Source organism: Paralimibaculum aggregatum (assembly GCF_030270585.1).
GTDB classification, from domain to species: Bacteria; Pseudomonadota; Alphaproteobacteria; order Rhodobacterales; family Rhodobacteraceae; genus Thermohalobaculum; species Thermohalobaculum aggregatum.
This window is the reverse complement of record NZ_BSYI01000022.1, coordinates 1-55,345: the sequence shown is the minus strand read 5'-3', so window position 1 is coordinate 55,345 and position 55,345 is coordinate 1. Positions and strand designations below refer to the sequence as shown.

57 protein-coding genes (1 of these 57 cut by a window edge) are annotated in these 55,345 nt (G+C 72.9%); 35 read left to right on the top strand and 22 right to left on the bottom strand.

The features are described 5' to 3' along the window. Nucleotides 1-1,019, top strand: partial view of a peptidylprolyl isomerase gene (locus QSJ97_RS14360; RefSeq protein ID WP_285672470.1) — the 3' portion only. Its footprint begins 886 nt before the window's first position; the window shows 1,019 of its 1,905 coding nt (coding positions 887-1,905); the start codon falls outside the window, past its left edge; its stop codon occupies nt 1,017-1,019. Between the two features lie 3 nt (nt 1,020-1,022). Beyond that, nucleotides 1,023-2,522 (top strand): anthranilate synthase component I, encoded by a 1,500-nt coding sequence (gene trpE / locus QSJ97_RS14355; RefSeq protein ID WP_285672469.1) that lies wholly within the window; start codon nt 1,023-1,025, stop codon nt 2,520-2,522. Between the two features lie 203 nt (nt 2,523-2,725). On the opposite strand, the gene QSJ97_RS14350 is transcribed toward trpE, so the two are convergent. Continuing rightward, a complete protein-coding gene (locus tag QSJ97_RS14350; protein WP_285672468.1) occupies nt 2,726-3,910 on the bottom strand; it encodes a divergent polysaccharide deacetylase family protein in 1,185 nt (394 codons plus the stop codon). 169 nt (nt 3,911-4,079) lie between these two features. Between QSJ97_RS14350 and QSJ97_RS14345 the strand changes: the two genes are divergently transcribed. The 7 genes from QSJ97_RS14345 (at nt 4,080) to lexA (ending at nt 10,002) form a co-directional block, all read left to right on the top strand. Continuing rightward, nucleotides 4,080-4,664: an anthranilate synthase component II gene (locus tag QSJ97_RS14345; protein WP_285672467.1), complete on the top strand. Its 585-nt coding sequence runs from the start codon at nt 4,080-4,082 to the stop codon at nt 4,662-4,664. Beyond that, on the top strand, nt 4,661-5,686 hold the full coding sequence (gene trpD, locus QSJ97_RS14340) for an anthranilate phosphoribosyltransferase (RefSeq protein WP_285672466.1): 1,026 nt from the start codon (nt 4,661-4,663) through the stop codon (nt 5,684-5,686). Before QSJ97_RS14345 ends, trpD begins: the two co-directional genes overlap by 4 nt. A 1-nt stretch (nt 5,687) precedes the next feature. Then, nucleotides 5,688-6,353 (top strand): uracil-DNA glycosylase, encoded by a 666-nt coding sequence (locus QSJ97_RS14335; RefSeq protein WP_285672465.1) that lies wholly within the window; start codon nt 5,688-5,690, stop codon nt 6,351-6,353. Between the two features lie 296 nt (nt 6,354-6,649). Continuing rightward, nucleotides 6,650-7,462, top strand: coding sequence for an indole-3-glycerol phosphate synthase TrpC (gene trpC / locus QSJ97_RS14330; RefSeq protein WP_285672464.1), 813 nt, complete (start codon nt 6,650-6,652; stop codon nt 7,460-7,462). After that, on the top strand, nt 7,459-7,959 hold the full coding sequence (gene moaC / locus QSJ97_RS14325) for a cyclic pyranopterin monophosphate synthase MoaC (protein ID WP_285672463.1): 501 nt from the start codon (nt 7,459-7,461) through the stop codon (nt 7,957-7,959). The genes trpC and moaC overlap by 4 nt, the downstream gene beginning before the upstream one ends. Nucleotides 7,960-7,973: 14 nt before the next feature. Then, on the top strand, nt 7,974-9,176 hold the full coding sequence (locus tag QSJ97_RS14320) for a molybdopterin molybdotransferase MoeA (protein WP_434220922.1): 1,203 nt from the start codon (nt 7,974-7,976) through the stop codon (nt 9,174-9,176). 109 nt (nt 9,177-9,285) lie between these two features. Beyond that, nucleotides 9,286-10,002, top strand: coding sequence for a transcriptional repressor LexA (lexA, locus tag QSJ97_RS14315; RefSeq protein ID WP_285672461.1), 717 nt, complete (start codon nt 9,286-9,288; stop codon nt 10,000-10,002). A 301-nt stretch (nt 10,003-10,303) separates the two neighbouring features. Here lexA and QSJ97_RS14310 read toward each other — a convergent pair whose 3' ends face one another. Continuing rightward, nucleotides 10,304-12,451: a ComEC/Rec2 family competence protein gene (locus QSJ97_RS14310; protein WP_285672460.1), complete on the bottom strand. Its 2,148-nt coding sequence runs from the start codon at nt 12,449-12,451 to the stop codon at nt 10,304-10,306. 122 nt (nt 12,452-12,573) lie between these two features. Between QSJ97_RS14310 and gltX the strand changes: the two genes are divergently transcribed. After that, nucleotides 12,574-13,986: a glutamate--tRNA ligase gene (gltX, locus tag QSJ97_RS14305; protein ID WP_285672459.1), complete on the top strand. Its 1,413-nt coding sequence runs from the start codon at nt 12,574-12,576 to the stop codon at nt 13,984-13,986. A gap of 71 nt (nt 13,987-14,057) precedes the next feature. Continuing rightward, entirely contained in the window at nt 14,058-15,356 is a 1,299-nt protein-coding gene (gene gltA, locus QSJ97_RS14300) for a citrate synthase (protein WP_285672458.1), read from the top strand. Nucleotides 15,357-15,435: 79 nt separating this feature from the next. Here the strand turns inward: gltA and lpxB are convergent, their stop codons facing one another. From lpxB to fliF, 17 genes are all read right to left on the bottom strand, one after another. Beyond that, nucleotides 15,436-16,602 (bottom strand): lipid-A-disaccharide synthase, encoded by a 1,167-nt coding sequence (gene lpxB, locus QSJ97_RS14295; protein ID WP_285672457.1) that lies wholly within the window; start codon nt 16,600-16,602, stop codon nt 15,436-15,438. Then, complete coding sequence (locus tag QSJ97_RS14290) at nt 16,599-17,471, bottom strand: LpxI family protein (protein WP_285672456.1); 873 nt, start codon at nt 17,469-17,471, stop codon at nt 16,599-16,601. Before QSJ97_RS14290 ends, lpxB begins: the two co-directional genes overlap by 4 nt. After that, nucleotides 17,461-18,249, bottom strand: coding sequence for an acyl-ACP--UDP-N-acetylglucosamine O-acyltransferase (gene lpxA / locus QSJ97_RS14285; protein WP_285672455.1), 789 nt, complete (start codon nt 18,247-18,249; stop codon nt 17,461-17,463). The genes QSJ97_RS14290 and lpxA overlap by 11 nt, the downstream gene beginning before the upstream one ends. Beyond that, nucleotides 18,246-18,746, bottom strand: coding sequence for a 3-hydroxyacyl-ACP dehydratase FabZ (fabZ, locus tag QSJ97_RS14280; RefSeq protein ID WP_285672454.1), 501 nt, complete (start codon nt 18,744-18,746; stop codon nt 18,246-18,248). The genes lpxA and fabZ overlap by 4 nt, the downstream gene beginning before the upstream one ends. A gap of 64 nt (nt 18,747-18,810) precedes the next feature. Then, nucleotides 18,811-19,443: an OmpH family outer membrane protein gene (locus QSJ97_RS14275; protein ID WP_285672453.1), complete on the bottom strand. Its 633-nt coding sequence runs from the start codon at nt 19,441-19,443 to the stop codon at nt 18,811-18,813. A 2-nt stretch (nt 19,444-19,445) separates the two neighbouring features. After that, the gene (gene bamA, locus QSJ97_RS14270; RefSeq protein WP_285672452.1) at nt 19,446-21,719 is read right to left on the bottom strand and encodes an outer membrane protein assembly factor BamA; all 2,274 of its coding nucleotides are present in this window, start codon (nt 21,717-21,719) and stop codon (nt 19,446-19,448) included. A 118-nt stretch (nt 21,720-21,837) separates the two neighbouring features. Then, nucleotides 21,838-23,181 carry an RIP metalloprotease RseP gene (gene rseP / locus QSJ97_RS14265; RefSeq protein WP_285672451.1) on the bottom strand — a complete coding sequence of 448 codons (1,344 nt, stop codon included), beginning with the start codon at nt 23,179-23,181 and terminating at the stop codon, nt 21,838-21,840. A gap of 16 nt (nt 23,182-23,197) precedes the next feature. Continuing rightward, a complete protein-coding gene (gene dxr, locus QSJ97_RS14260; RefSeq protein ID WP_285672450.1) occupies nt 23,198-24,355 on the bottom strand; it encodes a 1-deoxy-D-xylulose-5-phosphate reductoisomerase in 1,158 nt (385 codons plus the stop codon). Nucleotides 24,356-24,373: 18 nt separating this feature from the next. Beyond that, nucleotides 24,374-25,201 (bottom strand): phosphatidate cytidylyltransferase, encoded by an 828-nt coding sequence (locus tag QSJ97_RS14255; protein WP_285672449.1) that lies wholly within the window; start codon nt 25,199-25,201, stop codon nt 24,374-24,376. 14 nt (nt 25,202-25,215) lie between these two features. Next, nucleotides 25,216-25,950 carry a polyprenyl diphosphate synthase gene (gene uppS, locus QSJ97_RS14250; protein WP_285672448.1) on the bottom strand — a complete coding sequence of 245 codons (735 nt, stop codon included), beginning with the start codon at nt 25,948-25,950 and terminating at the stop codon, nt 25,216-25,218. 49 nt (nt 25,951-25,999) lie between these two features. After that, entirely contained in the window at nt 26,000-26,566 is a 567-nt protein-coding gene (gene frr, locus QSJ97_RS14245; RefSeq protein ID WP_285672447.1) for a ribosome recycling factor, read from the bottom strand. 55 nt (nt 26,567-26,621) lie between these two features. Then, the gene (pyrH, locus tag QSJ97_RS14240; RefSeq protein WP_285672446.1) at nt 26,622-27,365 is read right to left on the bottom strand and encodes a UMP kinase; all 744 of its coding nucleotides are present in this window, start codon (nt 27,363-27,365) and stop codon (nt 26,622-26,624) included. Nucleotides 27,366-27,455: 90 nt separating this feature from the next. Beyond that, nucleotides 27,456-28,520, bottom strand: coding sequence for a flagellar motor switch protein FliG (locus QSJ97_RS14235; RefSeq protein ID WP_285672445.1), 1,065 nt, complete (start codon nt 28,518-28,520; stop codon nt 27,456-27,458). Further along, nucleotides 28,517-29,263, bottom strand: coding sequence for a flagellar type III secretion system pore protein FliP (gene fliP, locus QSJ97_RS14230; RefSeq protein ID WP_285672444.1), 747 nt, complete (start codon nt 29,261-29,263; stop codon nt 28,517-28,519). Before fliP ends, QSJ97_RS14235 begins: the two co-directional genes overlap by 4 nt. A gap of 6 nt (nt 29,264-29,269) precedes the next feature. Further along, the gene (locus tag QSJ97_RS14225) at nt 29,270-29,611 is read right to left on the bottom strand and encodes a FliM/FliN family flagellar motor switch protein (RefSeq protein ID WP_434220921.1); all 342 of its coding nucleotides are present in this window, start codon (nt 29,609-29,611) and stop codon (nt 29,270-29,272) included. Then, nucleotides 29,608-30,339, bottom strand: a complete 732-nt coding sequence (locus QSJ97_RS14220; protein ID WP_285672443.1) for a hypothetical protein — start codon at nt 30,337-30,339, stop codon at nt 29,608-29,610. Before QSJ97_RS14220 ends, QSJ97_RS14225 begins: the two co-directional genes overlap by 4 nt. Continuing rightward, nucleotides 30,339-31,967, bottom strand: coding sequence for a flagellar basal-body MS-ring/collar protein FliF (gene fliF, locus QSJ97_RS14215; RefSeq protein WP_434220920.1), 1,629 nt, complete (start codon nt 31,965-31,967; stop codon nt 30,339-30,341). Before fliF ends, QSJ97_RS14220 begins: the two co-directional genes overlap by 1 nt. Before the next feature lie 141 nt (nt 31,968-32,108). Here fliF and QSJ97_RS14210 point away from each other — a divergent pair, with 141 nt between their 5' ends. The 10 genes from QSJ97_RS14210 (at nt 32,109) to QSJ97_RS14165 (ending at nt 40,551) form a co-directional block, all read left to right on the top strand. After that, complete coding sequence (locus tag QSJ97_RS14210; RefSeq protein WP_285672441.1) at nt 32,109-32,642, top strand: flagellar basal body-associated FliL family protein; 534 nt, start codon at nt 32,109-32,111, stop codon at nt 32,640-32,642. Nucleotides 32,643-32,651: 9 nt separating this feature from the next. Continuing rightward, nucleotides 32,652-33,377, top strand: a complete 726-nt coding sequence (locus QSJ97_RS14205) for a hypothetical protein (RefSeq protein WP_285672440.1) — start codon at nt 32,652-32,654, stop codon at nt 33,375-33,377. Beyond that, nucleotides 33,374-34,003: a MotE family protein gene (locus QSJ97_RS14200; protein ID WP_285672439.1), complete on the top strand. Its 630-nt coding sequence runs from the start codon at nt 33,374-33,376 to the stop codon at nt 34,001-34,003. Before QSJ97_RS14205 ends, QSJ97_RS14200 begins: the two co-directional genes overlap by 4 nt. Before the next feature lie 82 nt (nt 34,004-34,085). Continuing rightward, nucleotides 34,086-34,952 (top strand): flagellar motor stator protein MotA, encoded by an 867-nt coding sequence (gene motA, locus QSJ97_RS14195; RefSeq protein WP_285672438.1) that lies wholly within the window; start codon nt 34,086-34,088, stop codon nt 34,950-34,952. After that, nucleotides 34,952-37,345 carry a hypothetical protein gene (locus QSJ97_RS14190; protein ID WP_285672437.1) on the top strand — a complete coding sequence of 798 codons (2,394 nt, stop codon included), beginning with the start codon at nt 34,952-34,954 and terminating at the stop codon, nt 37,343-37,345. Before motA ends, QSJ97_RS14190 begins: the two co-directional genes overlap by 1 nt. Beyond that, a complete protein-coding gene (locus QSJ97_RS14185) occupies nt 37,338-38,057 on the top strand; it encodes a flagellar hook-basal body complex protein (protein WP_285672436.1) in 720 nt (239 codons plus the stop codon). Before QSJ97_RS14190 ends, QSJ97_RS14185 begins: the two co-directional genes overlap by 8 nt. 27 nt (nt 38,058-38,084) lie before the next feature. Next, nucleotides 38,085-38,870 (top strand): flagellar basal-body rod protein FlgG, encoded by a 786-nt coding sequence (gene flgG, locus QSJ97_RS14180; RefSeq protein WP_285672435.1) that lies wholly within the window; start codon nt 38,085-38,087, stop codon nt 38,868-38,870. Further along, nucleotides 38,870-39,286, top strand: coding sequence for a flagellar basal body P-ring formation chaperone FlgA (flgA, locus tag QSJ97_RS14175; RefSeq protein WP_285672434.1), 417 nt, complete (start codon nt 38,870-38,872; stop codon nt 39,284-39,286). The genes flgG and flgA overlap by 1 nt, the downstream gene beginning before the upstream one ends. Beyond that, complete coding sequence (gene flgH / locus QSJ97_RS14170) at nt 39,283-40,032, top strand: flagellar basal body L-ring protein FlgH (protein WP_285672433.1); 750 nt, start codon at nt 39,283-39,285, stop codon at nt 40,030-40,032. The genes flgA and flgH overlap by 4 nt, the downstream gene beginning before the upstream one ends. A gap of 9 nt (nt 40,033-40,041) precedes the next feature. Then, entirely contained in the window at nt 40,042-40,551 is a 510-nt protein-coding gene (locus QSJ97_RS14165) for a flagellar basal body-associated FliL family protein (protein ID WP_285672432.1), read from the top strand. 122 nt (nt 40,552-40,673) lie between these two features. Here QSJ97_RS14165 and QSJ97_RS14160 read toward each other — a convergent pair whose 3' ends face one another. Both QSJ97_RS14160 and fliK read right to left on the bottom strand, forming a co-directional pair. Continuing rightward, nucleotides 40,674-41,375, bottom strand: coding sequence for a flagellar hook assembly protein FlgD (locus QSJ97_RS14160; RefSeq protein ID WP_285672431.1), 702 nt, complete (start codon nt 41,373-41,375; stop codon nt 40,674-40,676). An 18-nt stretch (nt 41,376-41,393) separates the two neighbouring features. Further along, nucleotides 41,394-43,430 carry a flagellar hook-length control protein FliK gene (fliK, locus tag QSJ97_RS14155; RefSeq protein ID WP_285672430.1) on the bottom strand — a complete coding sequence of 679 codons (2,037 nt, stop codon included), beginning with the start codon at nt 43,428-43,430 and terminating at the stop codon, nt 41,394-41,396. A gap of 123 nt (nt 43,431-43,553) precedes the next feature. Here fliK and QSJ97_RS14150 point away from each other — a divergent pair, with 123 nt between their 5' ends. The 6 genes from QSJ97_RS14150 to QSJ97_RS14125 all read left to right on the top strand — a co-directional run bounded on the left by QSJ97_RS14150 (nt 43,554) and on the right by QSJ97_RS14125 (nt 47,630). Beyond that, nucleotides 43,554-43,877, top strand: a complete 324-nt coding sequence (locus QSJ97_RS14150; protein WP_285672429.1) for a rod-binding protein — start codon at nt 43,554-43,556, stop codon at nt 43,875-43,877. After that, nucleotides 43,874-44,275, top strand: a complete 402-nt coding sequence (locus tag QSJ97_RS14145) for a hypothetical protein (RefSeq protein WP_285672428.1) — start codon at nt 43,874-43,876, stop codon at nt 44,273-44,275. Before QSJ97_RS14150 ends, QSJ97_RS14145 begins: the two co-directional genes overlap by 4 nt. Before the next feature lie 223 nt (nt 44,276-44,498). Continuing rightward, nucleotides 44,499-45,863, top strand: a complete 1,365-nt coding sequence (locus QSJ97_RS14140) for a flagellin N-terminal helical domain-containing protein (RefSeq protein ID WP_285672427.1) — start codon at nt 44,499-44,501, stop codon at nt 45,861-45,863. A gap of 89 nt (nt 45,864-45,952) precedes the next feature. Continuing rightward, complete coding sequence (gene flaF / locus QSJ97_RS14135) at nt 45,953-46,345, top strand: flagellar biosynthesis regulator FlaF (protein ID WP_285672426.1); 393 nt, start codon at nt 45,953-45,955, stop codon at nt 46,343-46,345. Next, nucleotides 46,345-46,785, top strand: coding sequence for a flagellar biosynthesis repressor FlbT (locus tag QSJ97_RS14130; RefSeq protein WP_285672425.1), 441 nt, complete (start codon nt 46,345-46,347; stop codon nt 46,783-46,785). Before flaF ends, QSJ97_RS14130 begins: the two co-directional genes overlap by 1 nt. Further along, complete coding sequence (locus tag QSJ97_RS14125; protein WP_285672424.1) at nt 46,782-47,630, top strand: DUF1217 domain-containing protein; 849 nt, start codon at nt 46,782-46,784, stop codon at nt 47,628-47,630. Before QSJ97_RS14130 ends, QSJ97_RS14125 begins: the two co-directional genes overlap by 4 nt. Nucleotides 47,631-47,657: 27 nt before the next feature. Here QSJ97_RS14125 and QSJ97_RS14120 read toward each other — a convergent pair whose 3' ends face one another. Beyond that, the gene (locus QSJ97_RS14120) at nt 47,658-49,037 is read right to left on the bottom strand and encodes a FliI/YscN family ATPase (RefSeq protein WP_285672423.1); all 1,380 of its coding nucleotides are present in this window, start codon (nt 49,035-49,037) and stop codon (nt 47,658-47,660) included. Nucleotides 49,038-49,115: 78 nt separating this feature from the next. Between QSJ97_RS14120 and QSJ97_RS14115 the strand changes: the two genes are divergently transcribed. Genes QSJ97_RS14115 through flhB form a run of 8 tightly spaced genes read left to right on the top strand, consistent with a single transcriptional unit; the run spans nt 49,116 to nt 55,212 of the window. Continuing rightward, nucleotides 49,116-49,517 carry a FlgB family protein gene (locus tag QSJ97_RS14115; RefSeq protein ID WP_285672422.1) on the top strand — a complete coding sequence of 134 codons (402 nt, stop codon included), beginning with the start codon at nt 49,116-49,118 and terminating at the stop codon, nt 49,515-49,517. Between the two features lie 4 nt (nt 49,518-49,521). Next, nucleotides 49,522-49,914 carry a flagellar basal body protein gene (locus QSJ97_RS14110; RefSeq protein WP_285672421.1) on the top strand — a complete coding sequence of 131 codons (393 nt, stop codon included), beginning with the start codon at nt 49,522-49,524 and terminating at the stop codon, nt 49,912-49,914. Nucleotides 49,915-49,958: 44 nt separating this feature from the next. Then, nucleotides 49,959-50,276, top strand: a complete 318-nt coding sequence (gene fliE / locus QSJ97_RS14105; protein ID WP_285672420.1) for a flagellar hook-basal body complex protein FliE — start codon at nt 49,959-49,961, stop codon at nt 50,274-50,276. A gap of 22 nt (nt 50,277-50,298) precedes the next feature. After that, nucleotides 50,299-50,568, top strand: a complete 270-nt coding sequence (locus QSJ97_RS14100) for a flagellar biosynthetic protein FliQ (RefSeq protein WP_285672419.1) — start codon at nt 50,299-50,301, stop codon at nt 50,566-50,568. A 1-nt stretch (nt 50,569) separates the two neighbouring features. Further along, on the top strand, nt 50,570-51,256 hold the full coding sequence (locus QSJ97_RS14095) for a lysozyme family protein (RefSeq protein WP_285672418.1): 687 nt from the start codon (nt 50,570-50,572) through the stop codon (nt 51,254-51,256). A gap of 9 nt (nt 51,257-51,265) precedes the next feature. Then, nucleotides 51,266-53,341: a flagellar biosynthesis protein FlhA gene (locus tag QSJ97_RS14090; protein WP_285672417.1), complete on the top strand. Its 2,076-nt coding sequence runs from the start codon at nt 51,266-51,268 to the stop codon at nt 53,339-53,341. Further along, nucleotides 53,342-54,121 carry a flagellar biosynthetic protein FliR gene (locus tag QSJ97_RS14085; protein WP_285672416.1) on the top strand — a complete coding sequence of 260 codons (780 nt, stop codon included), beginning with the start codon at nt 53,342-53,344 and terminating at the stop codon, nt 54,119-54,121. It begins immediately after the preceding gene. Then, nucleotides 54,121-55,212 carry a flagellar type III secretion system protein FlhB gene (gene flhB / locus QSJ97_RS14080; protein WP_285672415.1) on the top strand — a complete coding sequence of 364 codons (1,092 nt, stop codon included), beginning with the start codon at nt 54,121-54,123 and terminating at the stop codon, nt 55,210-55,212. Before QSJ97_RS14085 ends, flhB begins: the two co-directional genes overlap by 1 nt. Nucleotides 55,213-55,345 lie beyond the last annotated feature (133 nt).

Sequence of the window (55,345 nt, the reverse complement as noted above, 5' to 3'; positions counted from 1 at the left end):
CGCTGGCCACCGAGCTCGGCGAGAACCCGGCGGATCTCGATCTCGGCCGGGTCGTCGAGGGCGATCTGCCCGAGGCGGTCGAGGCCGCGGTCTTCGCCGCCACCGAGCCGGGCATCGTCGGCCCGGTCGCCGCGCCCACCGGCCCGGTGCTGGTGCGCATCCGCGAGGTGGTGGAGGGCGGCACTCCGCCGCTCGAGGAGGTTCGCGACGTGATCGCCGCGCGCCTCGCCCACGACGCCGCGCTCGACCGCGCGCCGGACCTGGCCAACCGGATCGAGGAGCTGCGCGCCGGCGGCCGGAACCTCGAGGAGATCGCCGCCGAGACCGGCATCGCCCTCGGCCGCTTCGAGGGGCTGGCCGAATCGGGCGCCCTGCCGGATGGCGACGTGGCCGACGGGATCGTCGGCACCGATGCCTTCCTCACCGAGGTCTTCGCCGCCATCGACCACGAGGAGCGCGACCTGATCGAGACCCCGGCCGGCGGCTATTTCCTCGTCCTCGTCGAGCGCATCGCCGAGAGCCGGCTGCTGCCGCTCGAGGAGGTCCGCGACCGGGTGCTGGCCGACTGGCAGGCCGAGGAGCGCCACCAGGCGCTGGAGGCGGAGGCCGCGGCGCTGGTCGAGCGCCTCGCCGGGCCGGCCCGCCTGACCGACTGGGCCGAGGAGCAGGGCCTCACGGTGACCGAGCATTACGACTTCCCGCGCGACGCCGCCCCGGCGACGCTGCCCTTCGCGCTCACCTCCGAGCTCTTCGCGCTGCCCGAGGGGCATGCCGCCTATCTGCCGCTCGATCCGGGGCAGGGGGTGATCCTCGCCGAGGTCACCGCCGTCACCCCGCTCGGGCCGGAGCAGACCGGGCTGCTCTCCGGGCGCATCGACATGGCGATCGGCGCGCAGCTTTCGCAGGACCAGGCCGAGCTGATGGCCCGCGCCCTCGAGAGCAGCTTCGAGACCAGCGTCGATCCGGCGGCGGTGGAGACCGTCTTCGACCTCATCGGCGCGGCGCGCCCGGGATCCTGACCGATGCAGATCACGCCGACCTTCGAGGCCTTCCGCGGGCCCTATGCCGCGGGGCAGGCGCAGGTGCTCGCCGCCCGCTTCACCGCCGATACCGAGACCGCGGTCTCGCTGATGCTCAAGCTCACCGGCGCCGCGCCGATGAGCTTCCTGCTCGAATCGGTCACCGGCGGCGAGGTCCGCGGCCGCTACTCGGTGATCGGCCATGCGCCGGACCTGATCTGGCGCTGCCACGGCGACCGCGCCGAGATCAACCGCCGCGCGCTCGAGACCGCCGATGCCTACGCGCCGGAGGATGCCGACAGCCTGACCAGCCTGCGCGCGCTGCTCGCCGAGAGCCGGATCGACCTGCCCGAGGGGCTGCCGCCGATGGCCGCCGGGCTCTTCGGCTATCTCGGCTACGACATGATCCGCCTGGTGGAGCGCCTCGGCGCGCCCAATGCCGATCCGCTCGGCCTGCCGGACGCGATGTTCCTGCGCCCCTCGCTGGTGGCGATCCTCGACAACATCCGCGACGAGGTCACCCTCGTCGCTCCGGTCTGGCCCGGGCCGGCGACCGCCGAGGCCGCCTATGCCGCCGCCGAGACCCGGTTGGCCGCGGCGCTGGAGCGGATCGCCCGGGCCGAGCCGGTCTCCGGCGTCGCGCCGCTGGCCGAGGCGCCGGCCCGCGCCGTGGCCCCGGTCTCCAACACCGCGAAGGACCGCTATCTCGAGAATGTCGAGAAGGCCAAGGACTACATCCGCGCCGGCGACATCTTCCAGGTGGTGCCGTCGCAGCGCTGGTCGCTGCCGCTCGAGGTCTCGCCCTTCGCGCTCTACCGGGCGCTGCGGCGGACCAATCCCTCGCCCTACATGTTCTTCTTCGACCTCGCCGGCTTCCAGATCGTCGGCGCCTCGCCGGAGATCCTGGTGCGGGTGCGCGAGGGCAAGATCACCATCCGCCCGATCGCCGGCACCCGCCCGCGGGGCAGGACGCCGGAGGAGGACCGCCGGCTCGAGGCCGAGCTGCTGGCCGATCCGAAGGAGCGCGCCGAGCACCTGATGCTGCTCGATCTCGGGCGCAACGATGTCGGCCGGGTGGCGGAGATCGGCTCGGTCGACCCGAACGAGCAGTTCACCGTGGAGCGCTACTCCCACGTGATGCACATCGTCTCCAATGTCGACGGGCGGCTGAGCCCCGAGCACGACGCGCTCTCGGCGCTGCTCGCCGGGCTGCCGGCGGGCACGGTCTCCGGCGCGCCGAAGATCCGCGCGATGGAGATCATCGACGAGCTCGAGACCGAGAAGCGCGGCGTCTATGCCGGCGGCGTCGGGTATTTCTCGGCGGGCGGCGAGATGGACACCTGCATCGCCCTGCGCACCGGGGTGGTGAAGGACGGCACGCTCTACGTGCAGGCCGGCGGCGGGGTGGTCTATGACAGCGACCCGGAGGCCGAGTTCCAGGAGACCGTGAACAAGGCCCGCTCGCTGATCCACGCCGCCGAGATCGCCCGCAACTTCAACTGACCCTCGGCGGGGCGCACGGGGCGTCCCGCTCCGCGGCACCCTCCTGACGGGCGCCGGCCCTGCACCGCGTCGCGGTCCCTGACAGGTCCGGGATCTGCCGCTCTCCCGCCCCGGCGCCGCGCCGGAGCGGGGGCGCGGGGTGGGCGGGCGGGCGCGCCCTCGGGCCGGCGCGGTGCCGGGGCGGGCGCCGTCGCCCGCCGCCGTCAGCCGGCGTTCTGCGCCGCGATCACCGCGGAGATCGGCGCCAGCTGCACCGAGCGGCCGCTGTTCTCCACCGACCATTTCTGCAGCGCCCGCAGCATGGCGAGGCTCGGCGGCGCGGAGATGATCGCGCCGCCGCCCTCGCCGGCGCTGGCCGCGACGCCGACGAGGATGTCGTAGATCTCCTCCTCGGTGGCGCCGGAGGGGATGCGCAGGGTCTGCCCGGCATAGGCGACACCGAAGGCCTGGGCGAAGGCGCGGCCGGCCTCCATGCTCGACGCATCGGCGTTGACGAAGGCGAAGCCGTTGCGCTCGAGCACCGGGATCACGCCCTTGATGATGCGCTCGTCGAGCGCCCCGCCTTCCTCGACCAGCCCCGAGGCGCCGACCGCCATGTAGAGGCTGGCCATCAGCTCCTCGACGCGCTCGGAAACCTCGAGATCGGTCATGCTCGTGGCGAGTATCGCGTCGCCGCCCACCGGCAGCTGCGCCAGCACCTCGTAGCCCTGCAGCTTGGCCTCGGCCGCCAGGCGCAGATCCGCCTCGCCGCGCGGCGCGATGCCGACGGTGAGCGGGATCCGCAGCGACAGCAGCGTCTCGGCCTCGAGCTCGCTGGAGCCGGCATCCTCGAGCACCACCGCGACCAGCGGCAGGTTGCCGCGGCGCTCGAAGGGCTCGGCATTGAGGGTCAGCGCCGGCGCCTGCAGCTCGAATTCCGGGTTCTCGACCTCGGGCGCCTCGCCGACCGGGGCCGGTCCCTCGAGCGTCGCCGCCGGCCGCAGGCCCGAGAGCTGGCCGTCGCCGATCGTGGTCTCGAAGGGCTCGGGGGCCGAGAAGCGGCCGTCCTCGGCGGGCTGCGCCGGCTCGATGGCGCCGCGCACGCCGGCCAGATCGCCCGAGGGCTGCGGCACCGGCTCGGGCACCTCGGGATCGCTCGGCGCGATCTCCGGCGCGATCACCGCCAGCTCGCCGTCCTGCGGAACCGCATCGATCGCCCCGGTGCCGGTCTCGGCCGGATCGGCCTCGGCAGCGGCCTCGGGCGCCGGGACGGCGGCGATGCGGCCCGGCTCCGGCGCCGGCCCGGTCACCGAGAGCGCCACCAGCGCCGCCGCCACCAGCAGCAGCCCGAGCAGCAGCCCGCCGAAGAATCCCAGCCCTTTCGATCCACCCCGGGGTTTCCGCGTCATGACGCCCTCCTAGACACTGCCGGTCCCGCCGACACAATCGCTGCAAGCAATAGCCGGAACTGCATGGTTATCCAACCGCTTGACGCTCCGCACCCCATACTGATCCTATAGCCGCGAAACCGGCCGCGCACCAGCCGTGCGATGGGTCAACCGCTAGCGAGCCCGCCCGATGCTTCTCCTGATCGACAACTACGACAGCTTCACCTACAACCTCGCACATTATCTCGGCGAGCTTGGCGCAAATGTGCAAGTGCAGCGCAATGACGCGCTTTCGGTCGCCGAGGCATTGGCGCTGAAGCCGCAGGCGGTGGTGCTGAGCCCCGGCCCCTGCACCCCGGCTGAGGCCGGGATCTGCGTCGATCTGGTGCGCGAGGCGCCGGCGGCGCTGCCGATCCTCGGCGTCTGCCTCGGCCACCAGGCGATCGCGGCGGCGTGCGGCGGCGAGGTGCTGCGCTGCCACGAGATCCTGCACGGCAAGCTCTCGCAGATCACCCATTCCGGCACCGGGCTGTTCGCCGGGCTGCCGCAGGGCTTCGCGGTGACGCGCTATCACTCGCTGACCGTGCGGCCCGAGACGATGCCGGCGGAGCTCGAGATCACCGCGCGTTCGCAGTCCGGCGTGGTGATGGGCCTCGCGCATCGCACGCGGCCGGTGCACGGGGTGCAGTTCCACCCCGAATCCATCGCCTCCGAGCACGGCCACGAGATGCTGCGGAACTTCCTCGCCCTGGCGCGGATCGGAGAGCCGGCATGAGCGCCGTGCTGAAGCCGCTGATCGGCACCGCCGCCGACCGCCCGCTGACCGAGGCGGAGGCCGGCCATGCCTTCGGCGCGATAATGGAGGGCGAGGCCAGCCCGGCGCAGATCGCCGGCTTCCTGATGGCCCTGCGCACCCGCGGCGAGGCGGTGGACGAGATCGCCGGCGCCGCCGCCGCGATGCGCGCCCGCGCCACGCCGGTCCGGGCGCCGGAGGGGGCGATGGACGTCGTCGGCACCGGCGGCGACGGCAAGGGCACGCTCAACATCTCCACCGCCGCGGCGCTGGTGGTGGCCGGCGCAGGGGTGCCGGTGGCCAAGCATGGCAACAAGGCGCTGTCCTCGCGCTCCGGCGCGGCGGATGCGCTGGCGGCGCTCGGGGTCGAGATCATGGTGCCGGCGGAGGTCGCGCAGGCGGCGCTCGACGGCTGCGGGCTCTGCTTCATGATGGCGCCGATGCATCATGCGGCGATGCGCCATGTGCAGCCGGTGCGGGGCGAGCTCGGCACCCGCACAGTGTTCAACATCCTCGGGCCGCTGACCAACCCGGCGGGGGTGAAATACCAGCTCACCGGCGCCTTCGCGCGCGAGCTGCTCAGGCCGATGGCCGAGACGCTGGGCCGGCTCGGCTCCGCCGCCGCCTGGCTGGTGCATGGCGCCGACGGCACCGACGAGCTCTCGATCGCCGGGCCCTCGCATGTGGTGGCGCTCGCCGGCGGCGCGATCACCGAATTCGAGACCCATCCCGAGGAGGCCGGCCTGCCGGAGCACCCCTTCGAGGCGATTCTCGGCGGCACGCCGGAGGCGAACGCGGCGGCGCTGGCGGATCTCCTGCGCGGCGAGAAGAGCGCCTATCGCGACGCGGTGCTGCTGAACGCCGCCGCCGCGCTGGTGGTGGTCGGCCGGGCGAAGGATCTGCGCGAGGGCGCGGCGCTGGCCGCCGAGAGCATCGACAGCGGCAGCGCCATGGCCCGGGTCAAGGCGCTCGCCGAGATCACCGCGGCAGGCCGGACCGCCTGACTTGTCCGGCTTCCGGCTCGATCTCTCGCGGCTCGGCGGCTGGGCCGCGCTGCCCTTCTTCGCGGAGGGCGGCATCGCCGCGGTCGAGGCGCGGCTGGCCGCCGAGCAGGCCGAGATCCTGCCGCCCGCGGGCGAGATCTTCGCCGCGCTCGAACTGACCCCGCCGGAGCGGGTGCGCGCGGTGATCCTCGGGCAGGACCCCTATCCGACGCCGGGCGATGCCAACGGGCTGGCGTTTTCCGTGCATCCCGGGCAGGCGCTGCCGCGCTCGCTGCGCAACATCCATGCCGAGCTCGCCACGGATCTCGGCCGGGCGCCGCCGAACGGCGATCTGCGCCCCTGGGCGCGGGCCGGGGTGCTGCTGCTCAACAGCGTGCTGACGGTACCGGCCGGGCAGGCCGGCGGGCACCAGAACCGGATCGGCTGGGAGCCGCTGGCGCGCGAGGTACTGGAGCTGGTCTCGCGCCGGCCGACCGCCTTCCTGCTCTGGGGCGCCAGGGCGCAGGCGCTGGCCAGCCACATCCATGACGACCCGCGGCATCTGGTGATCCGCACCGCGCATCCCTCGCCGCTCTCGGCGCGGCGGGGCTTCTTCGGCTCGCGGCCGTTCTCGCGGGTCAATGCCTGGCTGGGGGAGCGCGGCGAGCCGGAGATCGCCTGGGTCTGACGCGGCGCGCGCCGGGGAGCGGGGCGGCCTCCCGCAGGCCCCGCCCACCCTGCCGGTGCCGCGCCCGGTTGCAGGTGTCCCGCCCCCCTTCGCCTGCGGGAGGCCGCCCCGCTCCCCGGCCGCCAGCCGATGCACCCGCGGAGGTTCGGCCGGAACCTGGGTTCCGGCCGATGCGAACCCGGAGCGCGGCCCCGGCGCCCCGGCCATCGCGGAGCCGCACCGGACCCGCAGGCAATCCGCAGGCGCGGCCTGCGGCGGGGCTTGGCCGGGCGGCGCCGGGCGGCTATGAGACGGCCATGGACATTCTCGACAGGATCGCGGCCTACAAGGCCGAGGAGGTGGCCGCGCGCCGGGCTGCCCGGCCGCTCGGCGAGGTGGAGGCCGCGGCGCGGGCGGCGGGCCCGGTCCGGCCCTTTGCCGGCGCCCTGGCGGCGGCGCAGGCCGCCGGCCGCTACGGGCTGATTGCCGAAATCAAGAAGGCCAGCCCCTCCAAGGGGCTGATCCGGGCGGATTTCAACCCGCCGGCGCTCGCCGCGGCCTATGCCGCGGGCGGCGCCACCTGCCTCAGCGTGCTGACCGACACCCCCTCCTTCCAGGGTGCCGACGAGTATCTCGTGGCGGCCCGCGCGGCCTGCCCGCTGCCGGTGCTGCGCAAGGACTTCATGCTCGACCCCTACCAGATCGCCGAGGCGCGCGCGCTGGGGGCCGACTGCATCCTGGTGATCCTCGCCATGGTCTCCGACGCCCAGGCGCAGGAGCTTGAGGAGGCCGCCCTGTCCTGGGGCATGGACGCGCTGCTCGAGGTCCATGACCGGGCCGAGCTCGACCGTGCGCTGGCGCTGAAGGCGCGTCTCGTCGGGGTCAACAACCGCAACCTGCGAACCTTCGAGACCCGGCTCGAGACCACCGAGGCGCTGGCGCCGCTGATCCCCGCCGACCGGCTCGCGGTGGCCGAGAGCGGGCTCTTCGCCCCGGCCGATCTGGCGCGGCTGGCACGGGCCGGCACGCGCAGCTTCCTGATCGGCGAGAGCCTGATGCGGGCCGCGGACGTGACCGCCGCGACGCGGGCCATCCTGGCCGATCCGGTGCCGGCGGAGGCCGCCTCGTGAGCGAGCCCGAGACCCCCGGGAGCCCCGGCACGCTGACCCATTTCGATGCCGAGGGCCGGGCCCGCATGGTCGATGTCGGCGCCAAGCCGGAGACCGGGCGCACGGCCACCGCGCGCGGCTGCGTGACCATGGCGCCGGAGACGCTGGCGATGATCACCGAGGGCCGGGCGAAGAAGGGCGACGTGCTCGCGGTGGCGCGGCTCGCCGGCATCATGGCGGCCAAGCGCACCGCCGACCTGATCCCGCTCTGCCATCCGCTGATGCTCTCCAAGGTCGAGGTCGATCTCGTGCCGGCGCCGCCGGACCGGGTGGAGATCACCGCCACCGTCGCGCTCTCGGGCCGCACCGGGGTGGAGATGGAGGCGCTGACCGCGGTGAGCATCGCCGGCCTCACGGTCTACGACATGTGCAAGGCGGTGGACCGCGCGATGCGGATCGGCGAGATCCGGCTGACCCACAAGGCCGGCGGCAAGTCCGGCGCGTTCTCCCAGCCATGAGCGCCGGCAGGGGGCTGATCCCGGTCGCCGAGGCGCTGGCGGCGGTGTTCCGGCTCACGCCGCGGATGCCGGCGGAGACGGTGCCGCTGGAGGCGGCGGCGGGCCGGGTGCTGGCGGCGGATGCGCTGGCCCGGCGCGACCAGCCGCCCTTCGCCGCCTCGGCGATGGACGGCTATGCGGTGCGCGCGGCGGAGGCGGTGGCGGGCGCGCGGCTGACGCTCGCCGGCGAATCGGCGGCGGGGCACCGCCATGGCGGCGCGCTGCCCGCGGGCGCGGCGATCCGCATCTTCACCGGCGCGCCGGTGCCCGCGGGCGCGGATGCGATCCTGATCCAGGAGGATGCCGAGGCCGGCGCGGGTCTTGTGACGGTGCGCGAGGGCCCGGCCCCCGGTGCCTTCATCCGCCCCGCCGGGGGCGACTTCACCCTTGGCGAGCGCCTCGCCGCGCCGCTGCGCATCACGCCGCGCCATGTCGCGCTGCTCGCGGCGATGAACCTTGCCACGCTCGAGGTCGCGCGCCGGCCGCGGGTGGCGCTGATCCCGACCGGCGACGAGCTGGTCACCCCCGGCGACACCCCGGGGCCGGACCAGATCGTCAGCTCCAACAATTACGGGCTGGCGGCGATGCTCGCCGCCCGCGGCGCCGAGCCGTTGCTCTGCCCGATCGCGGCGGACCGGCCGGAGAGCCTCGCGGCCAGCCTCCGGGTGGCGCGGGATGCCGACATCGTGGTGACGCTGGGCGGCGCCTCGGTGGGCGACCACGATCTCGTGGCGGCGGTGGCGGCCGAGGCGGGCCTCGAGCGCGCCTTCTACAAGATCGCCATGCGCCCGGGAAAGCCGCTGATCGCCGGGCGGCTCGGGGATGCCATGCTGGTCGGCCTGCCGGGCAATCCGGTGAGCGCGATGATCTGCGGCGAGGTGTTCCTGGTGCCGGCGATCGAGGCGGCGCAGGGGCTGCCCGAGCAACCCCGGGCGCGGGTGCCGGCGCGGCTGGCCCATGCGCTGCCGGCGAACGGGCCGCGCGAGCACTACATGCGCGCGGTGCTGGGCCGCCCTGCCCCCGGCGCGGCGCTGCCCGAAGTCCGGGTCTTCGAGAACCAGGACAGCTCGCTGCTCGCGACGCTGGCACAGGCCAACGCGGTGGCGGTCCGCCCGCCGCATGCCCCGGCGCTGCCCGAGGGTGCCGAGATCGAGGCGATTCCGCTCGACGGCTGTTGACAATCCGGCCCGTGTTCCCCTGCGGCCGATTCGGTTTCGGTTGACACAAAGCACGAACTTTCATAGAACGATCCGTGCGACACAGAGAAAACAGGGCGGGCCGGGCCGAATGCTGACCAAGAAGCAATACGATCTTCTGGTATTCATCCACGAACGGGTGCAGCGCGACGGCGTCTCGCCCTCCTTCGACGAGATGAAGGAGGCGCTCGCCCTGCGCTCGAAATCCGGCATTCACCGGCTGATCACCGCGCTCGAGGAGCGCGGCTACATCCGCCGCATGGCGCATCGGGCGCGGGCGGTGGAGATCATCCGCCTGCCGGAGAATCTCGAGCCCCGGCGCCCGGCCCGCGGCTTCCGCCCCTCGGTGATCCAGGGGGACCGGGACCGTCTGGAGGCCGCCGCCGCCACGCCCCCCGCGACGCATGAGATCGCCGCCGAGCCCGGGCTCGAGGTGCCGCTGATCGGCCGCATCGCCGCCGGCACGCCGATCGAGGCGCTCGAGCAGGGCGACCAGCGCCTCGCCGTGCCGAGCCAGATGATCGACCCGGCTTCGGAGCACTACGCGCTCGAGGTCAAGGGCGATTCGATGATCGATGCCGGCATCCACGAGGGCGACATCGTCATCATCAAGCGGCAGGACACGGCGCAGACCGGCGACATCATCGTCGCGCTGATCGACGATCACGAGGCGACGCTGAAGCGCCTGCGCCGCAAGGGCGGAGCGATCGCGCTCGAGGCCGCCAACCCGGCCTATGGCATCCGCGTCTACCGCGCCGACCAGGTGAAGATCCAGGGCCGCATGGTGGGGCTGATCCGCACCTACTGAGCCGGGCGCGGCCGATGGGGCATGGTATCCGGCCGTTGCGGCCGGCAATCGGGTAAAGGGCTCCGCGCCCGGCCCGTGAGCCGGCCGCGGCGATGGCGATGCCTGTTCACGCCGCGACGGATATCCTCCCGCTCGGCGATCTGGATGACGTTCCTTTCGATACCGCCAGGCGCCTGAAATCCCTTCTCCAGACCCGATCAATGCCACTGAAACACCCGGCAAGGCATCCGCTCCGGCGCCTCCCGGTGCGCGCTGCTCCCGGTGCGCGCTGCTCCCGGCGCCCGGACAGGCGGCAAAGGCGTCAGCGCCGCGGCGCCGCGCAGCCTGCCGGCAGCGGCGCGGGGGTCTCGGGCGCCCAGGGCCGGCGCACGCCGCCCGCCGCGACCACCGAGAGCCCCTCCGGCCCCGGCGTGATCGCCAGCGCCCCGGTCGCCGCCAGCCGCGCCTCGCCGAAATAGCAGCACCCCCCGGTCAGCCGCGCCGGACCGTGCCGCGCCACCAGCAGCACGCCCGGCCGGCAGAGCCTTTCGAGCTCCGCGCGCACCGGTCGCCGCCCGTGCAGCACCTCGAGCCGCCAGCCCTCGGCGAGATCCGCCCGCGCCCAGCCGCGGCCATGGGTGAGCCCCGGCCGCGCCGAGGCGGTGCGCTGGTCGGCCGCGTCGCCGTCGCGCCGCAGCCAGGTCTCGGCGGCGAAGCTCTGCGCGCGGGGATGGTCGATGGCGCGCCCCTCCGGCCCCATCACCCCGACCAGCCGCGCGCCGGGCGCGAGCAGCACCGCGGGCCGCGGCGGCGGATCGGCCCAGAGCGCGACGCCGAGTGCCACCGCGCCGAGACCGGCGAGCCGCAGCCGGCTCCGCCACAGCACCAGCCAGAGCCCGCCGAGCGCCACCAGCCCCAGCGCCCCCTCTGGCGCCGCCGGCACCAGCCGGACCGCCCCCGGCCAGCCGGCCACACCATGGGCGATCTCGAGCACGAGGCCGATCCCGGCGCCCATGGCGGCAACCGGCGCATCGGCCAGCCCGAAGGGCGCCGCCAGCCCCGAAAGGATCGCCATCGGCGCGATCCAGAGCCCCATCAGCGGCACCGCGGCGAGATTGGCCGGCAGCCCGTAGACCGGCAGCCGGTTGAAATGCACCGCCGCGAAAGGCGCCGTCGCCAGCCCGGCGACGATGCTGGTGAGCAGCAGCGCGCCGAGATAGACCGCGGCGCGCCGGCCGATCCGCGCCGCCAGCCCGCCCGGCGCGCGGCGCCCCGGCAGCGCGCGCAGCCGCTCGAAGGCCGCGACCAGCGCCGCCGTCGCCGCGAAGCTCATCTGGAAGCCCGGGTCCTGCAGCGAGACCGGCCGCACCAGCAGCACCAGGATCGCCGCCAGCCCCAGCGCCCGCAGCGTCAGCGCGGGTCGGTCGAGCAGCACCGCGACGAGCGCCACCGCCGCCATCGCATAGGCGCGCTGGGTCGGCACCGTGGCGCCCGACAGCGCGAGATAGGCGGCGCCCGCGAGGAGCGCGCCGGCCGCCGCCAGCTTCTTGCCGGAAAGGTTGAGCGCCACCGCCGGCACCGCCGCCGCGCCGAGCCGGATCCCGGCGAAGACCAGCCCGCAGAGGATGCCCATGTGCAGCCCCGAGATCGCCAGGAGATGCGCCAGATTGGCGGCCCTGAGCGCCTCGGCATCGGTCTCGGCGATGCCGGCCCGGTCCCCCACCAGGATCGCCGCGGCGAAGGCGCCCTCCGGCCCCGGCAGCCGGGCGCGCAGGCCGTCGGCGATCTCGGCGCGCAGCCGCGCCAGCCAGAGCAGCGCCCGGTCCGCCGTGCCGCCGGCGGGCAGGCGCAGCACCGGGGCATCGGTGTAGCCCACGCCGCCGATCCCCGCGAACCAGGCCTGGCGGCGGAAGTCGAACACCCCCGGCTCCACCGGCCCGCCCGGCGGGAACAGCCGCGCATAGAGCCGCACCCGCGCGCCCGGCCGCGGCGCCTCGGCGAGCGCCGCATCGATCAGGCTGATGCGCAGCCGCGCCGGCGTCTCGGACGGCTCCAGCCCATAGACCACCACCTCGTCGAGCAGCAGCCGCGGCGCCCCCGAGCCCGATTGCGAGAGCGCGCGCACCCGGCCGTCCACCGTCTCGTGCAGCGGCCCGGAGAGCACCGGCGCCGCCGCCGCCCGGGCATGCAGCAGCGCCGCCGAAAAGCCGCTCGCCGCGGCGAACACCAGCAGCAGCGCCGCCAGCAGCGCCGCGCCGCCCTTCCGCGCATGGCCCGAGAGCAGCGGCGCCAGCGGCACCAGCGGCGCCAGCGCCCAGTGCAGACCCGGCTCCGCCGGCAGCGCCAGGTAGAGCCAGATCCCCGCCCCCAGCGCCACCGGCAGCCAGAGCACCGCGCGCCCGGCCTCCGCCGCCCGGATGCCGGCCCAGATCGCGGCCCCCCGGCCGCTCGCTGTCTCTCCGCCCTGCACCGGCTCCCCTTGTCCCGACCGCTCTTGTCCTGACTGCGGCGCTGCCGCATAACCGTGGCCGCCTTCGCCCCTGCCGGGCAAGCCCCCGGGCGCGGAGGACCGACAGCGCGGGAGGCGGTTCGATGAGCGACGACAAGGCAGAATCCGGCGGCGTGGTGACGCGCTTCGCCCCATCGCCCACCGGATACCTGCATATCGGCGGCGCCCGCACGGCGCTGTTCAACTGGCTGTTCGCGCGCCACCATGGCGGGCGCTTCCTGCTGCGCATCGAGGATACCGACCGCGCGCGCTCCACCCCCGAGGCCACCGCGGCGATCTTCGCCGGCATGGAGTGGCTCGGGCTCGACTGGGACGGCGAGGCGGTCTCGCAGCTCTCCCGCATCGAGCGCCACGGCGAGGTGGTCGAGGCGATGCTCGCCGCCGGCACCGCCTATCGCTGCTGGGCCAGCAAGGAGGAGATCGACGCCTTCCGCGAGCAGGCCAAGGCCGAGGGCCGCCCGCCGCTCTTCCGTTCGCCCTGGCGCGACGCCAGCGAGCCGGGCGAGGGGCCCTATGCGGTGCGCCTCAAGGCCCCGCGCGAGGGCCAGGTCACCGTGGCCGACGCGGTGCAGGGCGAGGTCACCTGGGCGGCGGAGCAGCTCGACGACCTGATCCTGATGCGCTCCGACGGCACGCCGACCTACATGCTCGCGGTGGTTGTGGACGACCACGACATGGGCGTGACCCACGTGATCCGCGGCGACGATCACCTCACCAACGCCGCCCGGCAGAGCCTGATCTACCGCGCCATGGGCTGGGATGTGCCGGTGTTCGCGCATATCCCGCTGATCCACGGGCCGGACGGCGCCAAGCTCTCCAAGCGGCACGGCGCGCTCGGGGTCGAGGAATACGCCGCCATGGGCTACCTGCCGGAGGCGATGCGCAACTATCTCGCGCGGCTCGGCTGGTCCCATGGCGACGACGAGTTCTTCACCACCGAGCAGGCGATCGCCTGGTTCGGGCTCGGCTCGGTCGGCCGCTCGCCGGCGCGTTTCGATTTCGCGAAGCTGGAGAATCTCAACGGCCAGCACATGCGCGCGGCGGCCGATGATCACCTCGTGAATGCGCTGGATCGCTTTCGTGTGCACCGCGGCACAGCGCCGCTGGACGAGGCCAGCCGGGCCCGTCTGCTGGCCGCCATGCCGGGGCTGAAGGAGCGCGCCAAGACACTGATAGAGCTTGAAGATCTCGCCTATTACCTGCTCGCGGCACGGCCGCTGGAGCCGGATGTCAAGGCGGCCAAGCTGCTGGACGGGAATGCACGGGCTCTTCTCGCCCGGCTCGCCGCCCGGCTAAAAGACGTCCAGCGTTTCGACACGGCGGGGCTCGAGGAGACGATCCGCGACTTCGCCGAGGCGGAACAATTGAAGCTCGGCAAGGTGGCGCAGCCTTTACGCGCCGCCCTGACAGCCCGCGCGGTCAGCCCCGGCGTCTTCGACGTCATGGAGACGCTTGGGCGAGAGGAGACCCTGGCGCGGCTGGAGGACGTCATCTGAGCGTCGCTCCGACGCCACGCGCCCAAGATCAACCGCGCCCTCCGTGGGCGCCCTGCAGCGAGGACGACACGATGGACGCGAAATCCAACCGGACCGCCACCGTCACGATCGACGGAAAGAGCGCGGAGTTCCCCGTCTACGACGCAACCCACGGCCCCTCGGTCATCGACATCCGGAAACTTTATGCAGAGACCGGGATGTTCACCTACGATCCCGGCTTCACCTCCACCGCGAGCTGCGAAAGCACCATCACCTTCATCGACGGCGACAAGGGCGAGCTGCTCTACCGGGGCTTCCCGATCGACCAGCTGGCCGAGAACAGCCATTTCCTCGAGGTCTGCTACCTGCTGCTCTATGGCGAGCTGCCGAGCGCCGCGCAGCTCGAGGATTTCGAGATGCGGGTCACCCGCCACACCATGCTGCACGAGCAGATGGTGAACTTCTTCCGCGGCTTCCGGCGCGACGCGCACCCGATGGCGGTGGTCTGCGGCGTGGTCGGCGCGATGTCGGCCTTCTACCACGACAGCACCGACATCACCGACCCCTGGCAGCGCGAGGTCGCCTCGATCCGCATGATCGCCAAGCTGCCGACGATCTGCGCCTGGGCCTACAAGTACTCGATCGGCCAGCCCTTCGTGTATCCGCGCAACGATCTCGACTACGCGGCCAACTTCCTGCACATGTGCTTCGCGGTGCCCTGCGAGGAATACGTGGTCAATCCGGTGATGGCCCGCGCCATGGACCGGATCATGACCCTGCACGCGGATCACGAGCAGAACGCCTCGACCTCCACGGTGCGCCTCGCCGGCTCGTCCAACGCCAACCCGTTTGCCTGCATCGCCGCCGGCGTCGCCTGCCTCTGGGGGCCGGCGCATGGCGGCGCCAACCAGGCCTGCCTCGAGATGCTGCAGGAGATCGGCACGGTCGACCAGATCCCCGAATACATCCGGCGCGCCAAGGACAAGGACGATCCCTTCCGCCTGATGGGCTTCGGCCACCGCGTCTACAAGAACTACGACCCGCGCGCCAAGGTGATGCAGGAGACCGCCAAGGAGGTGCTCGAGCTGGTCGGCGTCGAGAACGACCCGACCCTGCAGGTGGCGCAGGAACTGGAGCGGATCGCGCTCGAGGACGAGTATTTCGTCGAGAAGAAGCTCTACCCGAACGTCGATTTCTACTCGGGCATCGTGCTCAACGCGATGGGCTTCCCGACCTCGATGTTCACCGCGATCTTCGCGCTCTCGCGCACCGTCGGCTGGATCGCGCAGTGGAAGGAGATGGTCGAGGATCCGGTGCAGCGCATCGGCCGTCCGCGGCAGCTCTACACCGGCGCGGCGCGGCGCGAATACGTGAACGTCGAGGACCGCTGAGGCGGAACCGGCGATAGCGCCAGACGGGCACGGGCCCCGGCCATGCGGCCGGGGCTTCTTCGTCTCCGCCGCGCGGCGCTCAGCCCCCGATGCCGCGGAGCACCGCCGCCGCCGCCTGCGCCGAGGCGCCGGGACCGCCGCGGCCGAGCCGCTCAAAGGCCCGCGCGAAGGCCGCCCGCTGCGCCTCCCGCGCCGGGCCGGGATCGAGCAGCGGGCGCACCGCCTCGACCAGCGCCGCCGCCGTGCAGGCCTCCTGGAAGCGCTCCGGCACCGCCTTCTCGCCGAGCACCAGGTTGACGAGATGGGCGGTGTCCACCCGCACCAGCCGGCGCACGATGGCCGCGGTCAGCCAGGAGGCGCGATAGGCCGAGACATGGGGCGTGCCCGCCGCCGCCATCTCGAGCCCCATGGTGCCCGAGGCCAGCAGCGCCGCGGCGCCCGAGGCGAGCCCCGCGCGCTTCGCCGCCTCGCCGGCATCGGGCAGCACCGGATGGGCGCGCATGGGCAGGCTGGCCGCCCAGCCGGTCACGCTCGCGGCCACGGTCTCGGCGACCGGCACCACCGCCTCGAGCCCCGGGCGCTCCGCCGCCAGCCGCGCCGCCGCCTCGCCGAACACCGGCATCAGCTTGCCCACCTCGCCGCGGCGCGAGCCCGGCGCCAGCACGAGCAGCGGGGTCTCCGGCGCGATGCCGCGGGCGGCGCGGAAGGCCGCGAGGCTCTCCGGCGGCACCGGGGGCAGGTCGGCCAGCGGGTGGCCGACGAAATCGCATTCCATCCCTGCGGCTGCCATGTAGGGCGGCTCGAAGGGCAGCAGCGCCAGCACCTGGTCGGTGAACCGCGCCATGTGCTTCGCCCGGCCCGGCCGCCAGGCCCAGACCGACGGCGCGACATAGTGCACCGTGCGGATCCCCGGCGCCGCCCGGCGCACCCGCTCCGCCACGCGCAGGCCGAAGGAGGGCGCATCGATGGTCACCAGCGCCGCCGGGCGGCGGGCCAGCACGTCCGCGGTGGTCTGGCGCATCCGGCGCAGGATGGTCGGCAGCCGCGGCACGACCTCGGCAATGCCCATCACCGTGAGGTCCGACATCTCGAACAGCGAGCGCAGCCCCGCCGCCTGCATCTGCAGGCCGCCGACACCGGCGAACTCGGCATCCGGCCGGGCCGCCCGCAGCGCCCGGATCAGCCCGGCGCCCAGCCGGTCGCCCGAGGGCTCGCCGGCGACGAGATAGATCAGCGGCCCGCTCACAGGGCCTCCGGCGCGACGGACCAGAGGAAGATCCCGGCCCGGTCGGCGGCGGCCACCGTGGCGGCCCGGTCGAGGATCTGCACCCCGCCGGCCTCGATGGCGACCCCGGCGAGCCCCGCCGCGGCGGCGCCCCTCACCGTGCGCGGGCCGATCGCCGGCAGGTCGAGCCGCCGGTCCTGCCCCGGCTTCGGCATCTTGAGCAGCACGCCCGCCGGCGGCGGCGCATGGGCGCGCTTGGCCGCCGGCAGCGCGGCGATCCGGGCGAGCAGCGCATCCGTCCCCTCGACCGCCTCGACCCCGAGGCAGACCCCGCCGGCAACCACCGCCGCCTGGCCGACATCCACTGGGCCGAGGGCGCGCAGGATCTCCGCCGCCCGCGCGACATCGCCGCGCGCCCGCGCCTCCGGGCGCAGCCGGCCGAGCACGCCCGGCTCGGCGGTGAGCGCGGGGCCGTCGATGCAATCCGCCGGCGCCACCAGCCGGATGCCCTCCTCCTCGAAGATCGCGCCGAAGCCGCGCAGCATCGCATCGTCGCCCTGGCGCAGCAGCCGCAGCACGCGCGAGCCCACCCGCAGCGCCATGGCATCGAAGGCCCAGGGGCGCAGCCGCGGGCGGTCCATCGCCCCGGCAAACACCACCTCGCGGCAGCCGGCACGCTTCAGCGCCCGGAACATCCGCCCGATCTTCTCGAAACGATGCGCCTCGTGGGGATGGTCATCGACCCAGTCGAGCGGGGCCTCGGCGAAGGAGATCACCAGATAGGGCCGCCCGGCATCGCGGGTCGCCTCGGCGATCAGGCGGGGCAGGTCGCCGCGCCCGGCGATGATGGCGAGCGCGCCGCGATTCCCGGCGGCTGCCTCACTCGGCACGGGGGGTGCAGAAGCTGCGGCTCGAATCGGCGAGGATGAAGCCGATCATCTCCTCCACGGCCGCGACGCCGGCATGCGCCGCCGCCGCCCGCTCGGCCCGCTCGTGCAGCGAGCCGGCGCCGTGGAACACCTCGCGATAGGCCGCCCGCAGCGCATGGATCACCTCGCGCGGGAAGCCGCGGCGCTTGAGCCCGACGATGTTGAGCCCGCCGAGCTCGGCACGGTTGCCGATCACCAGGCCGAAGGGGATGACGTCCTTCTCCACCCCGGTCATGCCGCCGACCATCGCCTGGCCGCCGATGCGGACGAACTGGTGCACCGCCGAGAGCCCGCCGAGAAAGGCGAAATCGCCGATCTCCACATGGCCGGCCAGCGTCGCGTTGTTGGCGAGGATCACGCCGTTGCCGAGCTTGCAGTCATGGCCGACATGGGCGCCGACCATCAGCAGGCAGCGATCGCCGACGCTGGTCAGCATGCCGCCGCCCCTGGTGCCCGGATTGGCGGTGACATGCTCGCGGATCATGCAGTCCGCGCCGATCTCGAGGCGGCTCGGCTCGCCCTCGAACTTCAGGTCCTGCGGCTGGTGGCCGAGCGAGGCGAAGGGCCAGACCCGCGTCCGCGCGCCGATCCGGGTGCGGCCGGCAACCGTGACATGCGAGACGAGCTGCACGCCCTCCCCGAGCACGACCTCGGCGCCGACATGGCAGAAGGGGCCGATCTCGACCCCTGGCGCGATCTCGGCGCCGGGCTCGACGACCGCGCTGGGATGGATGCTCACGCCGTCCCCTGCGAGCGGCGGGAATCGTCCTTGTCGATGATCATCGCGGAGAACTCGGCCTCGGCCACCAGATTCGGGCCGACCCGGGCCTCGCCCCAGAACTTGAAGACCTTGCCCCGCCCGCGCAGGATCTTCACGTGAAGCTCGAGCACATCGCCCGGGATCACCTTCTTGCGGAAGCGCGTCTTGTCCAGCGTCATGAAGTAGACGAGCAGGTCCTCGCCCTCCTTCCCGAGGCTGTCGACCACCAGCACGCCCGCGGTCTGCGCCATCGCCTCCACCACGAGCACGCCGGGCATCACCGCCTCCTGCGGGAAATGCCCCTCGAAATGCGGTTCGTTCGCGGTGACGTTCTTGATGCCGATCGCGCTCTCGTGCGGGCGGATCGCCTGCACCTTGTCGATCAGCAGGAAAGGGTAGCGATGCGGGATCATCCGCTTGATCCGGCCAAGATCCGCCACCCGCTCGTCGACCCGGTCCGCCTCGTCTGCCGCCATGTCGTCTCTTGATCCCCTTCAGAACGCCGAAGTGATTACCGGGCAGCGGGGCGAAATCAAGCCCTCATTCCCCGGAATCCGGCTGGAACGTCGCCGCATCGAGCTCTTCCTCGGTGGGCAGAAGCGCCTCTTCCTCCGGCAGCACGATCTCGGGCGCCGGAATCTGCGCGTCGAACAGCGCGATCACCGCCTCGGTGCGGTTGACCGTGGGCGCCGCCACCAGCACGTCGTCGGCATCCAGCACGATCTCCGCCCCCTCGGCCTTCAGCAGCGCGATCAGCACCGGCCCGAGCGCCGCCGAGAGCCGCTCCCGCGCCGCCCGCACCGCCTGCTGCAGCTCGCTGGCCCGGCGCTGGCTGCGCCGCCGCGCGATCCGCACCTTGCTGTCGAAGCGCGCCGCCCGGCGCTCGAACTCCTCGCGGCTGATCTCGCCGCGCAGCTGCGTGATCTCCGCCTCCTCGGCCTCGATCTCGGCCGTGATCGCGTCCACCCGGGCCTGGAACGCGATGCTGAGCTCCTGCTCGGCCCGGCGCAGCGCCCGGCCCGCGGCGCTCTCGCGCAGCACCCGGTCGCGCGAGACGACGATGACCCGCGGCCCGCCGGCCTCCTGTGCCTGCGCCTCCTGCGCCCGGGCCGGCACCGCGGCGCCGAGGGCCGCAGCGCCGAGACCGGCGAGGAAGGCGCGGCGCGCAAGCACGATCAGAACCGCGTGCCCACCGAGACACGGAAGATCTCGTCGTCGTCGAAATCCTCCTTGACGATCGGGAAGCCGACGCTGAGCTCGATCGGGCCGAAGGGGCTGTCGATGAACAGCAGCCCGCCGGCCGCGACGCGGATCTTCGGATCGTCGTCGATGGTGACTGCGCTGACCGAGGTGTTGCCGGCCGGCGCGTCGAAATAGGTCCGGTTGAGGCCCCAGAGCGTGCCCGCATCGACGAAGGCGCCGCCATAGATACCGAGCTCCTCCGGCAGGCCGATCGGGAAGGAGACCTGCGCCCGCACCACGCCGAAGAAGTTGCCGCCGACCGCGTCGCGGCTCGCGTTGACCGTGTCGCGCGGGCCGATGCCCTCGGCGGCGAAGCCGCGCAGGCTGTTGCCGCCGATGAAGAAGCGGTCGTTCACCCGGGTGTCGTCGCCGAAGGTGAACAGCGCGCCGCCCTCGACCTCGATGCTGGCCACCAGGTCGTCGTCGAAGAAGCCCTGCCAGCCCTTGATCGAGGCCCGCGTCTTGACGAACTGCGCATCGCCGCCGAGGCCCGCGAACTCCTGGTTGATCCGCGCGAGATAGCCCCCCGTCGGCTCGATCCGGTCGTTCCGCTTGTCATAGGACAGCGTGTAGCCGACCGAGGACTTGAAGCGCGAGCCGTCATCGACCTGGATCGCCGGGGAGGCGTTGAAGGCCGCCTCGAGATCGTCGCGCGAGAAGGAATAGTCGAGCTGCAGCGTCGCATCCTCGGAGAGCGGGAAGGCCACCGAGGGCTCGAAGCCGGCACGGTTGAGCTGGAACGAACTCTCGTCGTCGCGGTCGTCCTGGATGAAGAAGCCGCGCATCGTCACCGCGAGATCCCGGTCGAGGAACTTCGGCTCGGTGAACGACAGGTCGTAGACCTGCGTGTCGCCCGCCGCGGTGACGGTGGCGTTCACGATCTGGCCGCGGCCGAGGAAGTTGCGCTCGGTTACCGCCACGGTGCCGATCGGGCCGGCGCTGGAGGAGTAGCCGATGCCGAAGTTGATCGAGCCGGTGGATTTCTCCGCCACCTTGACCTTGAGCACCGCGCGGTCGTCGCCGCTGCCGGGCTCGGCCTCCACCTCGACGCGCTCGAAATAGCCGAGGCCGCGGATCGCGCTGCGGGTCAGGCGGATCTTGCGCGCGTCGAAGGCGTCGCCCTCCACCAGCTCCACCTCGCGGCGGATCACCCGGTCGAGGGTCGCGGTGTTGCCCTCGATGTCGATCCGCTCGATGAAGATCCGGCTGCCCTCCGAAAGCTCGAAGGTGATGTCGATGATCCGGTCCTCGGTGTCCTTGTCGGCGCGCGGCTGCACGCGGACGAAGGCGAACCCCTTCTCGCCGGCGAGGTCGGTGAGCTCGTTGGCGATCTCCTCCACCTCGGTGGCGTCATAGGTCTCGCCGGTCAGGTCCTCCGCCGGGATCAGCGCGAGGAAGTCCTCGGCGTCCAGCCCCTCGGCGTTCACCTGCACGTCGAACTCGCCGAAGGTGTACTGCTCGCCCTCCTCGACATCGAAGGTGATGAAGAAGCCCGTGCGGTCGGGCGCAAGCTCGGCGGTGGCCGAGAGCAGGCTGAAATCGGCATAGCCGCGCGAGAGGTAGAACTGGCGCAGCAGCGCCTTGTCGAGCTCCAGCCGGTCCGGGTCGTAGACATCCGAGGAGAAGAAGACCGAGAGGAAATCGGACTCGCGGGTCTCGATCTCGTCGCGCAGCCGGCTGTCGGAGAAGGCGCGGTTGCCGACGAAGTCGATCGAGCTGACCCCGGTCATCTCGCCCTCGTCGATCTCGAAGACCAGATCCACCCGGTTCTCCGAGCGCTCGATGATCACCGGCTCGACCTGCGCGCCATAGCGCCCGGTGCGGCGGTAGATCTCGATGATCGCCTGGGCGTCGGACTCGGCCGTGGCCGGGGTGAACGGAAAGCGCGGCCGCGAGCTGATGATGCGGAGCAGGTCCTCGTCCTTGGCGATGTCGTTGCCCTCGAAGGCGATCTCGTTGATCGAGGGGTTCTCCTGCACCTCGACGACGATGCCGCGATCCGCCGGGATCACCCGGACATCGCGGAACAGCCCGGTGTCGAAGAGCCGCCGGGTGGCCGCGTTGAGATCCTCCGCGGTGATCGCACGGTCCGAGGGCAGCGCCATGTAGGAGATGATCGTGCCCGGCTCGATTCGGCGGTTGCCGCGGATCACGATCTGGCTCTGGGCGCCCTGGCCCGCGCCCGCGACCTGCGCATGGGCGGACATGGGTCCGGCAAGCGGCGGGCCGGCGGCAACCAGAGCAAGCGTCAGGATGCACGCGCGAACCGGGCAGAAACGGGCCATGTCGCCTCCTTGTACCAGCGAGTGGGGTGGCTCCCCCCGCTTACCCCGCCAGAACGCGGGAGATGTCGTTGTAGGTCGCGAACACCATAAGGGACAAGACCAGGCATAGCCCGATCATCGTGCCGACCTGCATCGCCGAGCCGCCCACCGGGCGCCCCCGGAGTGCCTCGATGCCATAGAACATCAGGTGCCCGCCATCCAGGATCGGGATCGGCATCAGGTTGAGCAGCCCGATGGCGGTGGACAGCACGGCGATGAAGCCGACGAAGTTGAACGCCCCCTGCTCGGCCTGCTCGCCCGACATCTCGGCGATGCGGATCGGCCCGCCGATGTTGGAGAGATCGGCATTGGCGAAGATCATGTCGCCGAAGAAGGTCAGCGTGCCGGTGATGATGTTCCAGGTGCGGTCGACGCCGTGCTCGAGCGCATCCAGCGGCCCTCGCCAGACCGCCACCGGCACCAGCCCGCCGCGCGAGGTGGAGCGCACGCCGATGGTCGGCTGCATCATGTTCACCCCGGTCTCCGGGTCGCCGCGCTCGCGCATCACCGGGATCAGGCTGAGCTCGAGCGGCTCGCCCGCACGATCGATGCCGAGCGTGATCTCGGTCTCCGGCGGCAGGTCGCGGGTCGCCATCTGCAGCCCGAAGAAGGAATGCACCGCCTCGCCGTTGATCGCGGTGATGACGTCGCCGGGCAGCACGCCGGCACGCGAGGCCGGCATGCCCGGGGAGATGCTGTCGATCACCGGCGGCAGCGAGTAGCGCACGGTGATGTCGATGACGTCGCCGCCCCGGTCCACCGTGGCGGGCACCGGCGCGCCGTCGGTCTTGTGCAGGATCTTCAGGATCTCGGCATAGGTGGTGATCTCCTGGCCGTCGAGGGTCAGCACCCGGTCGCCCGCGACGAAGCCGACATCCGCGGGCGCATGCTCGGTGAGCTGGCCGATCACCGGCTCTTCCGAGGCCCGCCCCGCCACCATGGCGAGCGCCGCGAAGACCAGGATGGAGAGGATGAAATTGGCCACCGGCCCGGCCGCCACGGTGAGCGCGCGCCGCCAGACGGCGGCGTTGTGGAAGGCGACGGCGCGCTGCTCCTCGGTGAGCTCGCCATCGTCGCGCCGCCCGGCGCTGGCCGGGTCCATGTCGCCGACGAACTTGACGAAGCCGCCGATCGGCAGCGCCGCGATCTGCCAGCGGGTGCCGCGCCGGTCGGTCCAGCGCAGCAGCGGCTTGCCCATCCCGATCGAGAACACCTCCGCATGGATGCCGCACCAGCGCCCGACGATGTAGTGGCCGTACTCGTGCACGAAGACCACCACCGCGAGCACCGCGATGAAGGGCGGCAGATAGGTGAGCGTGTTCCAGAGCGAGGCGAGAAGATCCATGGGCTACTCCCGGGTGTCAGGCCGCGAAGCGGGGCACGAGGCCGCGCCCGATCCGGCGCGCCTCCGCATCCGCCGCGAAGATGTCGGTGAGGTCGGTGGCCGCGGGCAGTTCGTCAAGCGCCTCCATGGCGCTTTCCACCAGGCGGGCCATGTCGAGAAAGCCGATCTGGCCGGCGATGAAGGCGTCGAGCGCCACCTCGCGCGCGCCGTTCATCACGCAGCCCGCCACGCCGCCGCGCTCCATCGCCCGCCGCGCGAGGCCGAGGGCGGGGAAGCGGGCCGGGTCCGGCGCCTCGAAATCGAGCCGCGAGAGGGCGGCGAAGTCGAGCCGCTCCACCGGCAGGCGGGCGCGGTCCGGCCAGGTCAGGGCATGGCCGATCGCCACCCGCATGTCCGCCGGACCGAGATGGGCGAGGATCGAGCCGTCGGCGAAGCCCACCATCGAGTGGATGATCGACTGCGGGTGCACGATCACCTCGACCTGCGCCGGCGCCACCGGGAAGAGATGCCAGGCCTCGATCATCTCGAGCGCCTTGTTGAACATCGAGGCGCTGTCGATGGAGATCCGCTGGCCCATCGACCAGTTCGGATGCGCCACCGCCTCGGCCACCGTCACCGCGGCCATCTGCTCGGCGCTGCGGTTGCGGAAGGGCCCGCCCGAGGCGGTCAGGATCAGCCGCTCGACCTGCGCCGCGCGCTCGCCGGCGAGGCACTGGAAGATCGCGTTGTGCTCGCTGTCCACCGGCAGCAGGCGGGCGCCGCTGCGCTCGATCTCCCCGAGGAACAGGCTGCCGGCGGCAACGAGGCATTCCTTGTTGGCCAGCGCGATGGTGGCGCCCGCGCGCACCGCGGCCAGCGTCGGCGCGAGACCCGCCGCGCCGACGATGGCCGACATCACCCAGTCGGCCGGGCGGCTCGCCGCCTCGACCAGCGCCTCCGGCCCCGCCGCAGCGGCGATGCCGCTGCCCGAGAGTGCGTCGCGCAGGTCGCCGAACCGCGCCGGATCGGCGGTGACCGCGACCTCCGCCCCGAGCCGCCGCGCCGCCGCGGCCAGCCCGGCGATGTTGGAATGCCCGGTGACCGCGACCACCTCGGCGCCGCCGGTCGCCTCGATCACCTCGACCGTGTTGGCACCGATGGAGCCCGTCACGCCGAGGATACTGACCCGTTTCACGCGCGTCTCCCCATCATCTCACCAGATGAACACGGCCTTGCCGCGCCAGAAGGTGACGGCCGCCGCCACCAGCGTTGCCGCCATCAGCCCGTCGAACCGGTCGAGCGCGCCGCCATGGCCCGGGATCAGCCGGCCCGCATCCTTCACCCCGAAGCGCCGCTTCAGGGCCGATTCGGCCAGATCCCCCCCCTGCGCGAGCAGGGCCGCGATCGCCGACACCGTGCACACCTCGTAGAAATACGTGCCCGTTGTCGCCCAACTGAAGAGCCCTCCGCCGAAAAAGGCAAGCGCGACGCCGCCGCCGAGCCCGGCCCAGGTCTTCTTCGGGCTGACCGTCGGCCAGAGCAGCGGGCCGCCGATCAGCCGCCCCGCGAAATAGCCGCCGATATCGGTGAGCACAACCACGAGCGCGATCCAGAACGCGGTCTCGAGGCCGTAGGGCTCCGCCAGCCGCAGCGCCACCAGCGCCATCGCCGCGAGCCCGACGAGCCCGACGCCGCCGGCGATCCAGGCGGCCGGGGCAGGGCGGCGGGCCAGCAGGTCCGATCCCGCCGCCAGCGCCGCGCCCGCCGCCAGCAGCCCGAGCGCGGCGGCCTGCGGCAGCAGCGGTAGCGCCAGCACCGGCAGCGCCGCCGCCACGGCGGCGAGCCAGCCGCCGCCGAGCCCGGCCGCGGTGATCGCGCGGAACTCCCAGGCGGTGACCGCGGCCAGCGCCGCCACCAGGCAGGCGAAGGGCAGGCCGCCGACCCAGAGCAGGCCGAAGGCGCCGGCTGCCACCGCGATGCCGGAGAGCGTGCGCGTGCGGAGATCGGCGAAGCGCTGCGCCGGGGTGCGGGCCTCGCCCATGCCGGCGGGCGCGGTCAGGTGGCCGCGGCGACCCGCCCGAAGCGCCGGTCACGCCCGGCGAATTCGGCGAGAAGCCGGGCGAACTGCTCGGCGGTGAAATCGGGCCAGCACTCCTCGACGAAGGCAAACTCCGCATAGGCCGCCTGCCAGAGCAGGAAGTTGGAGATCCGGGTCTCGCCGGAGGTGCGGATCACCAGGTCCGGATCCGCCGTGCCGCCGGTATAGAGCGCCGCCGCCATGTCCTCCTCGGTGATCGCCGCGGGGTCGCGGCTGCCCGCCGCCGCCTCGGCCGCGAGCTGGCGCGCCGCGCGCAGGATCTCCGAACGCCCGCCATAGGAGATCGCCGGCTGCAGCAGCAGCCCGGTGTTGCCGGCGGTGCGCTCCTCCATCTGCGTCATCAGGCGCTGCAGGTCCCGCGGCAGGCGCTCGCGCTCGCCGAGGAAGCGCACGCGCACGTTCTGCGCGTCGATCTCGCCGACCTCGCGCAGGATGTAGCGGCGGAACAGCGCCATCAGCACCGCCACCTCGTAGCCGGGGCGGTGCCAGTTTTCCGTGGAGAACGCATAGAGCGTCAGGGTCTCGACGCCGAGCCCCGGCGCCGCCTGCACGATCTCGCGCACCCGCTCGACGCCGCGATGATGCCCGGCCGTGCGCGCGAAGCCCCGCCGCACCGCCCATCGCCCGTTGCCGTCCATGATGATCGCCACATGCCGTGCCCGGCTCGGGTTCTCGGCGAGCTCGCCTGCCATGGTCTTTCCTTGCCTGTATGGCGGAGGCGCGGCTTCCCGCGCCCTGCGGTCACACCTGCATGATCTCCGCCTGTTTCGCCTCGACCACCGAATCGACCTTCTTGACGAAGGTGTCGGTGAGCGACTGGATCTCCTCGGACCACATCTTCTGCTCGTCCTCGCCCATTCCCGCCGCCTTGGCCTTCTTCAGCTTGTCCATCCCGTCGCGACGCACGTTCCGAATCGCCACGCGTGCATTCTCGGCATACTGGCTCGCAACTTTGGTCAATTCGCGGCGGCGCTCCTCGTTGAGCTCCGGGATCGGCAGCCGCAGCAGGGTGCCGTCGACGACCGGGTTGATCCCGAGCCCGGAACTGCGGATCGCCTTCTCCACCTTGCCGACAAGGCTCTTGTCCCAGATCGCGAGGGTGATCATCCGCGGCTCCGGCACGTTGACGGTGCCGACCTGGTTGAGCGGGGTCGGCGCGCCATAGGCATCGACCATGATCGGCTCCAGCATCGAGGCAGAGGCGCGCCCGGTGCGCAGGCTGTTGAGATCGGTGCGCAGCGACGTCAGGGCACCGTCCATCCGGCGCTCCAGATCGTCGATATCGATGTCCAAATCGTCGTCAGACATGGGTCTTCCTTCGTTTCGCGACGGGTCGGCCCGCTGGCCGACACCCGGCCGCAGCTCAGGGCCCGACCCGGGTGAATCGGCCGCGGCCGCGCAGCACATCGGTCAGGCCGCCGTCCTCATGCAGCGAAAATACAACGATGGGAAGCGCATTGTCTCGCGCCAGCGCGATGGCCGAGGCATCCATGACCTTGAGGTTGCGGGTCAGGACCTCGTGATAGCTCACCTCGGAGAAGCGCTGCGCCGCCGGGTTGGTGCGCGGATCGCTGTCGTAGACGCCGTCGACCTGGGTGCCCTTGAGGATGGCGCTCGCCCCCATCTCCATCGCCCGCAGGGTCGCCGCGGTGTCGGTGGTGAAATAGGGATTGCCGGTGCCGGCGGCGAAGATCACCACGCGGCCCTTCTCGAGATGGCGCATCGCGCGGCGCCGGATATAGGGCTCGCAGACGCTGGCCATGGGAATCGCCGACTGCACCCGCGTCGGCACGCCGATCCGCTCCAGCGCCGACTGCATGCCGAGCGCGTTCATCACGGTGGCGAGCATGCCCATGTAATCCGCCTGGGTGCGCTCCATCCCCTCCGCCGCGGCGGAGAGCCCGCGGAAGATGTTGCCCCCGCCGATCACCAGGCAGATCTCGATGCCGAGGTCGTGGGCCGCCTTCACCTGCCGCGCCAGACGATCCACCGTCGCGGGTTCCAGGCCGAAGCCCTGGTCGCCCATCAGTGCCTCGCCGGACAGCTTGAGAAGAATGCGGCTGTAGAGGAGCCCTGGCTCCGCAGATGCTGCGGCGGTCTCCGACATCGACAGCCCCTCCCGTTCCAGACGGGGCATCCATGCACCGGCTCGCGCCGTTTTGCAAGCGGCGGCAGGCAGCGCGGGCGCGGAGGGGACTCATCCGTCCTCGTCCTGCACCACCAGCTTGATCTCGCCGTTCTCCACCATGGCGCGAATCACGCCGATGATCTCGTTCTGCGCCTCCTCGCTGTCCTTCCGCCGGACCTTTCCGAGATCCTTCAGCTCCTCGCGGATCTGCTCGGCCATGCGCGAGGAGATGTTGCCGAGGATGAACGCCACCGCCTCCTTCGTCGCGCGCGCGGTGTCGGCGAGGGCGCGCAGCAGCACCTCCCGGTCCGCCGCCCGCACCACCGCCGAGACGTCGCGATGCTCGACCCGCGCCGGGATGTCCTCGAAGGTGAACATCTTGCGCTTGATCTGCTCGGCGAAATCCGGCTGCGTCTCGGCGATGCGGTCGAGCACATGGGCGCGGATGTCGGCGGCGGTGAAGTTCATGATCGCGCCGACCCGCTCGGCCGGGTCGCGGCGCACCCCGTCGGCGTTCTGCCCGGCGAGGAAGTCGCGGCTGACCGAGGCGCCGATGGTCTCGATGACGTTGTGATCGAGGCTCTGCGCCTTGGTGATGCCGATCACCACGTCGCGCGCCCGGTCCGGCTCGAAGCGGCTGAGGATGCGCGCCGCCAGCTCCGGCGAGAGCTTGGAGAGCACCACCGCCGCGGTCTGCGGATGCTCGCGCTTGAGGAATTCCGCCAGCGCGTCCTCGTTCACCCGGCCGAGCTTGCGCCAGACATTGTGCACCGAGGGCACGTCGACATCGTCGAGGATGCGCAGCAGCTGGCCCTCGTCGACATGGCGCGAGAGCATGCCGCGCGCCACCTTGAGCCCGCCGCGCACCGCGGTCTCGGCCCGGGTCAGCTCGTTGAGGAACTCGCGGATCGTGGCGTTCACCGTCTCCGGCTCGATGCGCCGGAGCTGCGCCATGCCCTCGGCGAAGCCGCGCAGCGCCTGCTCATCGAGCCGCTCGAGCAGCGGGCCGGCGGCCTCCGCCCCGAGCGCGCCGATCACGATCGCCGCCTTCTGCTGGCTGGTCAGCGCCGGCGCCGGCGTTGCGGCGGCCCGCTCCGGCCGGCCGGTGCCGGCCGGCTCCTTCGCCGCGCTCACGGCGCATATCCCGAGATCAGCGCGCCGGCCAGCAGGCTCCAGCCATCGGCCACGACGAAGAAGGCGAGCTTGAGCGGCAGCGAGACCACGACCGGAGGCACCATCATCATCCCCATCGACATCAGCACCGAGGCCACCACCAGATCGATGATCAGGAAGGGCAGGAAGATCAGGAAGCCGACCTCGAAGCCGCGCTCGAGCTCGGACAGCATGAAGGCCGGCACCAGCACGTCGAGCGGCGCCGGGGCGCCCGGCACCAGCGCCGCGGCCCGGCCCGGCGCCGCGGCGGCGAGCTCGGCCACCGCCTCGGGCCGCACCCGCCCCTCCATGAAGGCGCGAAACGGCGCGATGCCCCGGTCCCAGGCCTGCTCCGGCGTGATGTCGCCGTCGAGCAGCGGCGAGAGCCCGGCACCCCAGGCCTCCTCGAAGACCGGCGCCATCACGAAATAGGTCATGAACAGCGCCAGCGAGATGATCAGCATGTTGGGCGGCGACTGCTGCAGCCCCAGCCCCTGGCGCAGGATCGAGAACACCGTCACCATGAAGGGAAAGCAGGTCACGGTGATCGCGATACCCGGCGCCAGCGAGAGCAGCGTGATCAGCAGGAAGAGCTGGATCACCCGGCCCGAGAGGCTCGCCCCCTCGCCGAGATCGAGGCTTATGCCCTGCGCCGCGGCGGGGCCGGCCAGCAGCAGGAGGCCGAGGGCCGCGGCGATCGGGAGGGCTGGGCGGAGGCGGGTCATCGGCGCTCAGAACAGGTCGGTGACATCGACGATCTCGGTGAGCCGCACGCCGAGCCGGCCGCCGTCCTCGCCGAGCTCCTCCAGCTCGCCCCGGGCGATCACCCGGTCGCCGATCATGATCTCCACCGGGTCGTCGACGCGGCTCGAGAGCGGCAGCACCATGTCGCGGCGCATCGCCAGCAGCTCGCCGATCACCGGCCGGGCCTGGCCGACCGAGACGACGATGTCGACCGGTACCGAGAAGATGGCGCGGCGATACTGCCCCTCCGGGCTGGTGTCGCGCTGGTCGAGGAACGGCGGCTCGCCCTCGGGGCCGGCCGCATCGGTGTGGTCGCTCGGATCGCTCATTCTCGTCTCTCCTCTTCGGCCGGCGCCGGATCCGGGGACGGACCGGCGGACGGATCTGGGGTCGGCGGCCCGTCTGCCGGGCCGAGCGCGGCGCCGAGGCAGGCGAGCGCCGCCTCCGCGAGGCGGCCGGCGTCGAACTCCGCCCCGCCATCGGCCCAGGCGAGCTCGGCCCGGCCGGGAGGCACCGCCGGGTCGGGCAGGGCGACGACAGCCGGCCCCCCCGCCCCGGGCCGGTCGTGATCGGCCAGCAGCGCGGCGACCGCCGCCTGCTCCTCCGGCGCGAGCCTGAGGGTCAGGCCGCGCAGGCCCCCGCTTCGCGCGATGGCCAGGCTCGCAGCCGCCACCTCGCCGGGAAAACCCGTGCGCGCGAGATGCGGCACCGCCTCGGCGGCGGCCCGGCCGAACCGCGCCGCGGCATCGCGTTCGGCGGCCTGCTGCAGCGCCGCCGCATCGCCGGCGCGGTGCACCAGCGCCTCCACTGCCGCGGCGAGGCGTGCCGCCGCGGCCGCGGCCTCCGCCTCGGGCGAGGGCGGCGCGGGCGTCTCGTCCGGAGGCTCCCCGGCATCCGGCGCCGGCACCTCCGGTTCCGGTGGCTCGGCACCGATCGCCATCGCCGCGGGCGTGGAGACCGCCGCGGGAGCATCCGCAACCGCCGGCGGGGCGTCGCCCGGCACCGCCGCGACCGTGTCGGGCCGGTCGAACCGCTCGAGGGCCAGGCGCCGGGGCATCAGGCGGCCTCCTCGTCGGTGCTGCTCAGCCAGTCCTTCAGCATGGCGAGGGTCTGCTCCTGGTTCTCCGCCACGGCGAGGCGCAGGTTCTCCACCGGGCTGAGCTCGGGCACCTCGCCGGATGCCGGGCCATCCGCCTCGGCGCTGCCGGACAGGCCGCCGGCAAGCGCGCCGGCCGCGGTCAGCGCACCGCTCTCCGGCCTGCCGAGGGCCACCGCATTGCCAGCCGGGCTGCCATCCGGGTTGACCGTGAGCATCTCCTCCTCCGGCACCGGCTGGCGGGTCAGCACCGGGCGCACAACGGTGAGCCCGAGCACCACCGCCACCGCCGCCAGCACGGCGATCTGCACCAGGGTGAGAGCGTTGCGGTCGAAGAAGCGCAGCACCGGGCTGGCCTCGACCAGCTCGCCGGGCGTGGCATCGGGCTGGAACGCCATGCTCTCGACGGTGACGATGTCGCCGCGCTCGGCGTCGTAGCCGATCGCCGCGCGCACCAGCCCGCGCAGCACCTCGAGCTCCTCCTCGGGCCGCGCGGCCCAGACCGGCGCGCCGCCTTCGCCCTCCGAGACGATGCCGTCGACCAGCACCGCGACGCTGATCCGCCGGATCGCACCGGCCTGGCGCACCCGCTCGCGGCGCAGCTCGGAATAGTCGTAGTTGACACGCTCGCGCGTCTCCGAGCGCGCGCTCTGGCGCTGGGCGCCGGCCTCGGCATCGCCCGCCGGCAGGTTGCTCGCCACCGTGACATTGCCCGCCGCGCCCTGGCTGGTATCGGTGAGCTCCTCGTTGTCGAGGCTCAGGGTCACCTGGCTCTCGGGGTCGATCACCGTCTCGACCACGGTCTCGGCCTCGCGGTCGGTCTCCACCGTCACGCTGACGCGCGCCCGGTCGCGGCCGACGCGGGCGGCGATCAGCTGCTCGATCTCGGCCTTGAGGCGGGTCTCGCGCTCGGCCGCGGCGGTGTCGCCGTCCTTGGCGCCGTCCTCCGATCCGGGCGCGAGCACGATGCCGGCACGGCTGTCGATCACCGCGACCTGCTCCGGCGCGAGATTGGGCACCGAGAGCGCCACGAGATAGCGCATGGCGCGCGCCTGGGCCTGGGTCAGCGCGCCGCCCGCCATGGTGACGGTGACCGACGCCGTGGGCGGCGCGCTCTCGCGCGCGAAGGGCCGCCGGCTCGGCACCGCGATATGCACCCGCGCCGCGCGCACGCCGGGGGCGGCAAGGATGGTCCGGGCGAGCTCGCCCTCCTTGGCGCGCCAGAAGGCGGCGTTGAACATGTCCGCCGTCGCCGAGAAGCCGGAGAGCGAATCGAGCAGCTCGTAGCCCGCCTGGCCCTGGCGCGGCAGCCCCTCGCGGGCCAGCGAGAGGCGCACCCGGTCGCGCGCGCCCTCGGCCACGTAGATCGCGTCGCCCCGCACCTCGGAGACCACGGCCAGCTGCTCGAGCCGGCCGACGACCTCGCCCGCCGTCGCCGGATCGAGGCCGCTGTAGAGCAGCGCCATGGCCGGCCGCGTGGCGAGCTGTGCCAGCGACAGCACGGCGACGAGACTGAGCACCCCGGCGCCGACGAGGACGAACCGGCGGCGCAGGTCGAGCGCACGCCATGTCTTCAGCAACTGATCCATTCTGAATCACACCGCGGGCGGTGCCTGCTCCCAGCTTCTTCTGCTTGCGAGACGAGACTGCGCCGGCGAGCCTTAAGAATGGGTTTAGGGAAATCGGGTTAGGGCAGGACTGCGAACAGAAGCGATCGCGGAGCACGAGCCATGACCGATGCAGCGGGCCCTGACGAAGCCGCGCCCGAAAGGCCCAGGAAGGGCGGGAAGACCCTGCTGATCGCCCTGCCGGTGGCGGTGCTGCTGGGCGGCGGCGCCTTCTATGGCGTCTATGCCGGCCTGGTGCCACTGCCGTTCGGCCAGCCACCGCCGGAAGGCCCGGCGGCAGCGGCGGGCGAGGCCGCGGGCCCGGATCCGATCGAGGCCGAGCTGGTGGCCGGGGCGCTGCCGGCCTTCGTGCCGCTCGAGCCCATGGTGATCTCGCTCGCGCCGGAGGCGGCGGCGCGGCATCTCAAGCTCTCGGTGCAGATCGAGGCGGATCCGGCCCTGGCCGATGCCGTGAGCCAGCTCCGCCCGCGAATCGCCGATGTGCTCAACACCTTCATGCGCGCGGTCGAGCCGGCGATGCTCGAGCGGCCGCGCTCGATGGCGCGGCTGCGGGCGCAGATGCTCCGGCGCGTCCAGCTGGTCGCGCCGCCGGGCGCGGTCCGCGACGTGCTCATCCAGGAATTCGTGCTGAACTAGGAGACGGCGATGCAATTGGTGGCCGATGGTCTGTTGATCGCGACGGCGCTCGCCGCGGCGGTCTATTGTCTGGTGCTGAGCCGCAGGCTGCGGCGGCTCACCGATGCCGAGGCGGGGATCGGCGGCCAGATCAAGGCGCTCAACGCCGCGCTCGAGGAGACCCGCTCGGGTCTCGCCGAGACGCGGCGCGGCGTGGCGGAGGCGCGGGCCGCGCTGCGCAACGAGAAGGAGGCGATGGCCCGCGACATCGAGGCGGCGAAGACCGAGCGCGCGGCGCTCACCGCCCTGCGCAGCCGGGCGCTGGCGGCCCAGGCCTCGCTCGAGGAGATGCTGGCAGGCATGCCGTCGGCCGGCCAGCCGGCGCGGCCGGCAGACGAGCCCGCCGATGACGCCGGAGCCGACGCCGCGGCGGAGCGGAAGCGCCCGCCGACCCCCGAGGAGCTGGAGGACTGGGAGGTCAGCGACCTCTTCGGTGCCGACCAGGCCGAGCCCTGGCAACCGGTGGTTTCGCCCAGCGGCGCGAGCGGTCCGGCGGAGCCGATGGCCGGCCAGGCCGCGGCCGAACCCGATCCGGCGCAGCCCGCGCCCGGGATCGCGGGCGCGGCCGATCCGCCGGAGGCCGAAGGCGCCGCCGCCGAGGTTGACGAGACGATGCCCCGGGCCGAGCCGGTGCCTGCCCGGCCCGCCCCGCGGGCCGGTGGTTCGCCCCTGCGGGTCGAGAGGATGAGCCTGTGACACCGTCGCGGATCCGCTCCTCCGGCGCGCTGGCGACCCTCGCCATGGGATTTCTCGCCTCGGCGCTGCTGCGCGCCGGCGATGTCGTCGCCGCGCTGCCGGTCGAGGACGGGTTCGGCCGCCAGCTCCCCCTGCGGGCAGAGCGCGAGGCCCCTGCGGCAGAACCCGATGCACCGGCCGATGCCCCCGCCCTGATCGCCGAGCTGAAGGCCCGGCGCGACGCGGTGCGCGCCCGCGAAACCGCGCTGGCCGACCGGGCGCAGGTGATCGAGGCCATGGAGGCGCGGCTCGAGCAGCGGCTGAAGGAGCTCGAGGCGGCGCAGCGCCGGCTCGAGGAGACCGCGGTGCTCGTCGACGACGCGGCCGGGCGCGACGTGCGCCATCTCGCCGAGATGTATGCGCAGATGAAGCCGAAGAACGCGGCGGAGATCTTCGACCAGATGCCGCCCTCCTTCGCCGCCGGCTTCCTCGGCCGCATGGAGTCGCAGCAGGCGGCGCTGATCCTCGCCAACATGGCGGCGGAGAAGGCCTTCGCGGTGAGCATCCTGCTGGCCGGGCGCAATGTCGGCCGCGGCGAGGACGGCACTCTCGGGGCCGCCGGATCCGGCCCGCCCGCGCCGCGCTGAGCGGCGTCCTCAACCTTCCATTAAGCGTACCCGGGCTATCGAGGACCGGTGCGATCGGCAGAAGCGGGAGCAGGCGGCGTCCATGGGCAGCATCATCGGCATCATCGTCGTCATCGTGATGGTCTTCGGCGGCTATCTCGCGGCGGGCGGCAAGCTCGCGATCATCCTCCAGGCGCTGCCCTTCGAGTTCATGATGATCGGCGGCGCCGCCACCGGCGCCTTCGTGATCGGCAATGACGGGCCGACGATCAGGCACACGCTCAAGGATCTCGGCCGGGTCTTCAAGGGCGCCAGCTGGAAGCGCGAGGACTATCAGGACCTGCTCTGCCTGCTCTTCACGCTGGTGCGAATCGCCCGCCGCGACCCGGTGGCGATCGAGGCGCATGTCGAGGCGCCGGAGGAGAGCCCGGTCTTCCAGGCCTATCCGAGGATCCTCGCCGACAGGGGCGCGGTCGACATGATCTGCGACACCATCCGCATGAGCATGATGAACTACGACGATCCGCACCAGCTCGAGGACATGCTGGAAAAGCAGCTCGACGGCCGGCTGCACCACAACCTGCACTCGGCCCATGCGCTGCAGGTGATGGCCGACGGGCTGCCGGCGCTCGGCATCGTCGCCGCGGTGCTCGGCGTCATCAAGACGATGTCGGCGATCGACCAGCCGCCCGAGGTGCTCGGCAAGCTGATCGGCGGCGCGCTGGTCGGCACCTTCCTCGGGGTGTTTCTCTCCTATGGCCTCGTCGGCCCGTTCGCGAGCAAGGTGAAGGCACTGGCCGAGGCGGACCACAAGTTCTACGAGCTGATCCGCGACACGCTGGTCGCCAACCTGCACCGGCACAGCCCGCAGATCTGCGTGGAGGTGGCGCGGCAGAACCTGCCGAAGGCGATGCGCCCGAGCTTCGACGAGCTCGAGACCGCGCTGAAATCGGTCCCGGAGGCCGCCTGATGCGCCTGCTCGCGGGCCTCCTCCTGATCGCCTCGGCGGCCGGCGCGCAGCCGGTGGAGACCGCGCTCCTGCCCGACCCGTCGGGTCCGGCCAGGCTCACGCTGGCGCACTGGCCGGAGGGCGGCTGGGTGCTCGGGCAGAAGGGGCGGCAGGTGGAGATCCGCTTTCCCGGCACCGCGCTAGACATCGACCTGGCGGCGCTGGACCGGCTCGGCCCCGACTGGGCGGCGCGGCTCGCCGGCGCCGAGACCGCGCTGGCGGCGGGCGACACGGTGCTGCGCCTCGATCTCGCCTGCGCCTGCGGCGTGGCGCTCACCGGAGATCGGGAGGCCCGGCTCGCCATCGACATCATCGGCCCCGCGCTGCCCCCCGGGCCGGCGCTGCGGGCCCGGGGGCCGGCGCCGATCCGCGCGCCGCACCCGGTGCCGCGCCTCGACCCGGCGGCAGAGGCGCCGATCCGGCAACGGCAGGCACCGATCCCCGACGATCTCGCGGCGACGCGGGACCGGCTGGTCGCCCAGCTCGAGCGCGCCGCCGCGGCCGGGCTGATCACGCTCGACGGGCAGCTTCCCGGGCGGAACGGCACGGCGGACCGGCCGGCGGCGCCGGAGACCCCGGCACCGGACCCGGGCGCTGCGGACCGCCGCGATGATCCGCCGGGCGCGGAACCGGCCGGTACCGCGCCGCCACCGGAGCCGGCGGCGGATGGGGAGCCCGGCGCGCCGGAGATGTCCCTCGCGGACCGGGGACGCGAGAGCCCGTCACCCGCCCCGCCCGTCGCAGCCGCCGACCGGCCCGGCCCGGCCAGCCGCGCGCATCAGGCGACCGGCCGGCGCGACTGCCCGACGGCCGCGGCCTTCGCCCTCCCGCAGCCGGTCCAGGGAAGCGACTTCATCGATGCCCTCGCGGCGCTCAATTCCGGGCTGCTCGGCGAGTTCGACCGGCCCGATCCCGCCGCGGCCTTTCGCCTGGCCCGGTTCTACATCGCCCATGAGCTCGGCGCCGAGGCGCTGACGGTTCTGGCGAACTTCGGCCCGGCGCCCGGGGCCGGGCCGGAAATTCGCGACGAGGCGCTGCTGCTCGCGGCGCTTGCGCGCGCGATCGACGGGCTGCCCCAGTCCGCCGGCAGCCCGCTTGCCCGAAACTGCCCCGGCCCGCACCGCCTCTGGCAGGCGCTCGCGGCGGCAGCCCCCGGGCCGGCACCGGCGCGCCTGTCCTCGTCCGGCGAGGCGGAGCGCCTTGCCGCGCTCGAGGCGCTTCCCGATCCCCTGCGCGGTCACCTCGCGGTCCGCCTCGGGCTCGCTGCCGCCGGCGCGGAGGACTGGGCCGCCGCCCGCGCCTATCGCAGCCTCGCCCGCCGGGGCGACCGCGCCGGCCGGCGCCCCGGCGCGGCCCGGCGGCTTCTCGATGCCCGGCTGTTCCGCCAGTCCGGCGAGACCGACGCCGCGCTGCGGGAGCTGCGCCGGCTCTGGGCGGCGGGTGGCCCGGAGGCCGCCGAAGGGCTGCTCCTGCTCGCGGAGATGATAACCGCCGGCGAGCTGCCGCCGGCCGAGGGCGGAGACCCGGCCAACACCCACCGTCTCAGGCTCGATCTCGGCGCGCTCGCCTTCATCGAGCGCGGCAGCGCGGCCGGCGCCAGGGCGCTCGTGGCCGAAGCGAGGCTGCAGGCCCTGGCCCTCGGCCGCACCGCCGCGCTGGACCTCCTGGCGCTCGGGCGCGACGACGGCAGCCTGGGCGAGACCGGCCATGCCGCCGCCGTGGCGCAGCTCGCCGAAACCGTTCCGGACAATGCGGAGGACATGCCGCTCGCGCTGCTGCATGCCCGGCATCCCGAACGCTACGCCGCGGCGCTTGCCGAGCCGGGTTTCCGGACCGCGCTGGCGCGCTCCTATGGCGCGATCGGGCTGCCGGCGCGCGGCGAGGCCCTGCTCTCGACCGGCGATCTGGCCGATCCCGAGCTCGCCCGGGCGCTCGCCCGCGCCCATCTCGGCGCCGATGCCCCTGCCGATGCGCTCAGGCTCGCGCGGCAGCTGCCGGCGGATGCATCGCGGGCGGAGATCGAGGCGGCGGCGCTGGCGGCGCTGGGCCGGCCCGCCGAGGCGCTCGCCGCGCTCAGGGGCGCGGATGCCGGCTCGCCCGAGGCGCTCGCGCGGCTCGCCTGGCAGGCCGGGGACTGGGGCACGGCGAGCGACGCGCTCGCGATCATCGCCGCGGCATCGCCGGACGACGGCACCCGGGCCCGGCTCGCCCTCGCGACCCGCCGCGCCGGCCGCGCGCCCCTGCCGGCCGGGGACGGCGACCCGCCGGCGCCGACCACCGCCGATGTGGAGCGCTATCTCCAGGCGCTCCGCCAGGAAACCGCCGCGATCAGGGAGATGCTCTCGGATGGATGACAGCTTCTACTATCTCGCCGTGAACCGGCAAAGCGGCCTCAAGGCCGAGATGGCGACGATCGCGAACAACATCGCCAATCTCGACACGCCGGGCTTCCGGCGCGAAGGCATGATCTTCTCGGAATACGTGGTTGCGGCGGAGCGGGGCGACAGCGTCTCGATGGCCGATCTCGACGCGCGCTTCGCCAGCGACCGGCCGGGGCGCCAGAGCATCACCGCCGGTGCGCTCGACATCGCGATCGAGGGCGAGGGCTTCTTCGTGGTCGAGGATCCGCTCGGCCTGCGGCTCACCCGAGCCGGCGCCTTCCAGCGCTCGGAGGAGGGGCTGCTGGTCACCAGCGCCGGCGATACGGTGCTCGACGCCGGGCTCGCGCCGGTCTTCGTGCCGCCAGAGGGCGAAATCGCCATCGCCTCCGACGGCACCGTCTCGGTCGACGGGCAGGAGCAGGCCCGCATCGGCATCTTCACCGGCCCGCAGGAGGCGCTGACCCGGTCCGGCGACACCGGCTTCCTGGTGCCGGCGGAGGCGATCACCGCCGTCGAGGCGCCGAAGCTCCGCCAGGGCGCGCTGGAGGGCTCGAATGTCGACCCGGTGCTCGAGATCGCCCGGATGATCGAGGTGAGCCGCGCCTACGAGCAGGCGCAGCAGCTGATCCAGGATGAAGACGACCGCATCCGCGAGGCGATCGACCGCCTCGGCCAGCCGGTCTGACCCGCCAGTTCCAGAAGGAGTTCCCGCATGCAAGCGCTCAAGATCGCCGCGACCGGCATGGCCGCACAGCAGCTGCGCGTTACCGTCACCGCCAACAACATCTCCAACATGAGCACGACCGCCTTCGACCCGCGGCGCGCCGAGTTTGCCGACCTGCACTACCAGCAGCTGCGCACCCCCGGCGCGATCACCGCCGCGAGCGGCGAGATCCTGCCCTCGGGGGTGCAGCTCGGCCTCGGCGTGCGCCCGGCCGCGGTCTCCATGGAGGTCCGCCAGGGCGCCTCGCGCGAGACCGGCGGCGAGCTCGACATCGCCATCGAGGGGCAGGGCTATCTCGAGATCGAGCTGCCGAGCGGCGAGAGCGCCTATACCCGGGACGGCGCGCTCAAGGTCTCGGCCGATGGCGAGCTGGTGACCTCGGAGGGCTATGCCATCGTGCCCGCGGTGACGCTGCCCGAGGATGCGCGCGAGATCGTCATCAACGCCGATGGCACGGTCTACGCCCGCTTCGAGAACCAGGTCGAGGTGCAGCAGATCGGCGAGCTGACCCTGGCCGCCTTCATCAACGAGAAGGGGCTCGAGGCGATCGGCGACAACCTGTTCCGCGAGACCGCGGCCTCCGGCGCGCCGAACCCGGGCGAGCCCGGCGTCGACGGCCGCGGCCTGCTGCGCCAGGGCTATCTCGAGGACAGCGGCGTCGATGTCGTGGCGGAGATCACCGAGCTGATCGAGGCCCAGCGCGGCTACGAGCTGAACTCCCAGGTGCTGAAGGCGGCCGACGAGATGCTCTCCACCACCTCGAGGCTGCGGTGATGGCCGGCCGCGCGCCGCTGCCGCTGGCCGCCATGCTGGCCCTCGCCCTGGCCCTCTCGCCGGCCGCGGCGGCGGAGGTGGTCGCCGCCCGCACCCTGCGCCCGGGCGTGGTGCTCGCGGCCCCGGACCTGCGCGGGCCGGAGGCGACGGTGCAGGCGCTGGTCGGGCTCGAGGTACGCCGCGCGATCTATGCCGGGCGCCCGGTCGCGCCCGGGGATCTCGGGCCGCAGACCCTGGTGCGCCGCAACGCGATCGTGCAGATGCTCTATGCCTCCGCGCGGCTGGCGATCCGCACCGAGGGCCGCGCGCTCGATGGTGGCGGCGCCGGCGAGCGCATCCGCGTGATGAACCTCGCCTCCCGGCAGAAGGTGATCGCGGTGGTGCGCGGCCCCGGCATCGTCGAGGTCTCGCCATGAGCCGCCGCGCGGGTGCCGTCGCCCTCTCGTCGCTGCTGCTGGCCGCCGGATGCGCCGGCCAGCTCGACCATTTCGGCCGCCCGCCAAGCCTGACGCCGGCTGGCGCGCCGGAGCCCTCGGTGCCCGCCCCGGCGCCGCAGCGTGTCGCGCTGGTGCCGCCGCCGCCGCCACCGCCGGCCACCGCCGCCACCGCCTCTCTCTGGCAATCCGGCCCGAGCTCGCTCTTCGGCGACCGGCGCGCCCGGCGCCGCGGCGACATCGTCACCGTGGTGGTGCAGATCGACGACGAAGGCGAGATCACCAACACCACCAACCGCAGCCGCAGCGGCTCCGAGGCGAGCTCGGTCTCGGCCTTTCTCGGGCTGCCCTCGGTGTTCGACACCATCCTGCCCAACGGCGCCTCGCTCTCGCCGGGGATCTCCACCGAGGGCGAGAGCGCGAGCAACGGCTCGGGCACGGTCAACCGCGAGGAGGAGATCACCTTCCGCCTCGCCGCCACGGTCGAGCAGGTGCTGCCCAACGGCCATCTGGTGATCCGCGGCAGCCAGGAGGTGCGGATCAACTTCGAGCTGCGGGACCTGCAGATCAGCGGCATCGTGCGCCCGGAGGACATCTCGCGGCAGAACGTCATCACCTCGGACAAGATCGCCGATGCCCGCATCGTCTATGGCGGGCGCGGCCAGATCACCGACCTGCAGCAGCCCCGGATCGGCCAGCAGGCGGTCGATCTCGTCATCCCGTTCTGAGAGGCCGCCATGAAAGCCGTGATCGCGCTCCTGCTCATCCTGGTCTTCACCGGCGTCGGCGGTGCGCTCGGGCTGTTCCTCAAGCCGGCCGGGCCGGCCGGCGATCATGCGGCGGGGCCGCCGGACGCCACCGACGGGCCGGCTCCCGATTCGGCGATCGGGCTCGAGGGGGAACGTCCGCCGCCGAGCTATGTGAAGATCTCGCGCCAGATCATCGTGCCGGTGGTCGAGGGCGGCACCACCCGGGCGCTCATGGTCTTCGAGATCGCGCTCGACGTGCCGGCGCAGCACCGCGAGGCGGTGTTCGAGCGCGAGCCGCGGATCCGCGACGCCTTTCTGCGCGAGCTGTTCGAGATGTCCTATACCGGGGCTTTTCTCGAGACCTACACGAGCGACCGGGTGATGGAGGAGCTGCGCCAGAAGCTGCTCGCCGCCGCACGCCTGCATCTCGGCACGCGCATCACCGATGTGCTCATTCTCGACGCGCTGCGCCAGGAAATGGCGCCGCACAGCCAGTAGTCCCGATCCATCGGAGAGGTTCGAGCCCGGTGCCGGCCCCGCACCGCCCGCTGCCGGGCCGCATCGGGCGCACTTCGGGCGGGATGCGCGGCCTGGCCGGATCGGCAGGCCGGCGCGCGGGCCTATTCGGGATCCCGCGGCGCGCGCAGGGCGGCGATCTCCGCCGGCGTCGCCGCACCGCCATCGGCAAACTCGATCACCGCGCCGGCATCGGTCCCACGGACCCCGATGATCTGCCGGTAGATCGTCGCGGCACGCTGGTCGAGCAGCGACTCGCCTGAGAAATAGCCGATATCGATGGTGAGCTCCCCCGTGGCGACGGCCCCGGCGGCATCCTCGCCGGACCAGCTGGCCATGCCCCCGGTGTTCGGATCGAGCGGGATCGTGGCGATCGCGACACCGTCCGGCCGCCGGATCGCCGCCACGGCGCTGTCGGCGCCCGGCATCGCGGGATAGCCGAACTCGACGGCCTCCCCATCGGCACGGAAGCTGCCATCGGTGAGGCTGGCCTGCTGCCCGATCCAGCCGGCATAGACCGCTGCCGCCTGCGCATCGCCCTGATCGGTGATCTCGTCCAGCCGCCGGTTCGTGCCGATCAGCTGCTCGACGGTGGAGAAGCTCGCGAGCTGGGCGACGAACTGCGTCGAATCGAGCGGCTGCAGCGGGTCCTGGTTGCGCAGCTGCGCGGTCAGCAGGTTAAGGAAACTGGTGAAATCCGCGCTTGCCGTGGCCGCAGTCTCGGCGGTGTCGGCCGCCTCTCCGGCCTGTGCCTCGGGCGCGGCGGCAAGCTGCGGAAAGAGCGGCGCGTTGGCGACGATGTCCATCAGGTAACTCCCTCGAAACTAGAGGCGCATGTCGAGCCGGTCGGACCGACCGCCGGCTTGCGAGCCGGCGACGGCCGGCTGCAACGTTTCGCTGTCGCCGGCAGCGGGCAGGGCCTGCTGCGGCTCGAGCCGCTGGCCGCCATGCCGCCCGCCACCGGAGAAGCGCAGATCGATATCGGCAAATCCGGCGTTCTGCAGCTCCTGCAGGAGGATCTCGCCATGGCGCCGCATCAGCTCCGCCGTCGGCTGGCGCTCGGCGAGCAGCGTCGCGCGCAGCCCCTGATCGGCAATCTCGAGCGAGACCTCGATGCGCCCGAGCTCGGGCGGATCCAGCCGCAGCTCGACCCGCCCCGGGGCCTGTTGCGCCGCGATGGCGGTGGCGATCTGCGGCGCGACCGCACGCGCGATCTCCGCGCTGCCGGAGACCGCTGCGGCGGCCAGTGGGGCCGCCGCCGATCCGCCGGACGCGCCGATCACCTGGGCCGCACCGAAGGACAGGGGGCCCGGCTCCTCCGGAGCGCCGGTGAAACGGGATTGCGTGGCAGGCGCCGACGCGGCGTCCGCCCCGGATGGGATGGCGGGCGCGGCCGGCGGCATTGCCGGAGCCGGCGGGGCTGGCGCCGCCGCCAACTCGGGGCTGCCCCGGCCGCTGGCTGCGAGGTGTGCCCGCGGTCCGATCTCGGCCGTTTCCGAGCCTTTCAGACGGTCGGAGGCCGCACCCTTCACCGCCGGTGCGGCTTCCGCGGGAAGGGCGCGCATGGCCGGCAACGGGCCGGATCCTTCCGGAGCCGTGCCGGGTTCCCGGGCGGGCGGTGCCATGCTGGCGGAGGGCGGCGGCTTGGGACCTGCGGAAATCTGGAGCGCCGAGGACCCGGCATGGCCGGGCACGGCCGGTGCCGGGTTCGCCGAACCGGGCTTCGCGCGTATCTCGGCCTCGGTATCGGGAATCGCCGCTGTGCCTGTCTGTGCGGCCGCCGCGGCGAATTCTGGCAGCATTGCCGCACCCGAAGCCTTCGGCATGGTGGCCAAGGCCGGCTCCGGCGCTTGCACCGGCGCAGCCTGGGCATTGCCGGCGTGACCCGCCGTACCGCCAGACATCCCCGGGAAGACCTTTACCGGCTGGCCCTCCGGCCCTGCGATGGATGGCTGCGCCGCCGCCAACTGGACAATGGGCTTGCCGGCGACGGTTCCGGCATCGTCTCTCGTCACGTCCGGCGCCCCGCGCAGACCGGGGCTGGCCATTGCGGCCGGCTTTTCCTTGGCTGGCGCATTGTCAGCTGGCCCGGTCGCCGGGCCTGGCAGGGGCGCCGGAACGGCGGCGGCCACCGGAATCATCGGGCGGGTGGCCGCTGCAGCAGTCGCGGCGGACGCGGCCGGTTCCGGTTGTGCTGCAGGGGGGATAACGACGTCGCGCAGGCGGGCAACCGCGGCGGCGAAGGGCTCCGCGCCGCCCCCGGGCATCGGCTGCCAGGCGCTGCCCTCCAGCGCGTCCAGAACGGTGAGGAGCGGGGCCAACACCGTCCGGAGCGCCTCGAAGCCGGCCTCAAGTCGTGTTTCCGTCCCGAACTCCGCCGGCGCCGGCTCAAGCGTTTCGCCAATCGCGAGCAACCCGGATTCGGCCAGATCGAGCGCCGCCTCTACCCGCGCCGCCCCGTCCGGCACGGCGCGGTCGGCAGCATCGCCGCTTCCGAAGACCGCGCCGCGGATCTGCGCCAGAACCTCGGAAACCGCATCGAGCAATTCCGCCAGATCGTCAGCGCCCGCCGGCCGCGCCGGCCCGGGACCCGCCGGATCGCCGGGAGCGGGGCCGAACGTGATCTGCCCGGTCGTGCCGGGATGCGCGAACGCGGCGGTTGCCGTGCCAGCAGCGGCGGGACCAATGCCGCGGGCAGCACCGCCCAGCGCCGCGAGAATGCCGGGGAACCCCCCGGGCAGCGCCAGCGGCGCGCCGGCCGGAGCGCCTTCCGCACCGTCCTCCACGGCGGCAAGCCCCCCCGGATTCGGCGAGATGTCGGCCTGGTTGCGGCCGAGAAACGCGGCGAGCGAGAACTCCATGGCATGTCCTGTCAAGGTAACCCTTGCAGGAAGAGCTAAGGGAAATGGATTACCAATTGTTTACGCCGGCGCTGCTAGACCGGAGCCATGCCGAGTGGGGCAGGCCCAGTGCAGGAGGATGCAATGCCGGATCCCGTCGCCGCCGTCGCGCGCGCCGCGCAACCCGCCGTCGAGGCGCCCGGAGAACCGCCCGCAGGCCGCCCCGACCCGGCGCTGCGGCAGGCGGCGCGCCGCTTCGAGGCGGTGTTCCTCGCCGAGATGCTGAAGCATGCCGGCCTTGCCAAGCCCCCCGAACAGTTCGGCGGCGGCGCCGGGGAGACCCAGTTCGCGCCGTTTCTCGTGCGGGAATATGCGGAGGCGCTGGCGGCGCGCGGCGGCATCGGCCTGGCGGACCGGATCGGCGCCGCCCTCGCGGCCTCGGCGCGCCCCGGGCAGGGTGCGGAATGAGCCCGGACCCGCATTCCGGGGATAGCCCCGAAGACCGGCTGCAGGCGCTGATCGCCGAGGGCGGGCGGCTGCTGGGGGAGGAGCGGCAGGCGATCTTTGCCGGCCGTCTCGAGGGGCTTGCAGACATCGCCGCGGGCAAGCTCGCGCTGCTCGCCGAACTCGATGCCGCCATCGCCGGGGCGCCGGACGATCCTGCCCTGCGCGCCGCGCTCGACCGGCTGGTGCGCGAGGGCCGCCGCAACGAGAGGGTGCTGCAGGCGGCGCGCGCGGGCATTGCCGCCGCCCGCCGCCGGCTCGCCGCGATCGAGGCGACCCGGCGCGGCGACGTCGCCTATGAGCATGACGGCTCGCGGATCGTGAGCCGGGACGATGCCGCAGGAAAATCGAGCCGGGCCTGATCGCTTTACCAGGTGGCAATCTTTCGGTGGTTTTCTCACCTGCAGCGGCGGGAACGCCTGCAAGCCCGAACCCGGCGGCCGGAACGGCGGCGGGATCCCGGGCAGAAACGTCAGAAGACGCATTCGTGGCCACCGGTCTCGGTCGGCCTTCTCAGACTCCCGGAAAATCGGGACCCATCGGACCGCGGCGTGAAGCGCGTCGCACCCAGAGAGGAATGGTCTCATGACTGCCAGCATTCTCACCAACACCAGCGCCATGATCGCCCTTCAGACGCTGCGCCAGACCAATGGCGGCCTGGAGGAGCTCAACAACCAGATCTCCACCGGCAAGGAGGTCGCCAGCGCCAAGGACAACGCCTCGCTCTTCGCCATCGCGAAGGTGATGGAATCCGACGTCGCCGGCTTCCAGGCGGTCTCCGACAGCCTCGATCTCGGCCGCTCCACCGTCGCGGTGGCCTCCAACGCGGCGAACTCGATCGGCGAGCTGCTGAACGAGATCAAGGGCAAGATCATCGCCGCCAACGAGGACAATGTCGACCGCACCAAGCTGCAGAGCGAGATCGTCTCGCTGCGCGGCCAGATCACCTCGATCGTGTCCTCGGCGCAGTTCAACGGCCTGAACCTGATCGACGGCACCAATGACGGCGCCGGCGGCTTCTCGGTGCTCGCCTCGCTCGACCGCGACAGCGCCGGCGGGGTCACCACCTCGAACATCTCCTTCGACCCGACCAACACCAACCTCTCCACCGCCTCGGGAACCCTGCTGACGGTGACCGGTGGCGACTTCTCGGCCGGCACCGCGGTCGCCGGCTCGTCCTATGTGGTCGGCAACGGCGCCGGCACCCCGGCAGCGCCGGCAGGCGGCGACTTCGACCTCACCACCGGTGCCGGCACCCTGCGCGGCACCGGCGGCAACGATGCCGTCCTCGGCTTCGGCAACTACGACTTCCAGGTCGCGGCCACCACCACCGGCGGCACCACCGCGCTCGACCCGGTCACCGAGAAGACCGTGGCAGCCGATCTGGCGAGCGGCGCCGGCCTGCTGGCTGGCGATGTCTTCCAGGTCGTGGTCGACGGCATCAGCGCGCGCTACACCGTGCAGGCCGGCGACGACGAATCGGTGATCAACGTCTCGCTGCGTAACGAGCTGCTCGCCAACGGCCTCGACACCGACCGCGTGAGCATCGATCTCGCCGACGGCATCGAGTTCACCAACAACACCACCGAGGACATCTCGATCGCCTTCACCTCGCGGCGCGCCTCGGGCGGCCTCGCCGGGCTCGACACCATCGACGTCTCCGATGCGGCGGGCGCCGCGGCGGCCACCAACGCGATCGAGGGCTTCATCCAGAACGCCGTCGATGCGCAGGCCCAGCTCGGCACCACCGAGAAGCGGCTCGAGATCCAGGACGATTTCCTGTCCTCGCTCATCGACAGCTTCAAGTCGGGCATCGGGTCGCTGGTCGATGCCGATCTCGAGGCCGCCTCGGCGCGTCTCCAGGCCCTGCAGGCCCAGCAGCAGCTCGGCATCCAGGCCCTGTCGATCGCCAACCAGCAGCCGCAGAACCTGCTCGCGCTGTTCCGCTGATCGCTGGCGCCGGGTCGGAGCAGTGACGCTCCGGCCCAACCGGGCGGGGCCCTCCACGGCCCCGCCGTTCCAGGAAGGATACGACCGCGATGAGCCTCCACGCCGCGAGCACGACAGGATACGGCGCCGCGACCCGCGCTCTCGGAACCGAGCGCGATGTCGAATACGGCGTCTTCGGACAGGTCACCGGCCAGCTCACACGGGCGATGCGCGCCGACGCGCCGTTCGCCGAGCTCGCCCAGGCGCTGCATGCCAACAGCCGGCTCTGGACCGTGCTGGCCACCGATCTCGCGCATCCCGAGAACACCCTGCCCGAGAGCCTGCGCGCCCGGCTGATCAGCCTCGCCGTCTTCGCGCGCCGGCACACCGCCAGGGTCCTCGCCGGCGAGGACAGCGCGGCGGTGCTGGTCGAGATCAACACCACCGTGATGCGCGGCCTGCGCGGCCAGCCCGGCCCGATGGCGCGGGAGGCCGGTGCGTGATGGCCGGGCTCATCCTCAAGCTCCGGGCGCATGAGCAGATCCTCGTCAACGGCGTCGTCATGCAGAACGGCGAGCGCAACGCGCGGCTGATCGTTAAGACCCCGGATGCCAAGATCCTGCGCCTGCGCGACGCGATCGCGCCCGGCGAGGCCAACACGCCGGTCAAGCGCGTCTGTTACATCGCCCAGCTCGCCGTCGCCGGCGAGACCGACATCGCCGAGGCCAGTGCCCAGCTCGGCCGCGGCATCGCCCAGCTCCGCGACGCGCTGCAGGGGCATCCGGGCGCGGCCTGCCTGACCGAGGCCGCCGCCGCGCTCGAGGAGGACAATTTCTACGGCGTGATGCGGTCCCTGCGCCGGCTGCTGCCGCTCGAGGAGAAGCTGCTGGCCGCGCATCGGGGCGGGGCCGCCGCCTCCCGGCAGGCCGGGAGCGCGCCGTGACCGGTTTCGCGCCGATCGTCCCGCTCGGCGGGCTGGCGGGGTTCCGCTTCATCGAGCAGACCCATGACCGCCAGCTCGCCCTCTTCGAGCGCAGCCCGGAGATCCGGCGCGACATCGCGCATTTCGAGGAGAATGCCGGCCAGGTCGAGACGCTGGAGGACCTGATGGCCGACCGGCGCCTGCTCCGCGTCGTGCTCGGCGCCTTCGGGCTCGAGGAGGATCTCGACAAGCGCGCCTATGTCCGGAAGGTGATCGAGGAAGGCAGCCTCGACCCGCGCTCCTTCGCCAACCGGATCGCCGACCCGGCCTATCGCGCGCTTGCGGAGGAGCTCGGCTTCGGCGATCTCGGCAACCGGCTGATCCTCACCTCGGTCCGGGAGCGGATCATCGAGCAGTACAGGCTCCGCCGGTTCGAGAGCGCGGTGGGCGAGCAGGATGTCGATCTGCGCGTCGCCATGAACTTCCGGCGCGAGATCGGCGGGATCGCCGGCAGCGAGACCGCCGGGAGCAGCGGCTGGCTGCGGATCCTCGGCTCGCAGCCGATGCGGCGGGTGGTGGAATACGCCTTCAACCTCCCCGACCAGTTCGCGCTGATCGACATCGACCAGCAGGTGCTCGAGCTGGAGCGGCTGTCGCGCGCGCGCTACGGATCGGAAAGCCCGGCCGTGTTCAGCGATCCGGAGACCGTCGAGGATGCGCTCAACCGCTTCCTGGTGCGGGCACAGATCGAGAGCGGCAGCGCCGGCACCGGCACCGGCGGCGCCTCGGCCGCGGTGCAGATCCTCCGGGCCGGCGGCCTCGGCAGCGCCGCCGCCGCCGGGCTGTTCGCCTCGAACCTGCTCTGACGCCGGCCGGAGAACGGCCCGCGGATCCTAGACCCGGCCGATGCTGCGCGCCTCCCGCGGCCGTGCCGCAGGCGGAGCGTCCGGCTCCGGCGGCGCCATGAGCCTCGCCAGCAGCGCGAAGCCCTCGCCCGCCTGCGCGCCCTCGCTGCCCAGCGCCATGAACCGGTCGAGCTCGGGCCAGAGCCGCACCGCCTCGTCGAGCACCGGATCGCCGCCCGGCTGGTAGAGCCCGGCCTGGATCATCGGCTCGGCATCCTCATAGGCCGCGACGAGGCGCCGGGCCCGCGTCGCCAGCGCGGCCTCCGCCGCGGTCCAGGCGGCGGGCGCGGAGCGCGAGACCGACCGGCGCAGGTCGATCGCCGGAAATCGCCCGCGCTCGGCGATCGCCCGGTCGAGCACGACATGCCCGTCGAGCACGCCCCGCACCATGTCGGCCACCGGCTCCTCCATGTCGGAGCCCGCGACCAGCACCGAGAACACCGCCGTGAGGTCGCCCGGGCCGTCGGCGCCGGGGCCGGCGCGCTCGCACAGCGCCGCGATCTCCGCCGCGGTGGAGGGCGGGAAGGCGCGCAGCGCCGGGGTCTCGCCGGCGGCCAGGGCGATCTCGCGATGCGCCTCGGCGAAGCGCGTGAGCGAATCGAGCAGGCAGAGCACGTGCCGGCCGCGGTCGCGGAAATGCTCGGCCACGGCCAGCGTGAGCATCGCCGCCCGCCGCTTCACCAGGGCGCTCTGGTCGGAGGTGGCGGCGACGACCACCGCGCGCGCCATGCCCGCCGGCCCGAGCCGGTCCCGCACGAAATCGCCGACCTCACGGCCCCGCTCGCCGATCAGGCCGATCACCACCACATCCGCCTCGATCCCGCGGGCCAGAGCCCCCAGCAGCATCGACTTGCCGACGCCGGAGCCGGCGAACAGCCCAAGCCGCTGGCCGCGGCAGATCGGCAGCACCGTATCGGTCGCGGCCAGGCCGGTGCGCAGGCGCGGCCCGAGGCCCCGCCGCCGCTGCGCCTGCGGCGGCGCCCGCCGCAGCGCCGCACCGGTGCAGCCCTCCGGTGCCGGCGCGCCATCCGGCAGCCGGCCGAAGGCATCGACCACCTGGCCGAGCCAGCCATCGGAGGGCCGCGGCGGCGGCACCGCCTCGAGATAGGCCCGCGCCCCCGCCACCAGCCCGTCGCCCGCGCCCATCAGCATCGCGGTGACCCGCTGCTCACCGATCGCCACCACCTCGCCATGCAGCGGCGCCCGCTCCGCCCGGTCGATGCGGATCCCGTCGCCCAGCCGCGCCAGGGCGCCGAGGCCGGCGATGCGCACGACGGTGCCGTCCGAGCCGGTGACCCGGCCCCAGATCCGCGCCGAGGCGGGCAGCCGCGCCGGCTGCGGCAGCGGCCCCCGGTCCGGCGCGGTCACGACAGCCCCCTTCGCTCACCTTCCCTTAACCATGCCTGCACTAGAACGGCGGGGCACGTCACAGAAGTGAGGTCAGGCATGCTGGAGAAAATCTCAGTGCTCGCGAAGGCGTCGGACATGGCCCGCCATGCATCTGCCCGCCATCGCGTGATCGCCGAAAACGTCGCCAATGCGGATACCCCCGGTTACCGGGCGCGCGACCTGCGGCCCTTCTCGGAATTGGTTAACGCGGGTGGAGTTAACGAAGCGTTCACGCCCCGCGCCACGCGTCCGGAGCATCTGCTCGGGCAGGCCCCGGGCCGCCCGGCGGCATTCGAGCCCGTGGTCCGGGCCGACCGCGCCGCGCCCAACGGCAACTCGGTGAGCCTCGAGACCGAATCGATCATGGCGGTGGAGACCCAGGGCGACCATTCGCTGGCGCTCGGCGTCTATTCCAAGGCGGTGGACATCCTGCGCATCGGCCTCGGACGGAGCCGCTGATCCCATGCATGATCTCGTCCGCGCCATGAGCGCCGCCGCCTCCGGCATGGGGGCACAGTCGACCCGCCTCCGGCTGATCGGGGAGAACCTCGCCAATGTCGACACCCCCGGCTTCCAGCGCAAGCGCGTGAGCTTCGAGAGCGCGCTCGACACCGCCACCGGCGCCGAGACCGTGCGCGCCGGCCGGATCAATCTCAGCCCGGCGCCGGCGCGCGAATCCTACGAGCCCGGCCACCCGCTCGCCGATGCCCGCGGGATCGTCACCTATTCCAATGTCGACCCGCTGATCGAGATCGCCGACGCCCGCGAGGCGCAGCGGTCCTATCAGGCGAACCTCACCCTCTTCGACCAGGCCAGGCGCATGTATGGCGGCATGCTCGAGCTCCTGCGCCGCTGACCCCTGGCCCCCTGCGGACCCGATCCGGAAATCAGGAGACGGAAATGGACATCGAGACCAGCTTCGCGACCCGACTCTATGACAGCGCCCGCAAGCTCGGCGCCGACGCCGCCCCGCCTGCCGAACCCGGCGCGACGGTGGCCGAGACCGGCTTTGCCGAGACCCTGGCCCGCGCCGCTCAGGAGATCACCGAGACGCTGCAGCGCGGCGAGCAGGTGGCGGACGCGGCGATCTCCGGCCGCGGCGACGTGCAATCGGTGGTCGAGGCGCTGACCGCGACGGAACTGGCGCTGCAGACCGCGGTCACCGTGCGCGACCGGGTGGTCGAGGCCTATCAGGAAGTGCTGCGGATGCCGGTCTGAGGCGCGGCGGAGGCCCGGGGCGATGGATGGTCCGGCATTCGTCGCGCTGATGCGCGAGGCGATCTGGACGGCGATCGTGATCGCCGCGCCGGTGCTCGTGGTGGCGCTCGCGGTCGGGCTCGGGATCGGCCTGATGCAGGCGCTGACCTCGATCCAGGAGCTGACCCTGACCTTCGTGCCGAAGCTGCTCGCGATCGGCGTGGTGCTCTGGGTCAGCCTGTCGTTCATGACCCAGGGCCTCGTCGAGCTGTTCCAGGCGCAGCTGATCCCCATCGTCGCGGGAGGCGGATGAGATGCAGCGCGGTTTCGCCGCCCGCCTCGCGGGCATTCTCGGAATCGTCGCGGCGCTCGCCGGAGACAGCGCCGGCGCCCGCGCCGCACTCTGCCGCGAGGCCGCCGAGACCGCCGCGCGGCGCCACGGCATTCCGCCCGAGATCATGCAGGCGATCACCCTGGCCGAGACCGGCACCACGCGCGACGGGCGCCGAGGCCCCTGGCCCTGGACGCTCAACATCGAGGGCGAGGGCCGCTGGTTCGACAGCCGCCGCGAGGCCCTCGCAGCGGCGGAAGCGGCGATCGCCGCCGGCCGCCGCTCGACCGATATCGGCTGTTTCCAGATCAACTGGCGCTGGCACGGCAAGGCCTTCGACAGCGTCGCCGCGCTGCTCGAGCCCGCGGCAGGCGCCGATTATGCCGCGCGGTTCCTCAAATCCCTGCACGCGGAGGCCGGGAACTGGCTCACCGCCGCCGGCTGGTACCATTCGCGCAGCCCCGACCATGCCGGCCGCTATCGCGCGGTGATCGCGCGGCACCTGCGGCGCGGCGACGGCGGCGAGCCGCGGCTGGCCGCGGGCCGCGGTGCGGACCGGCCGGCGCCGCCCCGCGCCGCGCCGGTGGCCGGCGCACCGACTGCCGGCGGCGTCCGGCTCTCCCTGCTCACCCGCGCGGCCGGCGGGCTGCTGCGCGTCGCCGACCGCTGAGGGCCGGCCATGGACCAGTTCGACATCCGCGCGCTCTACCAGCCGACGGTGCTGCTGGTGCTGGCGCTGATGGCGGTCATCGTGATGATGATCCTGCCGATGCCGGCCTGGCTGCTCGACATCGGCCTCGCGGTCTCCTTCGCGCTGGCGATCCTGATCTTCACGGTCACGCTGTTCATCGAGCGGCCGCTGGACTTCTCCGCCTTCCCCACGGTGCTGCTCGCCTCGCTGATGCTGCGGCTCTCGCTCAACGTCTCCTCGACCAAGCTGATCATCGGCGAGGGCCATACCGGCACCGCCGCCGCCGGCGGCGTGATCGAGGGCTTCGCGATGTTCATCATGTCGGGGAGCCTGTTCCTCGGCCTCGTGGTGTTCGGCGTGCTGCTGATCGTCAATTTCATCGTGATCACCAAGGGCGCCGGGCGCATGGCCGAGGTCGGCGCGCGGTTCGCGCTCGACGGCATGCCGGGCAAGCAGCTGGCGATCGATTCGGATGTCGCCGCCGGTGCGATCAGCCACAAGGAGGCGCATGAGCGGCGCCGGCTCGAGCAGGAGGAGACGACCTTCTTCGGCTCGCTCGACGGCGCCTCGAAATTCGTCAAGGGCGACGCCATCGCCGGGCTGCTGATCACCCTGCTCAACCTGGTGATGGGCCTCGCCATGGGGCTCGCGGTGCATGACCTGACGCTCGGCGAGGCGCTGCGCACCTATTCGGTGCTCACCGTCGGCGACGGGCTGGTCAGCCAGATCCCGTCCGTCATCACCTCGATCGCCGCGGCGCTGCTGCTCTCCAAGGGCGGGGTGACCGGCTCGGCCGACAAGGCGCTGATCACCCAGCTCGGCGGCTATCCCGGGGCGCTGGCGACGGTGGCGGCGCTGATGGCGCTCTTCGCCTTCGTGCCGGGGCTGCCCTTCGCGCCCTTCATCGTCGGCGCCGCGGTGCTGGTGATCGCGGCGCTGCTGGCCGCGAGGGCGCGGGCGGCGGCGGAGGCCGCGGCCTTCGCGCCGGAGCCGGAGACCGAGGCCGCGCCGGTGCAGCGGCCGCTCGGCGATCTCCTCGATGTCGACGAGATCCACCTGCGCTTCGCGCCCAACCTGATCGGCGCGGTGATGGAGCCCGGCACCGGCCTCGAGAAGCGCATCGGCAACATGCGCCGCCACATCGCCAGCGAATACGGCTTCGTGATGCCGGAGGTGCGCCTCACCGACGACCCGCTGCTGCCGCCGGGCAGCTACTCGATCCAGATCCAGGGGGTGGAGGCGGCGCAGGCCGTGCTGAAGCCCGGCCATGTGCTCGTGCTGACCCGGCCGGACCTGCCGCTGCCGCTGCCGGGCGAGGATGTCGAGGAGCCGGTCTACAAGGCGCCGGCGCGCTGGATCGCCGAGCGCGACCAGGAGGAGGCGGCGGCGCTCGGCCTGCCGGTGGTCGCCCCCGGCGAGGTGGTGGCGACGCATCTCCTGGAGACCATCCAGGCGAATTTCGCGCGGCTCTTCACCCGGCGCGCGCTGCGCAAGCTGATCGAGGCCTTCACCAGCCCATCCGATCCCGCGCGGGCCGAGGCCAACCGCAGGCTGATCGACGAGTTCGTGCCCGAGAAGGTGCCGCATGACGTGCTGCAGACCGTGCTGCGCATGCTGCTCGACGAGCGCGTCTCGGTGCGCAACCTGCCGCTGATCCTCGAGGCCGCCGCCGAGGCCCGGGCGGCCAACATGGCGCCGGAGGAGATCGTCGAGCATATCCGCCGGCGCATCGCCTTCCACATCGTCTCGCGGCTCAGCGACAAGGAGGGCAGGCTGCCGCTGGTGCAGCTCGGCCCGGCCTGGGAGGGGCTCTTCGCCGAGCACGAGATCGAGGCCGGCCACGACATCGCGCTGCCGCCGGCGGAGTTCAACCGCCTCGCCGGCGCGGTCGGCGCGCAGCTCCGCCGCGCCGGCGAGAGCGGCGCCTTCCCCGCGGTGGCGACCTCGGCGAAGCGGCGGCGCTTCCTGCGCCAGGTCCTGGCCGCCAAGGGCATCCCCAACCCGGTGCTGTCCTTCGATGAGATCGGCAGCCATGCCGATCTCAGCCTGCTCGGAACCGCCTGAATGGGCCCGCTGGCGGAGATCTTCGCGGCCGCCGAGCTCCATGTGCTGACGGTGGCCGGCGTCTTCGCCCGCATCGGCGCCGCGGCGTTCCTGGTGCCCGGCCTCGGCGAGCGCACCATCCCGCTGCGCATCCGCCTCGCCGCGGCGCTGGCGATCACGCTGGTGCTGGCGCCGCTGATGCAGCCGCTGCTGCCCGCGACCCCCGCCGACGCGCCGGGAGTCGCGCGGATGATCGCGGCGGAGGCGGTCAGCGGCCTCGCCATCGGCCTCGGCTTCCGCATGCTGATCTTCGCGCTGCAGATCGCCGGCAGCGCCGCCGCCTATCACCTCTCGATCAGCCATGTCTTCGCCACCCCGGTCGCGGAGACGCCGGAGCCCACCATCGCCACCTTCCTCGCCATGGGCGGCACGGTGCTGGCGCTGAATGCCGGGCTGCACGTCCAGCTCGTCGCGGCGCTCGCCACGCTCTACGACGTGCTGCCCTTCGCCCGCTTTCCGGCGCCCGGCGATCTCGCCGCGCTGACCACCGCGCGGGTGGCGGATGTCTTCGCCCTCGGCATCGCCCTCGCGGTGCCCTTCATCGCGATCAGCTTCGCCTACAACCTCGCCCTCGGCGCGATCAGCCGGGCGATGCCGCAGCTCCTCGTGGTGCTGATCGGCGTGCCGCTGCTGATCGGGCTCGGGCTGCTGACGCTCCATGCCGCGCTGCCGGCGATCTTCGCGCGCTGGCTCGGGGCGCTGGCCGCGCTCTTCGCCGACCCGCTCGGGGGCATCGGCTGATGGCGGAGGGCGACACCGAGGCCCAGGAGAAGACCCATGACGCCACCCCGCGCCGGCTCGAGAAGGCCTGGGAGCAGGGCGACATCCCGCGCAGCCAGGACTCCCAGACCCTCGCCGCCTATGCCGGGCTGGCGCTGGCGCTGCTGCTCGGCGGCGGCTGGTCGGCGGTGACCCTCGGCGCGGCGCTGACGCCGGTTCTGGCGATGCCCGATGCGCTGGCCGCGGACCTGCTGGGCGAGGGGCGCGGCGCGCTGCTGCCGGCGATCCTCGGCCGGGTCCTGCTCGCCGCGGCGCCGGCGGTGCTGCTGCCGGCGCTGCTGATCGTCATGCTGCTGGTCGCCCAGCGCGGGATCACCGTGGCGCCGGAGAAGATCGCGCCGAAGCTCTCGCGGATCTCGCCACTGGCCAATGCGAAGCAGAAATACGGGCCGACCGGGCTGGTCGATTTCGCCAAGAACGTCGTGAAGGTCGGGGCGGTCGCCACCATCCTCTATCTCAGCCTCGCCGCCGCGATGCCGGAGATCGTCGCCACCCCGGCGCTGGAGGCGCGCGCCATCGGCGGCGTGCTGCACGACCGCCTCGCCGAGATCCTGACCGGGCTGCTCGTCGCCACCGCGGCGATCGCCTTCGTCGACCTGATCTGGCAGCGGCTGGAGTTCCTGCGCCGAAACCGGATGAGCCACCAGGAGCTCAAGGAGGAGAGCAAGAGCACCGAGGGCGATCCGCATCTGCGCGCCGCGCGCCGCAGCCGGGCGCGCGAGATCGCCACGCAGAAGATGATGCTCGACGTGCCCAGGGCCGATGTGGTGATCGCCAACCCGACGCATTACGCGGTGGCGCTGTCCTGGGATCGCGCCCCCGGATCGGCGCCGAAATGCCTCGCCAAGGGGGTCGACGAGATCGCGCTCCGCATTCGCGAGCTGGCCGAGGAGGCCGGCGTGCCGGTGCAGCACGACCCGCCCACCGCGCGCTCGATCCATGCGCTCGTCGAGGTCGGGCAGGAGGTCCGGCCGGAGCACTACAGGGCGGTGGCCGCCGCGGTGCTGTTCGCCGAGAAGCTCCGCGCCGAAGCCCGCGCGAAGCGGCGGTGAGGCGATGTCGGAGCGGCTCTCACGCCTCGCCCGCGCGATCGCCGCGCAGCGCCGTGCCGACGAAGCCGCGCTGGCCGCACGGATGGCCGAGGCCCGCGCCGCCCGCGACCGGGCGGCGGCGCTGAGGGCCGCG

Bases quoted from the DNA above. Each gene is read 5' to 3' on its own strand.
- QSJ97_RS14085 (WP_285672416.1), top strand. From the start codon at position 53,342: ATGGGCCCGCTGGCGGAGATCTTCGCGGCCGCCGAGCTCCATGTGCTG.
- QSJ97_RS14255 (WP_285672449.1), bottom strand. From the start codon at position 25,201: ATGGGCGAGGCCCGCACCCCGGCGCAGCGCTTCGCCGATCTCCGCACG.
- fliP (WP_285672444.1), bottom strand. From the start codon at position 29,263: ATGACCCGCCTCCGCCCAGCCCTCCCGATCGCCGCGGCCCTCGGCCTC.
- QSJ97_RS14190 (WP_285672437.1), top strand. From the start codon at position 34,952: ATGCGCCTGCTCGCGGGCCTCCTCCTGATCGCCTCGGCGGCCGGCGCG.
- QSJ97_RS14205 (WP_285672440.1), top strand. From the start codon at position 32,652: ATGCAATTGGTGGCCGATGGTCTGTTGATCGCGACGGCGCTCGCCGCG.
- fliF (WP_434220920.1), bottom strand. From the start codon at position 31,967: ATGGATCAGTTGCTGAAGACATGGCGTGCGCTCGACCTGCGCCGCCGG.
- QSJ97_RS14145 (WP_285672428.1), top strand. From the start codon at position 43,874: ATGAGCCCGGACCCGCATTCCGGGGATAGCCCCGAAGACCGGCTGCAG.
- QSJ97_RS14210 (WP_285672441.1), top strand. From the start codon at position 32,109: ATGACCGATGCAGCGGGCCCTGACGAAGCCGCGCCCGAAAGGCCCAGG.
- trpD (WP_285672466.1), top strand. From the start codon at position 4,661: ATGAGCGCCGTGCTGAAGCCGCTGATCGGCACCGCCGCCGACCGCCCG.
- gltX (WP_285672459.1), top strand. From the start codon at position 12,574: ATGAGCGACGACAAGGCAGAATCCGGCGGCGTGGTGACGCGCTTCGCC.
- trpC (WP_285672464.1), top strand. From the start codon at position 6,650: ATGGACATTCTCGACAGGATCGCGGCCTACAAGGCCGAGGAGGTGGCC.
- uppS (WP_285672448.1), bottom strand. From the start codon at position 25,950: ATGGCAGGCGAGCTCGCCGAGAACCCGAGCCGGGCACGGCATGTGGCG.
- QSJ97_RS14225 (WP_434220921.1), bottom strand. From the start codon at position 29,611: ATGAGCGATCCGAGCGACCACACCGATGCGGCCGGCCCCGAGGGCGAG.
- trpE (WP_285672469.1), top strand. From the start codon at position 1,023: ATGCAGATCACGCCGACCTTCGAGGCCTTCCGCGGGCCCTATGCCGCG.
- QSJ97_RS14115 (WP_285672422.1), top strand. From the start codon at position 49,116: ATGCTGGAGAAAATCTCAGTGCTCGCGAAGGCGTCGGACATGGCCCGC.
- rseP (WP_285672451.1), bottom strand. From the start codon at position 23,181: ATGGATCTTCTCGCCTCGCTCTGGAACACGCTCACCTATCTGCCGCCC.
- gltA (WP_285672458.1), top strand. From the start codon at position 14,058: ATGGACGCGAAATCCAACCGGACCGCCACCGTCACGATCGACGGAAAG.
- QSJ97_RS14150 (WP_285672429.1), top strand. From the start codon at position 43,554: ATGCCGGATCCCGTCGCCGCCGTCGCGCGCGCCGCGCAACCCGCCGTC.
- QSJ97_RS14100 (WP_285672419.1), top strand. From the start codon at position 50,299: ATGGATGGTCCGGCATTCGTCGCGCTGATGCGCGAGGCGATCTGGACG.
- QSJ97_RS14090 (WP_285672417.1), top strand. From the start codon at position 51,266: ATGGACCAGTTCGACATCCGCGCGCTCTACCAGCCGACGGTGCTGCTG.
- QSJ97_RS14220 (WP_285672443.1), bottom strand. From the start codon at position 30,339: ATGCCCCGGCGCCTGGCCCTCGAGCGGTTCGACCGGCCCGACACGGTC.
- QSJ97_RS14110 (WP_285672421.1), top strand. From the start codon at position 49,522: ATGCATGATCTCGTCCGCGCCATGAGCGCCGCCGCCTCCGGCATGGGG.
- motA (WP_285672438.1), top strand. From the start codon at position 34,086: ATGGGCAGCATCATCGGCATCATCGTCGTCATCGTGATGGTCTTCGGC.
- QSJ97_RS14345 (WP_285672467.1), top strand. From the start codon at position 4,080: ATGCTTCTCCTGATCGACAACTACGACAGCTTCACCTACAACCTCGCA.
- pyrH (WP_285672446.1), bottom strand. From the start codon at position 27,365: ATGTCGGAGACCGCCGCAGCATCTGCGGAGCCAGGGCTCCTCTACAGC.
- QSJ97_RS14160 (WP_285672431.1), bottom strand. From the start codon at position 41,375: ATGGACATCGTCGCCAACGCGCCGCTCTTTCCGCAGCTTGCCGCCGCG.
- flgG (WP_285672435.1), top strand. From the start codon at position 38,085: ATGCAAGCGCTCAAGATCGCCGCGACCGGCATGGCCGCACAGCAGCTG.
- frr (WP_285672447.1), bottom strand. From the start codon at position 26,566: ATGTCTGACGACGATTTGGACATCGATATCGACGATCTGGAGCGCCGG.
- lexA (WP_285672461.1), top strand. From the start codon at position 9,286: ATGCTGACCAAGAAGCAATACGATCTTCTGGTATTCATCCACGAACGG.
- flaF (WP_285672426.1), top strand. From the start codon at position 45,953: ATGAGCCTCCACGCCGCGAGCACGACAGGATACGGCGCCGCGACCCGC.
- flgH (WP_285672433.1), top strand. From the start codon at position 39,283: ATGAGCCGCCGCGCGGGTGCCGTCGCCCTCTCGTCGCTGCTGCTGGCC.
- flhB (WP_285672415.1), top strand. From the start codon at position 54,121: ATGGCGGAGGGCGACACCGAGGCCCAGGAGAAGACCCATGACGCCACC.
- QSJ97_RS14165 (WP_285672432.1), top strand. From the start codon at position 40,042: ATGAAAGCCGTGATCGCGCTCCTGCTCATCCTGGTCTTCACCGGCGTC.
- bamA (WP_285672452.1), bottom strand. From the start codon at position 21,719: ATGTCCGCCCATGCGCAGGTCGCGGGCGCGGGCCAGGGCGCCCAGAGC.
- fabZ (WP_285672454.1), bottom strand. From the start codon at position 18,746: ATGGCGGCAGACGAGGCGGACCGGGTCGACGAGCGGGTGGCGGATCTT.
- QSJ97_RS14140 (WP_285672427.1), top strand. From the start codon at position 44,499: ATGACTGCCAGCATTCTCACCAACACCAGCGCCATGATCGCCCTTCAG.
- flgA (WP_285672434.1), top strand. From the start codon at position 38,870: ATGGCCGGCCGCGCGCCGCTGCCGCTGGCCGCCATGCTGGCCCTCGCC.
- fliE (WP_285672420.1), top strand. From the start codon at position 49,959: ATGGACATCGAGACCAGCTTCGCGACCCGACTCTATGACAGCGCCCGC.
- QSJ97_RS14095 (WP_285672418.1), top strand. From the start codon at position 50,570: ATGCAGCGCGGTTTCGCCGCCCGCCTCGCGGGCATTCTCGGAATCGTC.
- fliK (WP_285672430.1), bottom strand. From the start codon at position 43,430: ATGGAGTTCTCGCTCGCCGCGTTTCTCGGCCGCAACCAGGCCGACATC.
- QSJ97_RS14130 (WP_285672425.1), top strand. From the start codon at position 46,345: ATGGCCGGGCTCATCCTCAAGCTCCGGGCGCATGAGCAGATCCTCGTC.
- QSJ97_RS14185 (WP_285672436.1), top strand. From the start codon at position 37,338: ATGGATGACAGCTTCTACTATCTCGCCGTGAACCGGCAAAGCGGCCTC.
- QSJ97_RS14350 (WP_285672468.1), bottom strand. From the start codon at position 3,910: ATGACGCGGAAACCCCGGGGTGGATCGAAAGGGCTGGGATTCTTCGGC.